This window comes from Streptomyces sp. NPDC002896, assembly GCF_040295225.1.
Classification (GTDB): Bacteria; Actinomycetota; Actinomycetes; order Streptomycetales; family Streptomycetaceae; genus Streptomyces.
The window spans coordinates 469,262-526,932 of sequence record NZ_JBEOVA010000001.1; the positions used below are offsets into that span (position 1 = coordinate 469,262).

The 57,671-nt window shown below is 70.9% G+C and carries 46 protein-coding genes, 1 tRNA gene and 3 pseudogenes; 19 read left to right on the forward strand and 31 right to left on the reverse strand.

Features of this window, described 5'->3' with window-relative positions:
• On the forward strand, positions 1-312 hold a 312-nt coding region (locus ABT009_RS01915), incomplete at its 5' end, for a GVDTG sorting domain-containing protein (protein WP_502989795.1).
• 154 nt (positions 313-466) lie between these two features.
• A complete protein-coding gene (locus tag ABT009_RS01920; RefSeq protein ID WP_351288422.1) occupies positions 467-1,180 on the forward strand; it encodes a class F sortase in 714 nt (237 codons plus the stop codon).
• Between the two features lie 138 nt (positions 1,181-1,318).
• Here the strand turns inward: ABT009_RS01920 and chvE are convergent, their stop codons facing one another.
• On the reverse strand, positions 1,319-2,410 hold the full coding sequence (gene chvE / locus ABT009_RS01925) for a multiple monosaccharide ABC transporter substrate-binding protein (RefSeq protein ID WP_351288424.1): 1,092 nt from the start codon (positions 2,408-2,410) through the stop codon (positions 1,319-1,321).
• Between the two features lie 706 nt (positions 2,411-3,116).
• Between chvE and ABT009_RS01930 the strand changes: the two genes are divergently transcribed.
• Entirely contained in the window at positions 3,117-3,485 is a 369-nt protein-coding gene (locus tag ABT009_RS01930) for a DUF6059 family protein (protein ID WP_351288426.1), read from the forward strand.
• Between the two features lie 112 nt (positions 3,486-3,597).
• On the opposite strand, the gene ABT009_RS01935 is transcribed toward ABT009_RS01930, so the two are convergent.
• Positions 3,598-4,350 carry a sulfite exporter TauE/SafE family protein gene (locus tag ABT009_RS01935; RefSeq protein ID WP_502989801.1) on the reverse strand — a complete coding sequence of 251 codons (753 nt, stop codon included), beginning with the start codon at positions 4,348-4,350 and terminating at the stop codon, positions 3,598-3,600.
• 93 nt (positions 4,351-4,443) lie between these two features.
• Between ABT009_RS01935 and ABT009_RS01940 the strand changes: the two are divergent.
• Positions 4,444-5,366: pseudogene (locus tag ABT009_RS01940) on the forward strand (LysR family transcriptional regulator).
• 482 nt (positions 5,367-5,848) lie between these two features.
• On the opposite strand, the gene ABT009_RS01945 reads toward ABT009_RS01940, so the two are convergent.
• Entirely contained in the window at positions 5,849-6,127 is a 279-nt protein-coding gene (locus ABT009_RS01945; protein ID WP_351288430.1) for a hypothetical protein, read from the reverse strand.
• Between the two features lie 185 nt (positions 6,128-6,312).
• Positions 6,313-7,041: a hypothetical protein gene (locus tag ABT009_RS01950; RefSeq protein WP_351288432.1), complete on the reverse strand. Its 729-nt coding sequence runs from the start codon at positions 7,039-7,041 to the stop codon at positions 6,313-6,315.
• A gap of 494 nt (positions 7,042-7,535) precedes the next feature.
• Between ABT009_RS01950 and ABT009_RS01955 the strand changes: the two genes are divergently transcribed.
• Positions 7,536-8,342 carry a DUF1963 domain-containing protein gene (locus tag ABT009_RS01955; protein WP_351288434.1) on the forward strand — a complete coding sequence of 269 codons (807 nt, stop codon included), beginning with the start codon at positions 7,536-7,538 and terminating at the stop codon, positions 8,340-8,342.
• A gap of 250 nt (positions 8,343-8,592) precedes the next feature.
• Here the strand turns inward: ABT009_RS01955 and ABT009_RS01960 are convergent, their stop codons facing one another.
• Complete coding sequence (locus tag ABT009_RS01960; protein WP_351288436.1) at positions 8,593-9,027, reverse strand: hypothetical protein; 435 nt, start codon at positions 9,025-9,027, stop codon at positions 8,593-8,595.
• 161 nt (positions 9,028-9,188) lie between these two features.
• On the opposite strand from ABT009_RS01960, the pseudogene ABT009_RS01965 reads away from it, so the two are divergent.
• The 3 genes and pseudogenes from ABT009_RS01965 to ABT009_RS01975 all read left to right on the forward strand — a co-directional run.
• Positions 9,189-9,338, forward strand: a pseudogene (locus ABT009_RS01965) (site-specific integrase); the annotation flags it as partial.
• 86 nt (positions 9,339-9,424) lie between these two features.
• Positions 9,425-9,940, forward strand: coding sequence for a site-specific integrase (locus tag ABT009_RS01970; RefSeq protein WP_351288625.1), 516 nt, complete (start codon positions 9,425-9,427; stop codon positions 9,938-9,940).
• Positions 9,937-10,059, forward strand: a pseudogene (locus ABT009_RS01975) (site-specific integrase); the annotation flags it as partial. The gene ABT009_RS01970 and the pseudogene ABT009_RS01975, both read left to right, overlap by 4 nt.
• 201 nt (positions 10,060-10,260) lie before the next feature.
• Here ABT009_RS01975 and ABT009_RS01985 read toward each other — a convergent pair.
• A tRNA-Arg gene (locus tag ABT009_RS01985) sits at positions 10,261-10,333 on the reverse strand.
• A 307-nt stretch (positions 10,334-10,640) separates the two neighbouring features.
• Here ABT009_RS01985 and ABT009_RS01990 point away from each other — a divergent pair.
• The 7 genes from ABT009_RS01990 (at position 10,641) to ABT009_RS02020 (ending at position 19,580) form a co-directional block, all read left to right on the forward strand.
• Entirely contained in the window at positions 10,641-12,275 is a 1,635-nt protein-coding gene (locus ABT009_RS01990) for a dynamin family protein (RefSeq protein ID WP_351288440.1), read from the forward strand.
• Positions 12,272-14,272: a YfjP family GTPase gene (locus ABT009_RS01995; RefSeq protein WP_502989796.1), complete on the forward strand. Its 2,001-nt coding sequence runs from the start codon at positions 12,272-12,274 to the stop codon at positions 14,270-14,272. Before ABT009_RS01990 ends, ABT009_RS01995 begins: the two co-directional genes overlap by 4 nt.
• 77 nt (positions 14,273-14,349) lie before the next feature.
• On the forward strand, positions 14,350-14,895 hold the full coding sequence (locus tag ABT009_RS02000; protein WP_351288444.1) for a single-stranded DNA-binding protein: 546 nt from the start codon (positions 14,350-14,352) through the stop codon (positions 14,893-14,895).
• Positions 14,896-15,093: 198 nt separating this feature from the next.
• Positions 15,094-16,500, forward strand: coding sequence for an LAETG motif-containing sortase-dependent surface protein (locus ABT009_RS02005; RefSeq protein ID WP_351288446.1), 1,407 nt, complete (start codon positions 15,094-15,096; stop codon positions 16,498-16,500).
• Positions 16,501-16,748: 248 nt separating this feature from the next.
• Positions 16,749-18,413: an energy-dependent translational throttle protein EttA gene (gene ettA, locus ABT009_RS02010; RefSeq protein WP_351288448.1), complete on the forward strand. Its 1,665-nt coding sequence runs from the start codon at positions 16,749-16,751 to the stop codon at positions 18,411-18,413.
• Between the two features lie 7 nt (positions 18,414-18,420).
• Positions 18,421-18,852, forward strand: a complete 432-nt coding sequence (locus tag ABT009_RS02015) for an acyl-CoA thioesterase (protein ID WP_351288450.1) — start codon at positions 18,421-18,423, stop codon at positions 18,850-18,852.
• Positions 18,849-19,580: a DUF8185 domain-containing protein gene (locus ABT009_RS02020; protein ID WP_351288452.1), complete on the forward strand. Its 732-nt coding sequence runs from the start codon at positions 18,849-18,851 to the stop codon at positions 19,578-19,580. The genes ABT009_RS02015 and ABT009_RS02020 overlap by 4 nt, the downstream gene beginning before the upstream one ends.
• A gap of 74 nt (positions 19,581-19,654) precedes the next feature.
• On the opposite strand, the gene ABT009_RS02025 is transcribed toward ABT009_RS02020, so the two are convergent.
• From ABT009_RS02025 to ABT009_RS02050, 6 genes are all read right to left on the reverse strand, one after another.
• A complete protein-coding gene (locus tag ABT009_RS02025) occupies positions 19,655-21,121 on the reverse strand; it encodes a GntT/GntP/DsdX family permease (RefSeq protein WP_351288454.1) in 1,467 nt (488 codons plus the stop codon).
• Positions 21,118-22,074: an NAD(P)-dependent oxidoreductase gene (locus ABT009_RS02030; protein WP_351288456.1), complete on the reverse strand. Its 957-nt coding sequence runs from the start codon at positions 22,072-22,074 to the stop codon at positions 21,118-21,120. The genes ABT009_RS02025 and ABT009_RS02030 overlap by 4 nt, the downstream gene beginning before the upstream one ends.
• Positions 22,075-22,303: 229 nt before the next feature.
• Positions 22,304-23,164 (reverse strand): class II fructose-bisphosphate aldolase, encoded by an 861-nt coding sequence (locus tag ABT009_RS02035; protein WP_351288458.1) that lies wholly within the window; start codon positions 23,162-23,164, stop codon positions 22,304-22,306.
• On the reverse strand, positions 23,164-24,615 hold the full coding sequence (locus ABT009_RS02040; protein WP_351288460.1) for a four-carbon acid sugar kinase family protein: 1,452 nt from the start codon (positions 24,613-24,615) through the stop codon (positions 23,164-23,166). Before ABT009_RS02040 ends, ABT009_RS02035 begins: the two co-directional genes overlap by 1 nt.
• Before the next feature lie 169 nt (positions 24,616-24,784).
• Positions 24,785-25,489 (reverse strand): FadR/GntR family transcriptional regulator, encoded by a 705-nt coding sequence (locus ABT009_RS02045; protein WP_351288462.1) that lies wholly within the window; start codon positions 25,487-25,489, stop codon positions 24,785-24,787.
• A gap of 223 nt (positions 25,490-25,712) precedes the next feature.
• Positions 25,713-26,117: a globin gene (locus tag ABT009_RS02050; protein ID WP_351288464.1), complete on the reverse strand. Its 405-nt coding sequence runs from the start codon at positions 26,115-26,117 to the stop codon at positions 25,713-25,715.
• 212 nt (positions 26,118-26,329) lie between these two features.
• Between ABT009_RS02050 and ABT009_RS02055 the strand changes: the two genes are divergently transcribed.
• Positions 26,330-27,331: a methyltransferase domain-containing protein gene (locus tag ABT009_RS02055; RefSeq protein WP_351288465.1), complete on the forward strand. Its 1,002-nt coding sequence runs from the start codon at positions 26,330-26,332 to the stop codon at positions 27,329-27,331.
• 44 nt (positions 27,332-27,375) lie between these two features.
• Here the strand turns inward: ABT009_RS02055 and ABT009_RS02060 are convergent, their stop codons facing one another.
• From ABT009_RS02060 to ABT009_RS02130, 15 genes are all read right to left on the reverse strand, one after another.
• The gene (locus ABT009_RS02060) at positions 27,376-28,644 is read right to left on the reverse strand and encodes an FHA domain-containing protein (protein ID WP_351288467.1); all 1,269 of its coding nucleotides are present in this window, start codon (positions 28,642-28,644) and stop codon (positions 27,376-27,378) included.
• Between the two features lie 97 nt (positions 28,645-28,741).
• The gene (locus ABT009_RS02065) at positions 28,742-30,088 is read right to left on the reverse strand and encodes a vWA domain-containing protein (protein ID WP_351288469.1); all 1,347 of its coding nucleotides are present in this window, start codon (positions 30,086-30,088) and stop codon (positions 28,742-28,744) included.
• A 78-nt stretch (positions 30,089-30,166) separates the two neighbouring features.
• Positions 30,167-31,624, reverse strand: coding sequence for a PP2C family protein-serine/threonine phosphatase (locus ABT009_RS02070; protein ID WP_502989802.1), 1,458 nt, complete (start codon positions 31,622-31,624; stop codon positions 30,167-30,169).
• A 100-nt stretch (positions 31,625-31,724) separates the two neighbouring features.
• Entirely contained in the window at positions 31,725-34,334 is a 2,610-nt protein-coding gene (locus ABT009_RS02075; RefSeq protein WP_502989803.1) for a serine/threonine-protein kinase, read from the reverse strand.
• Positions 34,335-34,384: 50 nt separating this feature from the next.
• Positions 34,385-35,737: a coiled-coil domain-containing protein gene (locus ABT009_RS02080; RefSeq protein ID WP_351288475.1), complete on the reverse strand. Its 1,353-nt coding sequence runs from the start codon at positions 35,735-35,737 to the stop codon at positions 34,385-34,387.
• An 87-nt stretch (positions 35,738-35,824) separates the two neighbouring features.
• A complete protein-coding gene (locus ABT009_RS02085) occupies positions 35,825-36,805 on the reverse strand; it encodes a glutamate ABC transporter substrate-binding protein (protein ID WP_351288477.1) in 981 nt (326 codons plus the stop codon).
• A gap of 14 nt (positions 36,806-36,819) precedes the next feature.
• Complete coding sequence (locus ABT009_RS02090) at positions 36,820-38,286, reverse strand: GlnX family signal transduction membrane protein (RefSeq protein WP_351288479.1); 1,467 nt, start codon at positions 38,284-38,286, stop codon at positions 36,820-36,822.
• Positions 38,287-38,623: 337 nt separating this feature from the next.
• Positions 38,624-39,622 (reverse strand): N-acetylglucosamine kinase, encoded by a 999-nt coding sequence (locus tag ABT009_RS02095; RefSeq protein WP_351288481.1) that lies wholly within the window; start codon positions 39,620-39,622, stop codon positions 38,624-38,626.
• On the reverse strand, positions 39,619-40,884 hold the full coding sequence (locus ABT009_RS02100; protein ID WP_351288483.1) for a 6-phospho-beta-glucosidase: 1,266 nt from the start codon (positions 40,882-40,884) through the stop codon (positions 39,619-39,621). The genes ABT009_RS02095 and ABT009_RS02100 overlap by 4 nt, the downstream gene beginning before the upstream one ends.
• Complete coding sequence (locus ABT009_RS02105) at positions 40,881-41,798, reverse strand: carbohydrate ABC transporter permease (RefSeq protein ID WP_351288485.1); 918 nt, start codon at positions 41,796-41,798, stop codon at positions 40,881-40,883. Before ABT009_RS02105 ends, ABT009_RS02100 begins: the two co-directional genes overlap by 4 nt.
• Positions 41,799-41,804: 6 nt before the next feature.
• Complete coding sequence (locus ABT009_RS02110) at positions 41,805-42,764, reverse strand: carbohydrate ABC transporter permease (protein ID WP_351288487.1); 960 nt, start codon at positions 42,762-42,764, stop codon at positions 41,805-41,807.
• A gap of 11 nt (positions 42,765-42,775) precedes the next feature.
• Positions 42,776-44,107, reverse strand: a complete 1,332-nt coding sequence (locus ABT009_RS02115) for an ABC transporter substrate-binding protein (RefSeq protein ID WP_351288489.1) — start codon at positions 44,105-44,107, stop codon at positions 42,776-42,778.
• 224 nt (positions 44,108-44,331) lie between these two features.
• Positions 44,332-45,564: an ROK family transcriptional regulator gene (locus ABT009_RS02120; protein ID WP_351288491.1), complete on the reverse strand. Its 1,233-nt coding sequence runs from the start codon at positions 45,562-45,564 to the stop codon at positions 44,332-44,334.
• A gap of 230 nt (positions 45,565-45,794) precedes the next feature.
• Complete coding sequence (locus ABT009_RS02125) at positions 45,795-46,583, reverse strand: hypothetical protein (RefSeq protein WP_351288493.1); 789 nt, start codon at positions 46,581-46,583, stop codon at positions 45,795-45,797.
• Between the two features lie 262 nt (positions 46,584-46,845).
• Positions 46,846-47,919: a mechanosensitive ion channel family protein gene (locus tag ABT009_RS02130; RefSeq protein ID WP_351288495.1), complete on the reverse strand. Its 1,074-nt coding sequence runs from the start codon at positions 47,917-47,919 to the stop codon at positions 46,846-46,848.
• A 481-nt stretch (positions 47,920-48,400) separates the two neighbouring features.
• On the opposite strand from ABT009_RS02130, the gene ABT009_RS02135 reads away from it, so the two are divergent.
• Positions 48,401-48,937: an HNH endonuclease gene (locus ABT009_RS02135; RefSeq protein ID WP_067273458.1), complete on the forward strand. Its 537-nt coding sequence runs from the start codon at positions 48,401-48,403 to the stop codon at positions 48,935-48,937.
• An 82-nt stretch (positions 48,938-49,019) separates the two neighbouring features.
• Here ABT009_RS02135 and ABT009_RS02140 read toward each other — a convergent pair whose 3' ends face one another.
• From ABT009_RS02140 to ABT009_RS02155, 4 genes are all read right to left on the reverse strand, one after another.
• Entirely contained in the window at positions 49,020-50,360 is a 1,341-nt protein-coding gene (locus ABT009_RS02140) for an FtsX-like permease family protein (protein WP_351288497.1), read from the reverse strand.
• Complete coding sequence (locus tag ABT009_RS02145; protein ID WP_351288499.1) at positions 50,357-51,061, reverse strand: ABC transporter ATP-binding protein; 705 nt, start codon at positions 51,059-51,061, stop codon at positions 50,357-50,359. Before ABT009_RS02145 ends, ABT009_RS02140 begins: the two co-directional genes overlap by 4 nt.
• The gene (locus tag ABT009_RS02150) at positions 51,058-51,591 is read right to left on the reverse strand and encodes a PadR family transcriptional regulator (protein ID WP_351288501.1); all 534 of its coding nucleotides are present in this window, start codon (positions 51,589-51,591) and stop codon (positions 51,058-51,060) included. Before ABT009_RS02150 ends, ABT009_RS02145 begins: the two co-directional genes overlap by 4 nt.
• 102 nt (positions 51,592-51,693) lie before the next feature.
• Positions 51,694-54,630, reverse strand: a complete 2,937-nt coding sequence (locus tag ABT009_RS02155) for a glycoside hydrolase family 84 protein (protein ID WP_502989797.1) — start codon at positions 54,628-54,630, stop codon at positions 51,694-51,696.
• Positions 54,631-55,252: 622 nt separating this feature from the next.
• On the opposite strand from ABT009_RS02155, the gene ABT009_RS02160 reads away from it, so the two are divergent.
• Positions 55,253-55,549 (forward strand): hypothetical protein, encoded by a 297-nt coding sequence (locus ABT009_RS02160; protein WP_351288621.1) that lies wholly within the window; start codon positions 55,253-55,255, stop codon positions 55,547-55,549.
• Positions 55,550-57,583, forward strand: a complete 2,034-nt coding sequence (malQ, locus tag ABT009_RS02165) for a 4-alpha-glucanotransferase (protein ID WP_351288505.1) — start codon at positions 55,550-55,552, stop codon at positions 57,581-57,583.
• Positions 57,584-57,671 lie beyond the last annotated feature (88 nt).

A 57,671-nucleotide genomic window follows, 5' to 3' on the forward strand; every position in this document is an offset into this window, starting at 1 on the left:
CGTGGTGGCGTCCACGCCGGTGGTGGTGCTCTGGCCCTGACCCCGGCCGGTGACGACGACTACTACGACAAGAAGGACGACTACGGCAAGGACGACAAGAAGGACGACTACGGCAAGGACGACAAGAAGGACGACTACGGCAAGAAGGAGCACGACAAGGGCTACGACAAGCCCAAGGGCGGAGTCCACGCCGGCGGCGGCGGTCTCGCTCAGTCCGGAAGCAGCATCGCAGCGGGTTCCGCGCTGCTGCTCGCCGGCATCGGCGCCGGCACGTACATCCTGCGGCGCCGCAACGCCTCGGGTGTTGCATAGGCCTGATTCAGGCCATAGGCCTGATTCAGGCACCCTCGCCAGTCGCTGCGCTGTCGCGGTCGCCCTCGGAGGGCGGCCGCGGCCGCGGCTTTTCACTCGGACCGCTCTCGCGGCCCCCGCCTCACCGCCGCCCGTTCATGAAAGGCACCGTTCCATGGCCGCCCCGCAGTCGCCCGAGCCGAACAAGCCCCGGACCGCGCTTGCATCCCGTACCCTCGTCCGCGCCATGCTGTGGCCCGTAGCAGCAGTGGTGCTGGGCGCTCTGCTCATCCACAACTCCCTGGAGCCGCCCGCGGATCTGAAGCCGCAGGCCCGGCCCTCGGCGATCGCCTCCGCCACGCCCAGCCCGTCCAGCACGCTCAGCAAGCCGAAACCGAGTCCCTCTGCCACCGGTCCAGTACTGCCCCGCTCGGTGCCCAAGCAGATCTCGATCCCAGCGATCTCCGTCGATGCGCCGTTCACGTCGTTGTCCCTCGCCGCCGACGGGCGGCTCAACCCGCCGCCCGTGAACAACGACAATCTCGTCGGCTGGTACAAGGGCGGTGCGTCACCCGGCGAACGCGGCGCGTCGATCGTCGTGGGCCACGTCGACACCAAGACCGGTCCGGCGGTGTTCATGGGGCTCAGCGAGCTCCAGCCCGGAAACAGGGTCGACATCACGCGCACGGACGGCAGCGTCGCGCATTTCAAGGTCGACTCCGTCGAGACCTTCAGCAAGGCGGAGTTCCCCAACGACCGGGTCTACGACGACACTCCCGACCCGGAACTGCGCCTCATCACCTGCGGCGGCGACTACAACAGGGTGGCCCAGGACTACGAGGACAACGTGGTCGTGTTCGCCCACCTCGACTCCGTCAAGCGCGCCTGAGTCCCGGCCGGTTCCAGGCTGTCCGACCCACGGGTGCCCGTCGTATCTCCGGCGGGCACCCGGCGCATGCTCGGCTCGAGGAGCCTGCGCCGCCGGTCACCTGCCGTCGGTCACTTGAGGTTGTTCGCCAGCCGTCGGTCACTTGAGGTCGTTCGCGTCGATGTAGCCCGAATCGATGAGGACGTCCTTGTAGTTCCCCTTGTCGACGCTCACCGGCTTGATGAGGTACGCCGGGACGACCTTCTTGCCGTTGTCGTACGACGTGGTGTCGTTGATCATCGGCTTGCGGTGGTGGAGCACCGCGTTGACCATGCTCGCGGCGACCAGGGCGAGGTCGCGGGTGTCCTTGTAGATGGTCTGGGACTGCTCCCCGTCCTTGATGGACTGGACCGAGGGGGTCTCGGCGTCCTGGCCCGTGACGATGGGCAGGGGCTTCGTGGCGGTTCCGTAACCCTGCTTCTTCAGCGCGTTGATGATGCCGATGGACATGCCGTCGTACGGCGAGAGGACGGCGTCCACGCGACTGTTGGCGTACGTTGAGCCGAGCACCCTGGTCATACGTTTCTGCGCGGTGGCGCCGTCCCAGCGGAGGGTGGTGACCTTCTTGAACTCGGTCTCCCCGGACTTCACGACGAGTTCCTTGTCGTCGATGTAGGGCTTCAGGACGCGCATCGAACCGTCCCAGAAGAAGCGGGCGTTGTTGTCGTCGGGGGAGCCGGCGAACAGTTCGATGTTGAGGGGGGTCTTCGCGGTGCCGTTGACCAGTCCGAGGTGTTCCGCGATGTACGTCGCCTGGAGTTCGCCGACCTGCGCGTTGTCGAAGGTGGCGTAGTAGTCGACGTCGGGGGTGCCCAGGATCAGCCGGTCGTAGGCGATGACCGGGATGTTGGCGGCTGCGGCCTTCTTCAGGACGTCGGTGAGCGAACGCCCGTCGACCGAGGCGATCACCAGGGCGTCGACTCCCTGGTCGATCATCGACTCTATCTGTGCGACCTGGGTCTTCGGGTCGTTGTCGGCGTACCTCAGCTTGCTCTCGTAGCCGTACTCCTTGAGCTCGTTGACCATGTTGTTGCCGTCGTCTATCCACCGCTGCGACACCTTCGTGGGCATCGCTATGCCGACGGTCGCGCCCTCGCTGCTGGCTGCGTCGCTGTCCGAGCCGCAGGCGGTGAGAGTGAGGGAGAGAACCGACGCGGCGATGGCCGCAGCGAGCGGAGTGCGGGCGCGCATGCTGATCGTCCCTTACAGATATGGAGAGGCAGTCTGTGGAGCGTGGCTTTTCGAGGAGTGCGGTGAGTGCGGGAGTTCGGCGGTTCGGGGAGTGCGGCAGTACGGGGAGTTCGATGCGGGGCCGTGCTGAGTCCCCGCGCCAGAGGACCGGCACCGTACCGAATCAGTGCGTGCGGCTCGTACGTCCGGTGATCGCCGCCCCTGTGACCGGTGCCTGGATGCGGGGAACCATCCAGGAGCGGCCGTCTCACCGGATCTCGGTGAGGCGTTGGAGCGTCGGACCGGACGGTGTGTGCGTCAAGCCGGCACTCGACTGATCCCGCACAGAGACAAGGCCGGGTTGACCGTGCCCCGCCAGCGAGGCCCTCGGGTGTGGAGTGGCGGGCAGCCTACCTCAGACACACACATTCACCACAGCCCCCTCGGTGACCTCCGTATACATCACCAAACCGACCGGCCGGAAGGTTCGCCGGCCGACGCCCGTCGAGGCCGCCGCGCTCGACCGCACGGAGGCTGCGGCGAGGCCGGGTTGACGGATGTTCGACCCGGGCTGTGACCTGCTCGGCCGTCGGCCACCGCTGGTGCCTCATGTCGCACACGGCCGGCTTCCCTGACCCGTTGTACTCTCGCGGCCTGACCAACACCACGGAGATCATCAACCCTTCGCGTGGCGGCTGCCGGACGCCCTCCGGGGGAGGGACGCACCATGCCGGCAGGAGAGCCGGAAGAGAAGCCCGAACAAGAGCGGGAAGAGAAGCCCGAAGAAGGCGGCGACGGTGGAACCGCCCCGGAGGGTGGATCCGGCGGGGCCACAGGGGACAGCCGCGGTCTCTTCGCCGCCCTCTCCCGGGGGTTCGTCCTCTGCGGGACGCGCTTCCTGTCGCTGCTCTACGAGGGACTGCAGGCGGCGGGCTCCATCTGGGTGCACCCACCGCCCCCCGAAGTCCCCTCACCGGAGCCGCCGCGGCACATGCTCGACGCCCCGCCCGACGGACACCCGGAACGGCTGTGTCCCCAAACGCCCCTGTCGCCCGACGAGATCGACATCTGGGCGCGTCTCTACACCGATCCCTGATCCGCTGGTCGCGGTGCCGATTCTGGAGAGCGGCTCCAGTGTCACCTTCGGTCATCTCGGTCAGCCTCAGCTCCGACGCCTGATGGAGGATCACCGCGGTTCTCCTGTGCGGTCAGCTGCGTAGGAAGTAAAGGATCGTCGTGGTCCCTGCGGTGGTCAGGAGGAGGCCCCGCAGCAGCCAGGCGGGGAGACGGCGTGCCAGGTGGGCGCCGCCGAAGCCGCCCACCGCCGCACCGACCAGCATGGTCGCGAGGATCAGCGGGGAGCCCAGGGCGTCCGAGGTGATGAGGAGCAGCGCGGTCGCGGCGACGTAGATGGCCGCGAGCTGGGTGACCCGCATCGGGTTGCTGACCGCGGCGTCGAGGCCGAGGCCGACGCTCCACAGCGCCAGCATCATGATGCCTACGGCACCGCCGAAGTATCCGCCGTAGATGGCGAGCAAGAACTGGCCGATCAGGACGGCCCGCGAACTCATGCCGACCGGGCGGCCGAGCGCTCCGCTCAGCGCGCGGGACAGGCGGCCCCCGAAGGCGAGGAGCAGCGTGGCGAAGGCGAGCAGCCACGGCACAGCGGCCTCGAACAAGGCCGCCGGCAGCGCCAGCATGAGCCCGGCGCCGACGCTGCTCCCGGCCATGCTGATCGCCGTCAGCGCCCTGGTGGACGCCCCTCCGAGCGGGATGATCTCGCGCCGGTAGACCGACGCGCTGACCACGGCTCCGGGGACCAGGGCAATGGTTGACGACGCGTTCGCCGTCACGGGAGGCAGGCCGACCGCGATCAGAGCGGGCAGCGCCACGAACTTGCCGCCACCACCGATGGCGTTCAGCACTCCGGCACCAGCACCGGCCAACAGGACGAGCATCATCTCGGGCACCTGCCGAGGATCACCCCCGTGGCCGCGGGCCCACAATGCGTAATCGGTGTACTCAGCCTAAGGCTGCGCCATAGGCTCATGAGGGTGCGCTATGACTTGGACGATCTGCGGCTCTTCCTGGACATCGTGGCGGAGGGGTCGATCACGGCGGGCGCTCGCCGGATGCACCTGAGCCTGCCTTCGGCCAGTGCCAGGGTGCGCTCGCTCGAGCACCACGCCGGGGTGGCACTGCTGATCCGCGGCCGACGGGGAGTCCGGCCCACCCCGGCCGGGACGACGTTGGCCCGGCACGCGCGCGAGGTCCTCGCCCAGACGGCGCGGCTCGAGAGCGCCGTCGCGAGCTATAGCCGGTCCCCGACCGCTCCACTGATCCTGCTGGGCGGCGGCTCTGCGATGCATCGACTCGTGCCGCAGGCTCTGGTCTCGTTCCTCAGGGCGCACCCGGACGTCGACGTCACGGTTTCCGAGAGCCGCACCCCGCAGACTGTGCGGATGCTCGCCGACGGCGAGGCGGACCTGGGAGTCGTTCTGGACGACGAGGCCCACGACTGCGGCCTGCACATGGAGCCCCTCGGCGACGACTCCCTCGTTGTGATCGGCCAGGCCGGCGGGATTCTCGCCGGCCGAACCGCGTTGACCTACAGCGAGGTCGCCGAGCACCCTCTCGTCGGGCTCGACGCCGACTCCTCGCTGCGACGCTGGATCGAGAAGCACCTCGGTCCACACGCTCCGGTCGTGCGATACCGCACCAGCGTTGCAACCTCAACGTCCTCGTCGCCCTCGCGGCCGCCGGCGTCGGGCTCGCCGTCGTACCACGCCGCGCCATCGACCCAAGCCGGCCACTCGACGTGTGCGAACTACAGGAGCCCTGGGCGCGCCGCCAGCATCTGCTGGCCTGGGGCGTCAAGGACCGCGTCTCGTCGACGGCCACCGCGGCGCTTGCAGAACACCTGCGCCACGCGGCACTCTCCGAGCCTTCCTCCCGCAACGCATCTGAGGCATTCTGAGGCTTGTTGGTGAGTTGACCTGGGCAAACGGCCAGGACATGGCCTCGTTGAGCTCGGCCGCTTTCACCGTGATTCCCCGCTGTTCCCCGCTCGATCTGGTGCGGTTGTGGTGCGGGCCGAGCGGCGTACGGTCGGGGGACGCCATGGTCGTAGGGCGGTTGTCAGTGCCCATGGCTAGGGTCCCAGACGCGCGGTCGGCTTCCGAGGTGTCCAGCTCTGTAGAGCAGCTGCGTCCCCGGCTTTGTCTGGGGGCGGCCCGGGACCAACCCGGGACCTAACCAACGGTCGGGCTTCGTCGATGGCCAAGAGTGAGACCTGCCAGCGCCGGCCGCGCACCAATCACTGCCGTACGCCGAGGGCAAGCGCACGCTTTCCAACTGTGGTGGTGGGGCGGTGTGCAGGGGCGTCACCTGGGTTCATGGGCGGCTGGGCGTCGGCGCTGGGACGGCTTTGTCGTCTGAACGGCGCTGAACGAGACGGGGCTAGAGGCCGCGCAGTGCCTCGGAGAGGTCGCCGTAGGCGCTCCAGCAGGTGACGCTGCCGTCGTCGTTCAGACTGCCCATGTACCAGTCGTCATCGTTGACGGCTTTCACCAGGCAGAGCCCGTGGAATCCCAAGACGATCTCGGGGTGGAGCCGCTCGCCTTGTGCCGGCCCGCCTGTCACGACTCGATCGGTGTCGAGAGGTGTGGCCTCCCAGTCGCCGGAGACCTTACGGATCTCCTCCAGGGTCCAACCTGCCGGGAGCTGCCTGCCTGCCATCCAATGATGATGACAGCCACCGTACGCGCCGAGTGCGGCACGGCTTCTCAGAGCACCTTTAGGAGTTCGAGCGCGGGCGCTCTGGAGGCGCCTCACCACAGAGGCGCCTCACCACAGAGGGGCACGGTCATGCCTGACTGCCCTGGACCGCTGGTGTTCCTCGACGTTGATGTCAGCCGTGGATGTCACCCACGTCCGTTGAGGGCGTCCGCGAGGGCCTGGGCTTGGCTTGGTGTGATGCCGAGGGCGAGCGGTATGTGGCGGGGGCTGTAGGACGACGCGCACACGGCGATCGGGCTGTCAGTAGTCACGGTCCAGTGGGGTTCACTATCGGGCTCCTGCTCGCCGACCAGAACTGTTGCCAACTCGTCAGCTACGTCAGAACGTATGCCACAGTGGGCCAGCGCTTGCGCCACCATGTGGCGGGCTTCGGGGGGCATGTCGGCATCGCCGAGCATCGGTAGTAGGAGCAGAAGGCGCTGTGAGCCATCGGTCAGACCTTCACTGCTGTGCTGCGTGGCCTCAGTGAGTATGGCGAGCTCCGTCCACGACAAGCCGGGGCCGGCCTCGTCAGCGCCGCACTGGCCGAGGTAACCAAGTCGTCCCCACTCGGGGTGGCGCACGAAGAAGTCGACGTTGTTCACGTCGTGAAAGTTGGCATACACAACGTAAGCGGTATGCCCACCTGTGAAGGGGACGCGCAGCACAGGCCAGAGTTCTTCAGGGTCACCGAGGCGCTCCACCATCTCCTCGTAGACCGACGCGTCCACCCCGTAGCGTTCTGGATCCTCGCTCGGATCGCCCACGGTCAACATGAGGTGCGCGAGCCAGAAGGCGGGCTCCCGCGCGAGATCCTCGCCTGCTACCAGCTCGCAGTCCTCGAGATATTCGGGGATGTGCACCGTGAGAGCCATGCGCGGAGCGTACTCGCCGTCATCGCGTTCCCATCCGTGAGGGCCCGGAGCACCGTCCCGCCCGACACCGGGCTGGGCGCGGACAACACCGCCTTAAGGAGTGAGGCGGGGCGTCGAGTCAGTGACCTGCGGCTTCATTGGCCGAGCTGGCGGGTCCGGGTGCACCCGTCAACCCCCTTGTTGACCGTTGCTGACCCTGCATCTGGCACGGCTGCGGCACGGCGACCTCTTCGTCCCGAAGCAACTCGGGTGGGCGCTCGACCTTGGGCTGCCGTGCCTCTCACCTGCTGGGATGGTCCGCAGACGTGCGCGGTTGTCTGCCGCTGTTCGTCGGCGTTGTCACGCAGTTAGACACTCACGCGCCCCCTCGATGCGAACTATGGGCAAGGCGGTCGTTGAGGTCTCGCGGGCTGGTCAGGACGTCGGTGTTGTCGGTGGCGGGTACTAACGTGCCCGCAGCGTCCCGTTGATCTTTGTACGCTTGAGGAGCCACGATGCCCGGAGACACACCCGAGCTGCCTGCGAAGGATCTGCGCACACTGATACCGGAGTACGCGGGCCTTGCCCGGGAAACCACCCTCCTCAACCCGGAGCCCGGCGAACCTGGCGTGCGGGAGAGTTCGCTGGGAGGCGAGCTGCTGTGGCCCGCGGACGAGCCGTGGCCGTACTGCGCGCAGGAAGACCACTGGACGTACGGGTCCGACTGGCGCAACCGCACCGAGATTGTCCCGGGCGCGGTGCCGATGGTGCCGATCCTCCAGCTGTTCGCCCAGGATGTGCCGGGGTTGAAGTTCCCGGAGGGAAAGGATCTGCTACAGCTGGTGTGGTGCGCGCTGATACATGAGCAGGATCCCGGGCCGGTGATGCCGCAGCTGTACTGGCGCAACGAGGCGGAGGTCGTGGCTGGAGGGCTGCTGTCCGAGATCCCCGGGGTGAGCGAGGGGGAGTACGACGAGGACCACATGCCGGAACCGTCCACGTTGTCCCCGACTACCGCGGAGGACTTTCCGAGGTGGCTTGATCTACCCAAGGACATGTGGGAGACCTGGGAACCTCGTCTCCGGTTGCCGACAGGCCGCTCCACGTGGCCACCCGACTCCAACATCATCGGGACGAAGGTCGGCGGCTGGCCCGCCTGGACGCAGCCTGCCGACTGGCCGAACTGCGAGAGCGGACACCGCATGGAGCACCTTCTGACCATCACCGGCGACATACAGTTGGGCGACTGCGGTGGCGTCTACTTCTTCCATTGCCGCCAGTGCCCCGGCCTCCCGTGGGACTGGCGCTTCGACTGCCACTGACAGCTGAGGTCGGTGGAGTCTTAATGGGCGAGTCAAGCGCCGGTGGGTGCGCTCAGTAGCCGACGGAGTGACGCGCCGGGTCTCCGACCTGCGGTCGCCTAACCGATCAACGCTGTGACCTGTGGCTGAGCCGTCAACGGTTGTCAGCGTTGATCGCCGTTGAGCACCCTCGCACGGCCCCACGACGGCCCGAGACGCCCGTCATGCGGTTGCCGACGGTGCGCGACTGATCCGGGACCTTGGTTGGAGGTCAAGGCTGCGATGCCCCGGCAGCAATCTCGAATCCGGAGGACTCGTCCCACGGAACCGCCCTCCAGAGGCTGACCACTGCGGCCCAAATACGATTCACCAGACCCCAGTCGGGGTCGTTCCCACTGAGGGTGACGATGGCAAGCAGGTCGCATCCCCAAATGCCCTGCTCGTCGTTGGGCGATGCGGCGATCACAGACTCTGCGATCTCGGCAACGCCCACGTGTACTTCAAGGGTTAGCAGGTCCGCGACTGGCATGTCACCGTCGCTACTCCCGGTGCCGAGCTTGAACGCGGCCACCGAATCGTCGAACGGCCCCAGCGACTCGCCCACTAGACGTTCGCCGCTCTCCAATAGGCAGTCCAGCAGGCGATCAAGCGCCTCGTCCCCTCTCTCCTCTCCAGAGCGGCAGAAGAAGCTGAGCTGGTAGGCCACGATTCCCCAATCGTCCGCGCTTGCTCGGATGCTGTTTCCACCGCGCCATCATGCACCCGGCGCCTGCGTTCGCGGTCGGTGGAGTCTCAATGGCCGAGTCAGGCCGCCGACGCCGGGTCTACGGCAAGACCTGGGAGGAAGCGCGGAAGAAGCTCACGGAGATGCTGGCCAAGAGCGATCAAGGCATCCCGGCGGCCGACACGACCGAGAGCCTGGGCACGTATCTCACGTACTGGCTTGAGCACGTCGTCCAGCACAAGGTCAGGGCCTCGACGGTCTACAGCTACAGCAAGTGCGTGAACGCGTACATCATCCCCAGACTGGGGAAGAAGAAGCTCGCCCGGCTCTCGGCCAAAGACGTGCGGCTCTTCCTCGACTGGGCCCGACAGGCGTGCCAGTGCTGCGCACAGGGCCGCGACGCTGCCCGTCCCTCCACGCCGTGCTGCGCAACGCGCTCCAGCACGCGGTCCGCGAAGAGCTGGTACAGCGCAACGTGGCCAAGCTGGTGCAGGTCCAGACCCCGCGGTACCGGGTCGGGCGCGGCCTCTCCGCCGCTGAAGCGAAGAAGCTCCTCGTCGACGTGCGAGGCGACCGGCTGTACGCCGCGTACGTGCTCGCGCTGAACCTCGGCCTCCGTCGTGGTGAACTGCTCGGCCTCCACTGGTCGGACGTGGACCTCGACGGCGGAGCGCTGGAGATCCGAACTGCTCTCCAGCGGGTCAATGGGGAGCTGACGCTGACCGCGCCCAAGACGCGCCGCTCGGAGCGCCCCGTACCGCTGCCGTCCGTCTGTGTCGACGCTCTACGGGAGCACCGCGAGCGGCAGAGGGCAGCTCCGCTGGCGACGATTGGCAGGACACCGGGCTCGTCTTCACAACGCGCCGTGGTACTCCGATCGAGCCGAGGAATCTGAACCGGCACTTCTACCCCATCCGTGAGCGGCTGGGCCTGCCAGTCCGCTTACACGATCTCCGGCACACGTGCGTCACGCTGCTGCTCGGCCTCGGCGTGCCGCCGCACATCGTGCGCGACATCGTGGGGCACAGTGCACTGGACGTGACCATGAACATCTACGCGCACGCCGACATGACCGAGAAGCGGGAGGCGCTGAACAAGCTCGGGAACCTTCTGGCCGACGAGTGACGCGGCCGTTGCCGTCAGGGTTGCCGTCAGACGCGCGAAACGCCCTGGAGGAGATTCCCCCTCCGGGGCGTTTTTGCTGCTCAGACGGGGCGCCCCCGGCAGGACTCGAACCTGCGGCCAAGCGCTTAGAAGGCGCCTGCTCTATCCACTGAGCTACGGGGGCCGGGTGGTGGCCGGTGCCTGGGGCCCTGGGTGGGGCTGATCCGGGACCTTGCCGGGGACAAGGATAGGGCTCCTGGTTCCTTGTCTCGCGTGCTTCCCCTCCGCGGTTCAATGTGGAGGTTCAGTGAAGCGGTCCCGATAATCGCAGGCAGGTACGAATCCTGCATCGCTTTTGGCGTCTCACGCCCCGGGTGTTGTGCACTCGTTATGCCTCCGCCCCACTGACCCCTTCCGTCCCGCGTGTCTGATCGGCGCGCAGAGGCACCCATATGCTTCAGAAAGGCTCCAAAATTGGGCATTCTTCGCATGTGGTGACCTTCGACGTACGGCCTCAGCTGCTCGGCGCACTCTCTGTCCTGCGCGACCGTGTCGCCGCCACGCGCTTTCCGCTGCCCGTGGCGGGCGCGGCACGCGCGCGTGCCAACCGGGACGAACTGCTGGCGCAGCTCGACGACTACCTGGTGCCCCGCCTCAAGGAACCCGAAGCACCGCTGCTCGCGGTGATCGGCGGATCGACGGGGGCCGGCAAGTCGACCCTCGTCAACTCCCTCGTGGGGCGCCAGGTCAGCGAGGCGGGGGTGCTGCGGCCCACGACACGTACACCGGTGCTGGTCTGCCATCCGGACGATCAGCACTGGTTCAGCGGGAAGCGCGTGCTGCCCCACCTGGCGCGAGTGCGGGCGCCGAAGCAGGAAACGTGGCGGGGCAGACGGCCGCCCCTCAGGCCCGGGGGGCGGGCGCTGCGGATCGAGACCGCCGACACGCTGCCGCCCGGCCTCGCGCTCCTCGACGCGCCCGACGTCGACTCCCTCGTGGCCGAGAACCGGCTCCTCGCCGCCGAGCTGATCTGCGCCGCCGACGTGTGGGTCATGGTCACCACCGCCGCCCGGTACGCCGACGCCGTGCCGTGGCATCTGCTGCGTACCGCCAAGGAGCACAACGTCACGCTCGTCACCGTGCTCGACCGGGTGCCGCACCAGGTCGCCACGGAGGTGTCCCGGCAGTACGCGGCGCTGCTCACGAAGGCGGGGCTCGGCGACGCACCCCGGTTCACCGTGCCCGAGCTGCCCGAGTCCGCGGAGAGCGGCGGGCTGCTGCCCAGCACCGCCGTGGCCCCGCTGCGCGCATGGCTCACCCACCGCGCACACGACACCGGAGCCCGCCGCCAGGCCATCGTCCGTACCGCCAACGGTGTCATGAACTCGCTGCGTGCACGGACGCCCGAGCTCGCCGGCGCCGTCGCCGCCCAGCACGCGGCCGCACTGCGGCTCATCGCCGCTGTCGACGAGGCGTACGAAGAAGAGCACGCGCGCGTGCGGGGCCGTCTGCAGGCCGGGGCCGTGCTCGCGGGGGACGCCCTCAAGCGCTGGCGGAGCTACCCGCTGGACTGCAGCCCGGAGGAACTGCTCGACGCGCTCGTCGAGAGCCTCGTAACGCTGCTGCTGAACGCGGTGGCGGCGGCCGACGAGCGCGTCGACGAGGCATGGCGGCACGAACCCGGCGGCCTCGCTCCGGGGCTGACGGTCCGTGCCCCGGGCCTGGAGAGCGCCGAACACCGGATCGGCATGGCCGTACGACGGTGGCGGCGCGTCCTCGAGGAGTACGCGGAGGACGAAGTGCGTGCCCTCGACGCTGCATCGGATGTGCGGCGGCCGCCGCGTGGCGGCGCGCCGGACCCGGAGGCCGTCGCCGCGCTGCTCGCCACCGCGCTGCTGGGCGGGCGCCGGGCCCGCTCGGCGGGCGAGAACCTGGCCGAGCGCATCGGCGCACACGGTGCACTCCGGCTCCGCGACCGGGGCGGAAACCTGCTCACCAGCTACCTGGACAAGGTGCTCAGCGTCGAGCGAGAACGGCGACTCGCCCCGCTCGACGCCCTCGGAGTGCACCCCGAACCCCAGGCCGAACTCATTGCCGCGCTGTCCGTCATGCAGAAGGAGAGGTGACCGCGGTGACCGCTGTCACTGACCACAGGGATCACTCCGACCCCACCGGCGGATCGGGCAGGGCTCGCGGCTCGGGCCCGTCCGGCGCAGGGGGGTCCGGCACATCAGGAGCAGATGGCGGACCCGACGCGAGCAGTGGTTCCCGAGCGCCCGGTGGCGACACCGGGCACGCGCACGTGGAGGACGAAGACGGCCAGAGCGGAGAGCACGCGCGCGGTGGCCGGCGGCCGGACGGGGAGACCGACGGCGGCTGGGACGACGGGTTCATCGCTCGGCGCGTGTCCGAAGCGGGCGATGCCGGCGCCCACGGCGGAGCGGAGACCCAGCGCGGAGCCGACGCCCGGACGGGGTCGTTCGCGCCGGGCAGCACCCTGTACGACACGGAGCTGCGGCCCCGGCTCGACTCACTGCGCGAGCTCATCGGACTGTCCCGCACCCGGCTCGACAGGAGGACGCTCGCCGAGGCGGGCCGGGTCCTGGACGAGGCCGCCGCCCGGCGCAGACTGTCCGACGAGCACACCGTGGTCGCCATCGCAGGGGCCACGGGCAGCGGAAAGTCGTCGCTGTTCAACGCCCTGGCCGGGGTCGCCATCTCGGAGGCCGGGGTGCGCAGGCCGACCACCGCGGCCCCCGTCGCGTGCAGCTGGACGGACGGCGCGGCAGGGCTCCTCGACCGGCTCGCCATCCCCATGCGGCTGCGCCGCAGGCCCGCGCAGAGCCCGGACGGGGAGGCGCAGCTGCGCGGCCTCGTCCTGATCGACCTGCCCGACCACGACTCGGCCGTCGCCGCCCACCGTGAACAGGTCGACCGCATCCTCGCGCTCGTCGACGCGGTGATCTGGGTCGTCGACCCCGAGAAGTACGCCGACGCCATGCTGCACGAGCGCTATCTGCGGCCTCTGGCAGGGCACGCGGAGGTCACCTTCGTCGTGCTCAACCAGGTGGACCGGCTGCCGGGCGACGCCGCCGACCAGGTGCTCGACGATCTGCGGCGGCTGCTCGACGAGGACGGCATCGCGCTCGGGGAGTACGGCGAGCCCGGCGCGACGGTGCTCGCGCTGTCCGCGCTGACGGGCGAGGGGGTCGGCGAACTGCGCGACGCACTCGACCAGTTCGTGACGGAGCGGGGCGCCCCAGTCCGTCGTATCTCCGCGGACCTGGACGCCGCGGCGGCACGCCTGCGGCCCCTCTACGCGGCGGAGCGGCGCCCCGGGCTCACCGAGGCGGCACGCGAGGAGTTCGCCGAGCAGCTCGCGGAGGCGGTGGGCGCGGAGGCTGCCGGGGAGGCCGCGGAGCGGGCCTGGACCCGCAACGCGAACAAGGCGTGCGGCACACCGTGGCTGCGGCTGTGGCGGTGGTACCAGGCCCGGAGCGAGCCTGTCGCGCTGCGGCCCCGACCGGGTCCGCCGGCGCCGGTGGACGAGGAGGCGGCGGCACGCCAGCGCGTCGAGCAGGCGGTACGCACGGTGGCGGACAAGGCGGTGCACGGGCTGCCCGCACCGTGGGCGCAGGCCGTACGCGAGGCCGCCACACGCGGCGCGCAGGGGCTGCCCGAGGCGCTCGACGAGGTGGCGGTGGCCGCCGGAGTGCCTGCGGGGCACCGGCCGCCGCGGCCCGGCTGGTGGCCGCTCGCCGTGCTCGTCCAAGCATCGATGACGCTCGTCCAGATCATCGGCGGGCTGTGGCTGCTGGCGCAGGTCATCGGGGTCTGCCCGCCCAACCTGGGCGTTCCGGTGCTGCTCATGTCGGCGGGCATCGTGGGCGGCCCGTGCGTCGAACGGGCCTGCGGGGTGGCGGTGCGCGGGCCGGCACGGCGGTACGGAGCGGAAGCGGAACGGCGCCTGAGAGAGGCGGCCGCCGCCTCCGGCAGGGCTCGCGTGCTGGATCCGGTGTCCGCAGAGCTGCTGCGGTACCAGGAGGTGCGCGAGAAGTACGTGGATGTCATCGGGGTCGGGCGGGCCGGAGGAGTGACGAAGTTGTCCACAACCAGCGGGTAACCCACAGGTCTCAGCGAGCCCGGTCCGGCGGGGGCACTCTGACGGGGAGTCGGACATGCAAAGGGAGGGGTTCGGAAATGAACGAGACCATGGTGACCGTAGTGGGGAACGTGGCGACGACACCGGTGTTCCGGGAGTTGCCGACCGGGTCGGTGGCGCGCTTCCGGCTGGCGGTGACGGCACGCCACCGGGACCGTGTGAAGGAGAACTGGGTCGACGGGCACACCAATTTCTTCACGGTGTGCGCGTGGCGGTCGCTCGGCGCCAATGTGATGGCGTCCGTGAACGTCGGCGACCCCGTCATCGTGCAGGGCAGGCTGAAGGTGCGTCACCAGGAGCGGGACGGCGGCCAGCAATGGATGTCGGCCGACATCGACGCGCTGGCGATCGGCCATGACATGTCACGGGGCACCTCGGACTTTCGCCGCGGAGGGAAACGCGAGGCGGCGCAGGCGGCACACGGCGTGACGGCACAGAGTGAGGCGGTGTCGCAAGGGGAGCGGAGCCCGACAGAGGGCAGGGGGGAGCCGGCCTTCGCCGCGGGCACCGGTGCGGTGCCCGCGCCCGAGCCGGTCTTCGAGGCAGAGGACCAACTCACGCCGCAACCTGCCTCGGTGACGTAGCGTCACCTGTTTTCGATCACGGCGTGGAGCCGCCCCGGCCGGCGATAACGATTCCGAGTCGGATCGGTTATCCGATGACATCACTAGGGATCATGGTGCGCCGCGTTCATAGGATGCCCGGCATAGCCCACGGGGCATTTGATTCTGCTGGCGGGACCAACCCCCCATGTCAACGGGTCCCGCCTGGAGGGGAATTCTGTGTTTTCTGCGTTCTCTGTCCACAGACGAGGTCTCGTCCGCCTCGCCACCGCGGCCCTCGCACCGGGTCTCGTCGCCGTCGGTGCGATCGTCGCGGCGGCCCCGGCCGTCGCGGACGACGTCCCGCAGCACAAGGGCGGTGCGACCGCCACCCTGAGCGGGCTGAAGGTCTACGGCCAGGCAGTCATCCACGGCAGCGGCGAAGAGCAGGAAGAACAGCGAGTCCCCGCAGGCCTCTTCGAGATGTCCGTCGACAACGGCGGCACCCTGCAGACGTACTGCATAGACATCCAGAACCCCACACAGAAGGACGCCAAGTACCAGGAGGCCCCCTGGAGCGGCACATCACTGGGCGACAACCCGGATGCGGGCAGGATCCGCTGGATCCTGGAGAACTCCTACCCGCAGGTCAACAACCTCGCCGAGCTGGCCAGGAAGGCGGGGGCCCGGGGCCTCAGCGAGCAGGACGCGGCGGCCGGTACGCAGGTCGCGATCTGGCGGTACTCGGACGACGCGGACGTGGACGCGGTCGACCCGGACGCCGAGAAGCTGGCGGACTATCTGCAGAAGAGCGCCCGGAACCTCGCGGAGCCGAAGGCCTCGCTGACCCTCGACCCGCCCGCCGTCTCCGGGCACCCCGGCGAGAGGCTCGGCCCGGTCACCGTGCGGACCAACGCAAGCCGCGTCGGGGTGACCCCGCCGGCGGACTCCGCGACGAGCGGAGTGAAGATCGTCGACAAGAACGGCAAGTCCGTGACGTCTGCGTCCGACGGCACCCAGCTGTACTTCGAGGTCCCCAAGAACGCCCCCGACGGCTCGGCCGCGCTGCAGCTGCAGGCGTCGACCACCGTGCCGGTCGGCCGCGCCTTCGCCTCCGAGAACCGCAGCCAGACACAGATCCTCGCCGGCTCCAGCGAGTCGACGGTCTCCGCCACGGCGACCGCCGACTGGGCGAAGTCAGGTGCGATACCGGCGGTCTCGGCCGAGAAGAACTGCGCGAAGAGCGGCGTGGACATCACGGTGAGCAACGAGGGCGACGAGGCCTTCACGTTCCGGCTGATGGGCGTCGAGCACAGCATTGCGGCAGGGCAGTCGCAGACGGTGACCATACCGCTGCAGGAGGACCAGGCGTACGACTTCACGATCAAGGGGCCGAACGGCCTCGAGAAGCGGATCAAGGGCGTGCTGGACTGCCGGACCGAGAGTGCAGCGGGCGGTGAGGCGGTGCAGGCGGCCTCCGCGCCCAGCCCGGCATCGGCCGGCGGCACCTCAGGCGGCACCGACCTCGCGGAGACCGGCAGCTCCAGCGCCACGCCGTGGATCGCGGGGACAGCGGTGGCCCTGGTCGTCATCGGCGGTGCGGCGGTGTTCCTGGTACGGAAGAAGAAGGCTCCGACCGAGGAGTGAACCCAGGAGTGACCCGGCGAGCGAACCGGCGAGCGAACCGAGCGGCGATCCCGTCCGGAACGTGAAGTGAGGGCCGGGAAACTCTGGGTGACCCGTCGGCCCGGAGACCCCGGCGTGCCCCTTGGCGCCGGGGGTCCCGGGGTCATCGGACGTCCGGCCCCGGCGTATCCGGTTTCCGTCGAGCGGCGGCAGTACGGCAAGATGGGTGTATCTGCCCACTCCCAGATCCAGATGCCGGACGGTTTCTCTTGGCTGAGTTCATTTACACCATGCGCAAGGCGCGTAAAGCGCACGGCGACAAGGTGATCCTCGACGACGTCACCCTGAACTTCCTGCCCGGCGCGAAGATCGGCGTGGTCGGGCCGAACGGTGCCGGTAAGTCGACCGTGCTGAAGATCATGGCGGGCCTGGAGCAGCCGTCGAACGGTGACGCCTACCTGTCTCCCGGCTACAGCGTCGGCATCCTGATGCAGGAGCCCACGCTGAACGAGGAGAAGACCGTCCTGGAGAACGTCCAGGAGGGTGTCGCCGAGATCAAGGGCAAGCTCGACCGGTTCAACGAGATCGCCGAGCAGATGGCGACCGAGTACACCGACGCGCTGATGGAGGAGATGGGCAAGCTCCAGGAGGACCTCGACCACGCCAACGCGTGGGACCTGGACTCCCAGCTGGAGCAGGCCATGGACGCTTTGGGCTGCCCGCCCGGCGACTGGCAGGTCACCACCCTCTCCGGTGGTGAGAAGCGCCGCGTCGCCCTGTGCAAGCTTCTGCTCGAGCAGCCCGACCTGCTGCTGCTCGACGAGCCCACCAACCACCTCGACGCCGAGTCCGTGAACTGGCTGGAGCAGCACCTCGCCAAGTACCCGGGCACCGTCGTGGCGATCACCCACGACCGGTACTTCCTGGACAACGTCGCCGAGTGGATCCTCGAGCTCGACCGCGGCCGCGCCTACCCGTACGAGGGCAACTACTCCACGTACCTGGAGACCAAGCAGACCCGTCTGAAGGTCGAGGGGCAGAAGGACGCCAAGCGTGCGAAGCGTCTGAAGGAAGAGCTCGAGTGGGTGCGGTCCAACGCCAAGGGCCGGCAGGCGAAGTCCAAGGCGCGTCTGGCCCGCTATGAGGAGATGGCCGCCGAGGCCGACAAGATGCGGAAGCTGGACTTCGAAGAGATCCAGATTCCGCCGGGCCCGCGTCTGGGCAGCATCGTCGTCGAGGTCGAGAACCTGAGCAAGGCGTTCGGCGACAAGGTCCTCGTCGACGACCTGAGCTTCTCGCTGCCGCGCAACGGCATCGTCGGTGTCATCGGCCCGAACGGCGCCGGCAAGACCACGCTGTTCAAGATGATCCAGGGCTTCGAGCAGCCGGACTCCGGTTCGATCAAGGTCGGCGACACGGTCAAGATCTCCTACGTCGACCAGACCCGCGCCAACATCGACCCGAAGAAGACGCTGTGGGCCGTCGTCTCCGACGAGCTGGACTACATCAACGTCGGCCAGGTCGAGATGCCGTCCCGGGCGTACGTGTCGGCGTTCGGCTTCAAGGGCCCGGACCAGCAGAAGCCGGCCGGGGTCCTCTCCGGTGGTGAGCGCAACCGCCTCAACCTGGCGCTGACCCTCAAGCAGGGCGGCAACCTGCTGCTCCTCGACGAGCCGACCAACGACCTCGACGTCGAGACGCTGTCCTCGCTGGAGAACGCGCTGCTTGAGTTCCCGGGCTGTGCGGTCGTCGTCTCCCACGACCGGTGGTTCCTGGACCGCGTGGCGACGCACATCCTGGCCTACGAGGGCAACTCGAAGTGGTTCTGGTTCGAGGGCAACTTCGAGTCGTACGAGAAGAACAAGATCGAGCGGCTCGGCCCGGACGCCGCGCGTCCGCACCGCGCCACCTACAAGAAGCTGACGCGAGGCTGAGGCGCCCGTGGCCCGTCACATCTACAGCTGCCCCCTGCGCTGGTCGGACATGGACGCCTTCGGGCACGTCAACAACGTGGTCTTCCTCCGCTATCTGGAGGAGGCGCGGATCGACTTCATGTTCCGGCTGGCGCCGGGGGACGGCAGTCCTTCGTTCTCGGGCGGTTCGGTCGTGGCGCGCCATGAGATCGACTACGTACGGCCGCTGGTGCACCGGCACGAGCCGGTGACCGTCGAATCATGGGTGACGAAGATCAACGCCGCGTCGCTCACCATTGCGTACGAGGTCAAGGACCCCGACCAGGTGTACGTGCGGGCCTCGACCGTCGTGGTGCCGTACAACCTCGAGGCACAGCGGCCGAGGCGGATCACCGCCGAGGAGAAGACGTACCTGGAGCAGTACCTGGAGGGTGACAAGTCGGAGGCGCTCGCTGCATGACGGCGCCACCGACGCTGTACTTCGCCGATGCCGGGGAGGCGGCGGACCTTGCCGCCTTCCTGGCCCGGCTGATCCACTACGACCGCGCGGCCGCCGTGCGCATCCAGGCGTCCGGGAACACGCTCGCGGTCTTCGGGCAGCCGCCGTCGTTCGAGGTCCTCGCGATCCGCACGGCACGGCTCGCGAAGCCGTACGAGGACGAGGGCGACGGCACTCTCGACGCCACCGTCTCGGCGGGTGAACTCCTCGAATCGGTCGATGAGAAGGCCGGCAGCGCCAGGGTGCCGGCGAGCGTCACCGGCCCGCCCTGGGCGGGGCTGCTCCCGCCCCGCGGCGGCTGGCGGCAGGAGCCGGGGCTGCCCGCGCCGGACGCCATCCGCTCGACGGTGGCCGGGGCGGTCGCCGAATTCCGCGCCCGCGTGGAGGAGTTGGCGCCCGGGCAGCGGACTCGTGCCGAACTCGACCGCATCGGCCGTGAGATCTGGTCGCGGCCGCTGGGCGACACGCATCTCCCCGTACGGGCCGCCCATGCCGCGCAGGCACTGGGCTTCCTGCGTCCCGTCCGCGCCGGCGCGACCACAGCGGCCACGGCAATGGCAGCGCCCGACGAGGCGCAGCAGTTGGCGCTGCTCTCGTCGGGCGCATGGCTCAGGCTGCGTACGCCTTACGGGTCGATCGCGGTGCGCAGGGCGGCGGGACTCGGGACGCTGAACGTCAGCGTGCGCTGAGCGCGGGCTGTGCCGTCGCGCACAGGCTGCGTTACGGCCGCAGGTCGCTTCTCGTCCGTTGCCCGCCCCGCGCCCTACACCAGCGGCCAGAGCGCCGCGGTGAGACCGAAACCGATCAGGCCCATCGTCGTGGTGAGCACGGTCCAGGTGCGCAGACCGCTGGCCACGTCGAGGCCGGTGAGCTTGGTGAACATCCAGTAGCCCGCGTCGTTGATGTGTGAGACGGCGAGGCCGCCCGCGCCGATCGCCAGAGCAACCAGCGACAGCTGACCGGTGGACAGGTGGGCCCGTTCGAGGAGCGGGGTGAGGATGCCCGCAGTGGTGATCAGCGCCACCGTCGTGGAGCCCTGCGCGGCCCGCAGGGCAAGCGCCATCAGGAAGGCGAGGAAGAGAGCGGGCAGCCCCGTCTTCTCCAGTACGTCGGCGATCGCGTCGCCGATGCCGCTCGCCACCAGGACCTTGCCGAAGACGCCACCCGCGCCCGCCACCAGGATCACCATCGCCACGGACGGCAGGGCAGAGCCCATGACGCTCGCGATGTGCGCCCGGTCCCAGCCGCGGCGCGCGCCCAGGAAATACGCACACAGGGCGAGGTCGATCAGGAGCGCGACCATCGGGGCGCCGAGCACGGTGAGCACGGCGCGCGCGAGGCTGCCCTCGGAGAGGACGTTCTGGCCGATCGTTCCGAGGAGGATCAGCAGGATCGGGGTGACGATCAGGGTCAGGACCATGCCGAAGGAGGGTGCGGGGCGGACGTCCTCCGCCGGTGCCTCCACGACCGCCTGGGACGGCTTGGTGAGCACGGCGGTCCCGTGGCCGTCGTCCGACGGTGCCGACGCCGGCCCGGATGCCTGACCCGGCCCGGAGGTGTCCGCGGCGTCCGGCTGCTCCCCGTACACCTCGGCGTACACGGCGGGGTCCATCGGGTACTCGCGGCGGGTCATACGGCGCGACACCAGGTAGCCGAGCAGGATCACGACCGCCGTGATCGGGATGCCCATCAGCAGCACCAGGCCCTGGTCGGCGCCGATCGCCTCGGTCACGGCGACCGCACCCGGGTGCGGCGGCAGGAAGGCGTGCACGGTGAGCATCGCGGCGCCCATCGGCAGCGCGTAGACGAGCAGCGGCTTGCGTGATGCGCGCGCTACCCCGTACGCGATGGGCATCAGGATGATCAGGCCCACCTCGAAGAAGACCGGGATGCCGAGGAGGAATCCGGCGACGGTCAGCGCGAGCGGGGTGCGCCTGGAGCCGAACCGGTCGATGAGCGAGTGCGCGAACGACCGGGCGCCGCCGGAGAGTTCGATGATCCGGCCGATCATCGCGCCCAGGGCGATGATGGTCGCGATGTGGCCGAGGGTGGAGCCCATGCCCTCCTCGATGGTCTTCACCAGGTCGGCGGCCGGTACGCCGGCGGCGAGCGCGACACCGATGGAGACGACGACGAGGGCGACGAACGGCTGGACCTTGGCGCGCAGGATGAGCAGAAGGAGCGTGGCGACGCCGACGACGGCTATCAGGAGGAGGGTGCTGTGACTCATCGGCCCGCTCCGCTTCTGTTCGGGGTGGTGGCGGTGGTGTCGGGGGTTGCGGCGGTGTCCTTCGGGGACAGGACGGTGACCACGGAGGAGTCGTCGTGGGCGCCGAGGCCAGCGCGTTCGCCGAGCAGATAGAGCTGCTGGGCGGCGGCCGCGAGCGGCACCGGGACACGGACGTCCTTCGCGATGCCCGTGACAATGCCCATGTCCTTCACGAAGATGTCGAGCCGGGACTTCACCTCGGGGTCGGGGCCGTCCTCGTACGTCTCGACCATGCGCGGGCCGCGGTCGGCGAACATGAACGATCCGGCGGCGCCGTGCCGCAGGCTCTCCACGACCGCGCCAGGCTCCAGTCCGAGGCCGCGCGCGAGCGCGATCGCCTCGGCGGCGGCCGCGATGTGCACGCCCGCGAGCAGCTGGTTGATCGCCTTGAGCGCCTGCCCGTCGCCGGGGCGGGCGCCCACGACGGTGAGAGTCGAGGCAAGGAGGTCCAGGACCGGCTGGGCGGTGGCGAGCGCCTTGTCCTCGGCGCCGACGACGATCAGCAGATCGCCGTTGCCGGCGCGGACGGGGCCGCCGCTGACGGGGGCGTCGACGGTGAGGACGCCCTGCGTGGCGAGACGGTCCGCGGTGGCGCGGGCCGCGTCCGGGCCGACGGTGCTGGTCAGGACGACCACGGCGCCGGGGCGGAGAGTCGACGCGGCCCCGTCCTCGCCGAACAGGGCGCCTTCGACCTGTGCCTGGTCGCGTACGGCGAGCAGGACCACGTCGGCTTCGCGGGCGGCCTCGGCGGGTGATGCGGCGTCGGTGCCGCCGTCGGCCGCGATCAGGGCGCGGCGGTCGGGGGCGATGTCGTAGACGGATACGGGGAGGCGGGCGGCCAGGCGGCGGGCCATGGGGAGGCCCATGGCGCCGAGGCCGATTACGGCGGTGCGGGGATGGGGAGCGGGGGTCATTTTTGGGGTGCCCTTCGGGGACGGGTGGGGATGGGGACGGGGGTGCGGCTTGTCTTGGGGCCCGTATGTCGGTGGGGAGGCCGGCGTACGGGGTTGATCGGGGGTTGGGATGTGTTGCCCGGCGTCGCGGGGTTCGGCCTGTGCCCACCCGTTCCGCCCTGGGGGTACCTCCCAGGCCCTTAAGGCACTGGGGGAGGAACGCATGCCCACAGGCTCAGCGGCGTCGGCTTCAGCCGCTCGGCTTCAGCTGGTTGATGATGCGTGTGGCTGCTTGTGTTACCGCGTCGCGGCCTGCGGCCCACACCGTGACCACGTCGGAGCCGGGGAGTGCCGTGGGGAGTCGGGCGCTCACCGCCTCCAGGTAGGCGCGGCGGAGTTCGGCGTTGACGTTGACCTTGGCGACGCCCCGGGCGAGCGCGCCGTGCAGCTGCTCTTCGGGGAGGCCGCTCGCGCCGTGCAGTACCAGGGGTACGGGTACGGCGGTGCGGATCTCGGCGAGGCGGTCCAGGTCGAGACGGACCGGGCGGGTGGTGAAACCGTGGACGTTGCCGACCGCGATGGCCAGCGCGTCCACGCCGGTCTCGGCGACGAACTCGGCTGCCTGCACCGGGTCCGTCATCGCCACGGCGGAGGCGTCCGCGTCCGTCGACACGTCCTCGTCGCCCGCGAGCGCGCCCAACTCGGCCTCGACCCAGGCCCCGTGGTCGCGGGCGCGACGTACCGCCTCCCTGGTCAGGGCGATGTTCTCGGCGAAGGGAAGGTGGGAGCCGTCGACCATGACGGAGGTGTAGCCCGCCTTCAGACAGGCCGTGATCTCGTCCAGGTCCCGGCTGTGGTCGAGGTGCACGCCGAGCCGTGCGGTCGAGCGGTGCGCCGCGTCCAGCGCGAGCCGCATCAGGGTCTCCTGGCCCGCGTGCTTGAAGGGGCTGGACCCGGCCTGGATGATCACCGGCTGGTCCGTCGCGGCCTCGGCCGCGGCGACGATGCCCTGCACGGTCTCCAGGTTGTACGCGACGAATCCGGGCAGCGCGTGACCGGCGGCGTACGCCTCGGTCAGCGCCTTCAGTCCGTCGTTTCCGTCGAGCAGCATCAGGCGGCACTCCTCAGCAGGTCGAGCGCGTCGGCGAGGGCGTCGTCGTCGCCCACGTTGCCGGCGAAGACGATGTACGGGATGCCGGCGGCCGGGCCGTCGGCGGGCTGCCACAGCGAGACGATGCCGGGCAGAAGCGTGCCGCGGGCCCAGGCGCGGCGGATCTCCAGGCCGTGCGTCGCGGTGTCGCTGGAGGTGATGCCGCCCTTGGCGATGACGAACGCGGGACGCCGGGCCGCGTTGACCAGGCGTACGGCCTCGACGAGCGCGGCCGAGACGCTCCGGGAGATCGCCAGGCTGGTGTCCGCGTCGGCGCCGGTGACCACCGCACGCGTGGTGCGGATGACGGCCTCGGATGTCTCCAGGGCGGTGGCGGCGGCGGCCGCGATCTCGCGGATGTGGTTGTCGCGGCGCGCGTCGTCGAGGAGCTGGGCGACGTCGAGTTCGTACTCGGCCAGGTTCCCGTGGCCGCTCTGCCGCTCCCGCAGGCGGTCCAACTGCCGGGTGGTGAGCGAGACATGGGAGCCGACGACGATCAGTCCGTGGGGGGCGTCCCCGCGCAGCGGGCGAAGCTGGGCGGAGGTGAGCGGCGGCCGTCCTGACTGCCCCGCCCGCGCCCGTACGAATGAAGGGCCCACGCGGTACAGCAGCTTGGCGCCCTTGTCCTCGGCCTCGGCGAGCGCCAGCGCGAGCACGCGGAGGTCGTCGTCGCACACGGCGTCCACGACGGCCGTCGCGCCGTCGCGCAAGGTGCCGAGCAGCGCGGCGACATGGGCCGGACCGGAGGTCCGCAGGTCGTCGAGGGTGATGCGCAGCACCTCGCCCGCCGTCACGCGGCCCGCCGTCTTCTCCTCGACCCAGTCGGGGAGGGCGGAGGCGCGGTAGCCGAAGGTGGCGTCCCGCGCGAACTCGCTCTCGCCGACGGGGAGAAGACCCTCCGCCGTGCGCATCCAGTGCATGGAGCCGACGGTGAGCCGGCCCGCCTCGATGTACGCGGGGACGACCACCACGCCATCGGGCGCACCGGCTCCGACGGCCGTCAGCTCCTCGGCGAGTACGTCGGTCTCGAGCGGGAAATGGCCGCGCAGCGTCGAGTCGCCGCGGGAGGCGATGACGTACGGGACGCCTTCGGCGGCGGACGCCTCGTGCAGGGCGCGAACGACCTGGCGGTTGCGCTCGGCGGCGTCGGCGGGGGAGAGGCTGCGGGTGTTGGTCAGGACGAAGAAGGCGCTGCTGTCCTGGCGGAGCGCCCAGCGGAGGTCGTCGACGGTCCAGGCGGTGAGGACGGGGACGTCGGCGACGGTCTGGGTGCCGGTGGGGTCGTCGTCGAGGACGACGAGGCGGGGTCCGCCGGTGATCCGGGCGGCGACCTCGTCGGCCGGTATCTCGCGTACGGGCGGCAGCCCGGCGAGCACGTCGGGCTCGGGGAGGGCATGGCGGGGTAGGGACATGGCGGTTCCTGGGGTTTTCAGCCCGTCCGGTGTTCTCAGCCCGTCTGGGGGCATCTCCCAGCGTTAGCTGGGGGCGCTTGAGGACGAGCCCGTCAGGGCGATCGGGTGGGGGGTGGAGCCCCCAGTTCGGGAAGGGGCGGGGACGCCTCCCTGGCGGCGCAGGGAGGCGTCAGGCGCGGTCGGCCGCGGCCTTGATGACGTGTGTGCGGAGGTCGTCCGCCGTCTGGTTCATATGGGCGTCCATCGCCCGGCGCGCCTGCTCCGGGTCGCCGGACTCCAGCGCGGCGAGCACCGCTTCGTGGTGCGCGATCGCGTTGACGCGGATCTGTGGGACGGCGGAGGTCTCGCGGCGCCCCTCGACGAGCATCGGCCCGAACGGCTCGAAGAGCAGCGGCACGAACAAATTGCCGGTCGCGCGCATCACCGTGTCGTGGAAGTCGATGTCGGCCTGGACGAACTGCTCGGTGTCGCCCGCGTCGGCCGCCTCCCGCATCGCGGCGAGGTGCTCGCGCAACTCGGCGAGGTCGTGCTCGCTGCGACGCACCGCGGCAAGCTCCGTCGCGCCGTTCTCGATGAGACGGCGCGCCTCGATGAGCCGCTCGGAGAGGGAGGCGTGCGATGACCGGGACGCGGCGCGGACGACGGCCTCCAGTGCGGTCCACCGGTCGGGCGGGTTGACGTACGTCCCGCGGCCGCGGACCACGCGTACGACGTTCTGTGCGCGTAGCTGCTTGACCGCCTCGCGTACGGTCAGACGGCTCACGGACGACTGGTCGGCGAGCTCGCCCTCCGGGGGGAGGGCGGAATCCGGCGGGTACGTGCCGTCGATGATCGCGCTGAGCAGCTGCTCGGCGAGGTCGTCGGAGAGCGACATCGTTGGGCCTCCGCGGGTCAGGAAGGTGGCTCAAATGACGGGATCGAGACCAAGGGCTTGATATCTGACGTCAGACATCTGATGTCTCGATGCGGGTAACCATGACACCGGGCTGGGGGCGCGTCAATACCCTTGCCGTGTTGCTGTTCGGTTTCGGCAGCGAATCACCGGGTGTGCGTGCCGCGTGTGAGGAGGGCGACACTCCGCCCCCTGTCGTCAGCCGTCAGCCCGCCGTGTTCACCATCGAGGCGGCCGCGTACGTGAGGTAGTTCCACAGCGTGCGCTCGTGTTCCTCGGAGAGACCCAGCTCCTCGACGGCGACGCGCATGTGCTTCAGCCACGCGTCGTGCGCCGCGCGGTCCACGGCGAAGGGGGCATGGCGCATACGCAGCCGCGGATGGCCGCGGCGCTCGCCGTACGTCGTCGGCCCGCCCCAGTACTGCATCAGGAACAGGGTGAGGCGCTCCTCGGCCGGGCCCAGGTCCTCCTCCGGGTACATGGGGCGCAGGAGCGGGTCATCGGCGACACCCTCGTAGAAGCGGTGCACCAGACGCCGGAAGGTCTCCTCGCCGCCGACCTGCTCGTAGAAGGACTGCTCCTGAAGCGTGCCGCGCGGAATCTCGGTCACGTCGGTTGGCCTCGCAATGGGTCTCTGGTCGGCCCCCGGCCCGGTCGGCAGGGGGTCCGGGGCTCTCCCCCGGGATTGCAGCACGCATCCCATGGTCTCAGACAGCCCGGCGGAGGACCGAGGGCTTAGGACCCTGCACCACGCACTTGCGGACGCGCCCATCGGTGAGCACGGCCTCGCCTCGGCGGCCGTACCGCAGCACAGTGGGGTGTATGGCCATGCGCCCGCCGACGAACGAGGATCCCGCTGCCGTGGAGGCCGCGGCGGCCGCGGCACGGGCCGTCCTCGTGCGCGAGATCGAGGCGAGTGGGGCCTGGGACGACGACCCGGTCTGGCGGCGGGCGTTCGCGGAGGTCCCGCGGCATCTGTTCGTGCCGTACTACTTCGTCGGCGCCCCGGAAACCGCGCGCGGCTACGAGCGGCTGTGGGGCGAGGACCCCGATCCGAAGCGCCGCGCCCGTTGGCTGCGCGGCGCCTACGAGGACGGGCCGCTGGCCACTCGGGTACGCGACGGTCAGCTCGTGTCGTCCAGCAGCCAGCCGTCGCTCATGGCGAAGATGCTGGTCGAGCTGGGGGTGCGCGACGGCGACTCGGTCCTGGAGATCGGCGCCGGCACCGGCTACAACGCGGCGCTGCTCGCCCACCGGCTCGGCGACGATCACGTCACCACGATCGATCTCGATCCGGAGATCACGGAGTCCGCGCGCAGACATCTCGCGGCCGCCGGCTACCACCCGGTGGTCGTCACCGGCGACGGGGCGCGCGGCTGCCCGGAGCGAGCCCCCTTCGACCGGATCATCGCCACCTGCACCGTGGCCTCCGTGCCGCGCCCGTGGATCGCCCAGTGCCGTCCGGGCGCCCGCATCCTCGCGCCGCTCGCGACGGGGCTGGTCGTGCTCGACGTGCAGGAGACGGGGCATGCCGAGGGGCGCTTCCTGCACACACCCGCGTACTTCGTGCCGCTGCGGGGTTCCGGCCAGGAGGAGCAGGACGCGCGGCAGCCGAGCGGGCTGCCGCGCAGGGCCCTGCACAACGAGATGTTCCGGTTCCTGCTGGCCCTCTCCGCGGGCAGCCTCGATCCGATGGAGGCGCTCGCCCTGTGGCAGCGGGAGCGGCCGGGGCGCGAACGGTTCGGGATCACGGTCAGCGGCGACCAGGAGTGGGCCTGGCTGGACGACCCCGAAGGCCCGTACGCCTGGCCCCTCCCGGTCTGAAGCCGACCGCGGGCGCACGGGCCTCCGCCGCCCGCCCGTACCGGCTAACCCCGCCTGATGGTGATCGTCGTCCACGCGCCCACGTGCACCCGGTCGCCGTCCTGCAGCGGCACGGGGACGAAGGGCTGGATGGGCTCCTCGGCGCCGTTGACCGTGGTGCCGTTGGTGGAGTTCTGGTCGACGATCGCCCAGGAGCCGTCGGGCTGCTGGACCAGCACCGCGTGCTGGTGCGAGACCCCCGGGTCCTCCGGCGGCACCGACAGGTCGATGTCCGGGGTGTCGCCGGTGGAGTGGCGGCGGCGGCCGATCGTGATCTGGTTGCCGACGAGCTGGCGCTGCTGCTCCGGCGAGTACGCGGGCAGGTTCAGCCCGGAGGCCTCGGGTCCCGAGCGCTGCATCATCGCCATGAAGTACTCGCGGTCGGGGCCGATGGTCGCGGTCCAGGTCGCCGGAGGCGCGTAGCCGTCCGGCGGCTGGGTCTGCCCAGGCTGGAAAGACGGCGCGCCGGGGCCGCCCGCGGCCGACGGCGGGGAGAGCAGCCAGTCGTCGTCACCGCCGCCACCGAAAGACGGACCGCCAGGTCCGCCGGGTCCGGCCGGAGCCGGTCCCTGCGGCTGCCCCGTCTCCTGCGGGAACCCGGGCGGGGGCGGCGGAACGGGCCGCTGGAAGGCCTGCGGGGCACCGGCACCGGCCGCGCCCGGGCCTCCGGGCACACCGGGGCCGCCCGAAGTACCGGGACCGCCCGGAACCCCGGGTCCGCCCGGAACGCCAGGTCCGCCCTGACCCCCGGGTCCGCCGGGGCCACCGAGGCCGGGCGGCGGCGGGACCGGCGCCGACGGGTCGCCGCCGAACGGCGGAATCGGTTCAGCAGGGCGGTTCATCTGTGAGGGCCGCGAGCTCTGGTACTCGTACGGATCAGGGCCGGGACCCGGCTGCTGCCGGAACTGCAGCGCCGGGTTGGGGCCGCCGGGGCCCGCACCCACGCCCGGACCAGGGCCGGGACCGGGGGCCGGCGGCCGCGGGGCGGCGGGGGTGTACGAGGTCGCCGTGTTCGTCAGGAAGTTCCAGCGGCACTCCTCGCAGAACGGCGCCCCGCCCTCGCGCGGGGTGCGGCACTGCGGGCAGAGCTCCGCGTCGGGTGCGGCGGCCCCAGGCGGTCCGCCCTGCTGGGCGCCGGGAGCCGGCGGCGGGAAGCCGTACCCGGGTGCCGGGGGCGGCGGCGGGGGCGGAGGCACGGCACCGGCCATGCGGTGACCGCAGACCTCGCACCAGTCGTCGGAACCCGACTGGTGTCCGTTCGGGCAGGTCGGCATGTCGGCGCGTCCCCCTCTCCTTCACCGGCCCGAAGGCCGCTCTCTCCGGCCGAGCGGCCGGTTTGCCGGTTTGTCGCGTCTTCCGCTGCGGCAGTTCCTACGACTTCTTCACGCGAACCGTCTTCGTCGACCGAGTCTCGAGGGTCATCTCGTCGGCCTCCTCGACCTTCGCTTTCAGTCGCACAGTACCTGTCGCGGCATCGACCACGTCCACCACCTTCGCAAGGAGTTTCGCAGTATCCGCATTTCCGGAGGCGCTGGCGAGCTGAACGGCGCGACCCAGTTTGGCCGTTGCTCCATCGATATCGCCTGCTTTGCGCGCGTCCAGCCCCTGTTGGATGACTTGCGCCAGTTCTGCCTGGCCGGTGTAGTGCGCGACCTGCGGGTTGATAGACGTCGACGCCGCCATGTCATCGGTCCACACGGCCCGTACGAGCCCCTGGGACAGCGCTTGCACAGAGCCGTCGTCCTGAGGAATCACCAGCGAGACGCGGGCCGCGAGCATCTCCTGCCCGATACCGGCCGCTGGCACCTCGACACAGACGTGGTAGTCGCGGGACTCGTCGCCCCAGGAACCAGTCGGATAGTCCCCGGCACGCGGGCCCGCCTCCGTGCGGCGGTCGGTCAACTCCTCGACCGTGGGCGCCACCTGCTTCACGAACTTGATCCCCGCACCCATGGGCGTCCACAGACGCAGCGCGACGTCGGCGACCTCCTTGCCCATCGCCGTCTCCATCATCCGCGTGAAGTCCTCGGCCAGGCCTGCCGGGTCGGCAACGATGTCGGCCGTGCCGAGCAGGGCGGAGGCGATCCCGGTGACCTCCTTCACCTCCCAGTCCGTGCCGACACCGCGGGCGTCACAGGTGAAGCGGCCCGCGCAGGAGTCCAGTGCGGCCTTCAGGTCCTCCGGTGACTCGTGTTCGTTGCGGCCGTCGGTCAGCAGGATGCCGTGCCGGATGGCCACATCCGCGGAGGACAGCAGGCGGTCGGCGAGACGCAGCCAGGTGCCGATCGCCGTACCGCCGCCCGCTGACAGCCTGCGCAGCGCCTGCTTGGCCTGGTCACGGGTCGCCGCATCGGCCACGGCCAGCCGGCCGCCGCCCGGATAGACCTCCTTGGCCACGTGCGTGCCGCCGATCACGGCGAAGTGCACACCGTCGCGCAGAGTGTCGATGGCGGCCGCCGTGGCGTCGCGGGCGTTGCGCATCTTCGTCGGCGGATAGTCCATCGAACCCGAGCAGTCGACCATGATCGCCACCGCGGCGTTCGGAGCCTGACCCGCCGAGTACAGGTGCGGGGCGGTCACCGCGGAGCCGATCGTGCCGCCTCCGGTCGAGGTCACCGTGACGATCGCGTTCACCTCACGGGCGCCCTCGGGCAGGTACTCGTTCTGGTAGACCTCGACCGAGAACTGCGGCACGTTGGACTTCGAGAAGTTGGCCATGGAGTCTGCTCCCCCCTGAGGCTTTCCCACGGCACGTGGGCGAAAAATACGTACTGAAGTGAATCGCCGAGCCCTGTCTCAGGCCGATCCTGCCCCTTGCGGCGGAATCGGGAACGGCAGGACAGCCACCGTTACGTTGTCGTGGCCCCCACCGTCCAGCGCATGGCCGACCAGCACCTGGGCGCTGTGCAGCGGGCGTTCGGCAGCGTCGGCGGGGATCGCCTCGGCCATCTCCTCCGCCGCTTCCGCGTAGTTCCACAGTCCGTCCGTGCACACCACCACTACACCCGGCCGGTCCGGCTTGAAGGAAGCCGTGTGCGGCTCGAGTTCGTACGCGTCGGCGCCGAGCCAGCCCGTGATGGCGTGGGCGCGCTCGTCCGCGTAGGCCTCCGCCTCGCTCATCAGACCCGCGGCGACCATCTGCGCGGCCCATGAGTCGTCCTCGGTGAGCCGCGCCGCGGGGGCCGTACGGTCGACCGGCACCCAGTACGCGCGGCTGTCGCCGACCCAGCCGACGACCAGCAGGCCACCCGCGACGATGGCGCTGACCAGCGTGCACGCGGGCGCGTTCTGCTGGTGCGGGGCGTGCTCCTGCGGGGAGGTCCGCTCCTCGGCCAGTGAGTTGACCGCGTCGGAGGCCGCGATGATCGCGTCGTGCATGGCCTGCTGCGGATGCGTACCGCGCGGCAGGCTCTCAAGGAGTGACTCGTTGGCGACCCGGGACGCGGCGAGTGACGCCTCGTCGGGGCGGGTCGCCGACGACACCCCGTCGCAGACGACAGCGACGACGGCGGGCGAGCCGTCAGGCAGAGCGGTCGAGGAGACGGCGAACGCGTCCTCGTTGCGGTGGTGGCGCAGGCCGCGGTCGCTGACCGCGGCCACCGCGCCCAGCTCCTGCTCCATGTGATCGCGCTCGCGCGGCTGGGCGTGCCCGCAGTGCTCGCAGTAGCCGTCCTGGTCGACACGGCCCGTACGGCAGGCGACGCACAGCTTCGCATCGGGCTCGGGCGGTGGCAGTTCGCCGGGTGCGACGGTCCGCGGGTCGGTCGGGGCGTTGTCGGGGGTGTCCTCGGCGGGGTCCGGAGCGGCCAGGGTGTAGTCGCCGTCGGCGGACGCGCCGGCAGGTCCGGGCCGTGCGGACGGGCCGGGCGGACCGGATGGTGCCGACGGTGCGTCGAAGCGGACGTCGCGGGAGGGCGCCGGACTGCCCGAGTCGATGCCGCGCAGATCGGTCGGCAGATGTACCGGCACGGGGGTGTCGGAACTGTCCACCTCGGGGGCGATCGGCCAGTCGACAGAGGAGGCCGCGGCCGGGGACGGCGCCGATTGAGCCTGGGACGGCGCCGGTTGGGCCGCGGGCGGCGCCGGCTGGGTCGCGGGCGGTGCCGGAGCCGCGCCGTTCATGGTGATCGTGGGGTGGTCCTCCGGCGCCGGCAGCGCCGACAGGTCGTACCCGCACGCACCGCAGAACCGGTCACCCGACTCCAGCGGCTCCTCGCAGCTGGGGCACGTCGCCCCGGCAGCCAGCTGGTGCATCTGCGGCGTCACTCACTTCACCTCACCATTGCGTACGGGGCGCGTGCTGCTCGTGCTGCGGTCCGGGAGACGGGGGTGCGTCCCCCGGTACGGCCGCGCATCACACCCACGTCCGAGGGCGGAACCGGTTGGCCCGCTCCACCAGTTGGATCCTCTCCTCGCCACCCTGGGCGAGGCGGGCCAGAGTCCGGTACGAACGCTCGAGACCGAACCGCAGTCCGCGCTCGTCCAGTTCACTGCCGAGCAGTGCCGTCCGGCCGCCGTTCACCCGGTGTCCCGAACCCTGGCTACCGGAGAGTACCCAGTCCAGGGCCGTGCCCAGCACCTCGGCCGACAGCTGCTCGCGGCGTACCGCATCCAGACCGAAGGCGCCCAGCGCCTCGACCTGGCCCGCGGCCGCCGTCAGATCGTCGAGGAGCGGGTCGGCCGACGGGCGCTGCCGCAGCCGCGCCCGTACCGCCGCCACCCGCGCCGCCGTGTAGTGGATGGACGACTCCGGCACGGACTCCAGCGTGTGCACGGCGCTGCGCCGATCTCCCGCCGCGAGCTGCACACGCGCCAGGCCGAACGCGGCGCTCACATAGCTGGGGTCGGTCGTCCATACGAGGCGGTAGTACTCGGCGGCGTTGTCGAGCTGTCCGAGTACCTCCGCGCACAGGCCGAGCGCGAGCTTGGGTGCGGGCTCGCCGGGGAACGCGTCGTAGACCGCGTCGAACGACAGCGCAGAGACCTCGTGGTCCGCGGTCGCCAGCGCGGTGATGCCGCGGTACCAGACGACGCGCCAGTCGTCGGGGTGGTCGCTCTCGAGTTCCTCGAGGACGCGGGTGGCGGATCCGTGCTCGCCCATCTCCAGGAGGGCCCGCAGCTCACGCAGCCGCAGCTCGGGGGAGCCGGTCGGCGCCGCGCGCAGCGCCGTGATCAGCTCCGCGGGCGCTGAGGCCATCAGACCGGCCAGGAACCCGGCGTTGGGGTCGTTCGGGTCGACACGGGGGACGGGCAGGGCGAGAGCGGTGGCGGCGCTCTGGACGGACTTGACGATCCCGGCGTTCGTGGCTCCGCCGGGCAGTGTTCCGGCGGCTCCGCCGCCGACGGCATTGGCGGCTCCGCCGCCCCAGGCATTGGCGGCTCCGCCGCCCAATGCGTTAGCGGCTCCGCCGCCGGGCATCGCGGCGCCTCCGGCCCCGGAGGGAAGTGGCACGCCCGAGGAAGGAGCCGTACCGGCCTTCCGCCCCCACCGCCTCCCCGGCACCACCCGCGCCCCGAGCCGCGACGCATCCCCGTCCGGCTCGCCGAACAACTCCGTGTCCGTCACCTTCACTTCCGGGCCGAACAGCGTGGAGAGCGCCGGCCGCGGGCGGCCCGTCTGGAGGGCGACGACCTCGCGCAGCACGCCGGTGAGCTGCTCCGACATCTCCTGCGCGGAGGCGAACCGGCGGGCCGGGTCGGGGTCGGTGGCGCGCACGAGGAGCCGGTAGAACGACTCGTACTTGCGGAAGACCTCGATGTTGTCGGGGTCCGGCAGCGAGTCCGCGAAGACGTTCGTGTAGCCCTGGAAGTCGAAGGTCAGGACCGCGAGGGTCCGGGCGACCGTGTACAGGTCGGAGGCGACCGACGGGCCGACCTCCGCCACCTCCGGCGCCTGGTAGCCCACGGTGCCGTAGATCGCCGACTCGTCGTCGTCCATTCTGCGGACCGCGCCCATGTCGATGAGCTTGAGCTGGTCCTCGGTCTGGATGGCGTTGTCGACCTTGAAGTCGCAGTACAGCAGGTTCCGGCTGTGCAGATGGCCGAGCGCCTCCAGCGCCTCGATGCCGTACGCGCAGGCCTGCTCGACGGGCAGTGGATCGCGTCGTCCGTCCGGTGTCCGGCGGTCGTTGGCGATCTCCTTGAGGGACTTGCCGCCGACGTACTCCATGACGATGTAGCCGTCCATGGAGCCGGTGCGCTGGTCGAGGTGCTCGACGAAGTTGTAGATGCGGACGATGTTGGCGTGCTCGATCTCGGCGAGGAAGCGGCGCTCGGAGATCGCGGCCTCCATGGCGTCCTGGTCGCCGGTGTCCAGCAGGCCCTTGAGGACGACCCAGCGGTCGGACACCGCGCGGTCCACGGCGAGATAGATCCAGCCGAGCCCGCCGTGCGCCAGGCAGCCCACGACCTCGTACTGGCCGTGCACGATGTCGCCCGCGCGCAGCTTCGGCACGAACGAGTATGGATGGCCGCACTTGGTGCAGAAGCCCTCCGTACGGCCGGGCCTGTCCCCGCGTGCACGTCCCACCGGCGCACCGCAGTCGGAGCGCGAGCAGAACCGCTTGCGCTCCGGCACCTCGGGGTTGTCGAGCACCATCGCGCGCGGGTCCGGGCGCGGCACCTCCGGCACCTGGACCAGGCCCGCACCGAGGCGGCCCCGCCCCGAGGAGCCCGCCGCGGAGCCCGAACTGCGCACCGACACGGAGCGCGACGTCGAGCGGCCCGACAGGGACCTCGACAGCCGCCCCGACACCGACCTGCGCGACGACGACGAGCGGGCCGACGTACGGGCGCTGCCCGAACCGCCGCGCACGCTGCTGCTGCCGGAGCCCTGGGAGCCGCGTGATCCCCGCGATCCCCTGCCGCCGCCCGTGATGCCGGTCGGCGGCGAGCTCACCATGCCGTTCGGCGAGACGACCGGCGCCAGACCGCACGTGTCGCAGTACAGCTCGCCGCCGCCCATGTCCTCGTACGAGCCCGGGCAACCGGGCCGCTGGCACTGCTGCTGCTCACTCACACCGCATCACCTCTGTCGCTGCCCGAGGGCCCCCTCCGGTCCACGGGTCCGCCCTGGCCGGGCACCCGCGGAGCCAACACCTCGGCGGCCGCATGCTGGTAGCGCAGCACCGCCGCTTCCGCCGCACGCAGATCGCAGGGCGCGCTCCACAGCATGCGGCGCGCCGTGTCGTACCGCTCGACCAGCAGCGGGTCCTCCGCCATGCCCAGCCGGGCGACCTTCGCCTTGTACGCGTCGAGGCGGCCGCGCAGCTCCGCGCGGACCGCCAGCGGCGCCGTGACCGCCGTCAACGACTCGCGGGCACGCAGCAGTTCGTCCTCGGCCTTCTGCTCCAGCGACTCGAGGAGCGGCGACAGCCGGTTCCACTGGCCGTGCCTGCGGTAGTCGGCGGCCCTGGCCAGCTGCTCCTGCAGCACGGTCGGCGGCCCGGACACGGCGGGCACCTCGGACGCGGCGATCTTGGCGAGCACCTCGCCGCGTGCGGCACGCGCCTCGGCGAGCGTGCGGTCCGCGCGCGAGAGCACGTCGCGCAGCTTCACCAGCCGGGCCTCCGCGTCCTGGCGGACGGTGAGCACCGCGTCGATCTCGCGGCGCACGTCCTCCAGGGCCCGCGCCTCCCGGTCGTACCGCCCGGTGTCGGGCCGGCCGCCGCCCGGCGCCGAACTGCCCCCCGGGGCCGGCTGCCAGAACGCCAGCGGATCGGACACGACCTGCTCGCGCAGCTGGACGAGGGCGCCGGTGATCCGCTCCAGGTCGTCGCCCGCAGGATGCTCGCCCGGACGTACGCCCACGGAGTGCGCGAGTTGGCGCGTGCGCTGCAGCTCCGCCGAGAGCAGGTCGATACGGGCGGGCAGCGCGGACCACACGGCGTCCGCCGCGACGACCATGTCGAGCGACTGCGCATACAGCTCGTTCATCCGCTCCACGAGCTCCTGGAGCGTGTACCGCTCGCTGAGTCTCGCCGGGCCGGTGATCGACGGCGCGGGGCCGCCCCCGGCCGCCGCGCCGCCGGACACGGTGACGCTCTCGCCGCGCAGCAGCTCGGTCAGCTCGACCAGGTCCTCGCGGCTGAGCCAGCGCCGGCGTGCCCGCAGCTCACGCGCGCTGCGCAGGGCCGCCGTGTAGGCGTCGAAGTACGACCACAGGACGGTGATCGCCCGCTCGGTGTCCGTCCAGCGGGACTGGGTGATGCCGGTCAGCCGGGCGCCCTCGAGGAGCCTGCGGCCCGCGTGGTCCTGCAGGGCGAGGAGCGAGGTCTCGATGGCCTCGTGCTCCGCTCCGAGCCGCGCCAGCGCACGGTCGACCTCGTCCCGGTCCATCACCGGCCCGGGAGGCCCCGCGACGCCCATCGATCACCTCTCTGCTTCCGTCGTCATCGCCCCCGCGTTCGAGGGTGGTCAACTCTTCAGTCGTATCAGGCCGATTGTCCTCGTGGTTCAGTCGCTGTACTCCGGGGCGGGAGGCTGCGCGTTGGCGGCCATGCCCGGGACGTCGGCCAGCCACTCCTTGTACGAGGCATCCCAGCCGCTCCTGCGGTAGTCCACGAGCACCTGGTTGACGCGCCGGACCAGGTCCTCCGCCTTCTTGTTCATCGCCACGCCGTAGTACTCCTCGGTGAACGGGGCGCCGGTGAGCTTGACCGTCGGGTCCTGCGCGGCCTGGCTTGCGGCCAGGGCGCCGTCGGTCACGACTGCGTCGACCTCACCGAGCTGGAGCCTTACCAGGCAATCGAGTTGGTTCGGCACGGTGGTGATATCGGCACCGAAGCTCTTCTCCTCAAGCGCCAACTCCGCGGTGGAGCTCTTTGCCGCACAGACCTTCTTGCCCTTGAGTGTTTTGTCGTAGCCCGTGATGTCGGAGTTCTTGGGGGCGAGCACCTGCTGGCCCGTTTTGAAATAGGCCGTGGAGAAGGCCACTTCATCGAGGCGCTCGCAGGTGATCGTCATGGTGCGGACCACCATGTCGACGTCGCCGTTCTTGATCGCCGGGATGCGCTGGTTGGTCGGGATGGCGCGGAACCGGACGTCGGCGTCGGGGCCGAGTATCTCCTTGGCGATCGCGTGCACCAGGTCGATGTCGAAGCCCTCCAGGTTGCTGTTCGACTTGTTCGGGTCGCGGTACCCCCAGCGGTAGCTGTTCTGGTCGACGCCGACGGTCAGATAGCCGCGCTTCTTGATGTCCTCGACGTAGGTGCCGTCCTTGGTCGACGGCCGCAGGCTGGCCTCGGGGTTGCAGTCTTCGGCCTTCACCTGGGTGCCCTCGGCCACGCCCTGGCCGCCCAGGCCGGTGCTGCCGTCCCCACGCGCCTGGGACAGCGGCAGCAGCAGCGCGATGACGGCCGTCAGGGCGCAGGCCACCGCCATCCCGGTCACGCCGCCCCAGCCCCGCAGGCTGCTCCGCAGACGTCGCCCCAGCATCCTGGCGCCCCCTTTCACCGGTACTCCGAAAGCCTGCGTCCGATGCCGAGCACGGCCGCCGCCGCGCCCAGTACGGCGAGCACCGCGGCGCCCACGGGAAGCCCGGTCATGGCATCCCGACCGCCCTCGGCCGCCGCTTTGAACTCCTGCTGCTCGTGATCGAGCGCCGCCTTCAGCGCGCCGTCGACAAGGTCGAAGGACTCGTCCGTCGGGTCCTGGGCCTTGGTCCCGATCACTTTCTCCAGCGCGCCCTCGTAGTTGCCGGAGTCGTCCCTCTGGCGAGCCTCCCCGTGGCGGCTCTTCCAGTCCTTCACGTTCTTGATCGCCTCGGCCACGGGCCCCTTGCCCGCCGCGTCGTCGGCGAGCGAGGCCGCCGTACCCAGCAGACCCGTGCTGCCGTCGGCGCCGCCGAGCGCCTTCATCTGCTCCTGGTAGTCGACGTCGAACTTGTCCTTGGTGACTTTGCCTTCCGTGACGGTCTCCGCGCCCCTGCTGACCAGCGTCAGATTCTCGTTGCCCCGCGCCTTGAGGGAGGCGATGCGGGCGTCGTTCAGCACGTTCAGGGAGCGGACGCCGTGGTCGTACGAATCGTCGAGTCCGGACCTGGCCACCGTGTGTCCGACGACGAGCCAGAGCAGGACCACCGTGGAGGCGGCCGTAGCCGCGAGGAGGCCGTGGTTGAACAGCCGGTTCGTACGGTGGTAGTTGCGCCGCTGCGCCCAGACCAGCGCGGCGAGCGCGAGTACGCCGACGCCTATCGCCGCCCACGGGTAGGGCGTCGCGTCGTCGTAGTCGGCGCGCAGACGCTCGTTCTCCTCTTTGTAGAGCTGCTCAGCGGCGTCCAGCATCGTCTGCATCTTGGCGTTGGCGTACCGCAGATAGGCGCCGCCCAGCGGAAGTCCCTGGCGGTTGTTGGCGCGAGCCCGCTCGATGAGGCCCGTGTACTCCGGGAGAAGCTTGTTCAGCTTGGCGACGGCGGCCGCCGATGCCGGGTCGGACCCGGAGTTCGCTGCCGCCGTGGCCAGTTTCTCGGAGGCGGTGCTGATGTCGTCCTCGTACCGCTTGGTCACATCGGCGGGTTCCTGACCACCCGCCAGAAAGCCACTGGACGCCGCCGTGTTGGCGTCGGCCAGGGACCGGTAGATGACGGCCGCGTCCGTGCTCAGGGGCTGGCTGCGGTTCAGCACGTCGTCGGCCGCGGCCGAGCGCTCCGACATCTCCCAGGTGGTGACCGCGCCGAACGCCACGACCAGCAGGGCCAGTACGGCACCGATGATCCGCAGCCGACCGGGCTCGGTCGTCGCCGCCGCACGCAGCCGGTCGACGCCCTCCGCCCATGCGGTGCGCCGGGCGGGCACGGCGCTGAGCGGTCCGGACGGGCCGGCCGGCGCCGGTGAGGCGCCCGGCTGCGGCGGAACGGCCGGCATGGTGGGCAGGGCCGGGCCTGGCGGCGCCACGCCTCCGTTCGGCGGGTATGTCACTTGACCTCCCCCATGGTCATTCGTCGGTCACTGCCGCCCTGCGCTGAGCCACGCGGGAAGGAGTGCACGGCGGCAAGTATTGCCGCCGGGACTGACATCCGCACAGGCATTGACTGGATCTTGTTCGGATTGCAGCGCAGCGAAGCCTCCCCGCATCGCCCCCTCTCCGTTGAAACACGTGAGCGAAGCCTCTTCGGTTCCCGCCCGGGCCCTCCCGGTCCCCGTGGCTTGTCACGCTTGCGCGTGCATCACCCTACGGAGGAGGTGCGAGCGATTTGCGTTCCCTTTTCGGGCGGGGAACCCCGGATCCCAGGTGGAGGCGCACTCCGGCGGACGCTCAGCCCCCGTCCTCGAAATGCGCCCGCACGCGCGCGTGCACGTCCTCCGGTGCGCCCACATGGTCGAGGCCCAGCAGCGCCGCGCCGAGCACGGGCCGTGCGGTGACGACCTGGGGCACCGCTTTCGGCGCCCGTTCGGCCAGCAGCTCGCGGATGCGGCCGTCGAGCTGGGGATGTTGGGCGGCCAGGACGCTGCCGCCCAGCAGTACCGGTGTCCGCTCGCCCAGCAGGTCGAGCCGTTCGATAGCGACCGTCGACCAGGTCACGACCTCGTCCGCGAGCCGGTCGACGATCGAGCGTGCCACCGGGTCGCCGTCCGCCGCGGTGGCGAACAGCACGGGGGTGAGCTCGTGGGTGCGCGGTACGGCGATGTGCTGCAGGTGCAGCGCCTCGATCAGCGCGTACATCGAGTCGAGCCCGAAGTGGCCGGGCAGGGTGCGGGCCAGTGCGGTCGGGCCGCCGCGTCCGTCCTCGGCCCGTGCCGCGTGCCACAGCGCTTCCTCGGCGAGCCCCCAACCGCCGCCCCAGTCCCCGGAGATCCGGCCGATCGCGGGGAAGCGCGCGACGCGCCCGTCGGGCCGCATGCCGACGCAGTTGATGCCCGCGCCGCAGACGACCGCGACCCCGAGCGGCTCGGCGACGCCGGCCCGCAGGACCGCGAAGGTGTCGTTGCGCACCTGGACGCTCGCGCCCCAGCCGCGTCGTCCCAGTGCGGCCGCCAACTGCTCCTCCTCCACCGGAAGATCGGCGTTGGCCAGGCAGGCCGAGACATGCCCGGCCCGGTCGGTCCCGGCCTGCGCGAACGCCCGGCCGACCGCATCGGCGAGGACGTCCACGGCCCGTTCGAGGCCGACCTTCGGCGGCTGGAAACCGCCGCCGCGGGCCGCTCCGACGACCCGCCCGTCGGCCGTGACCACCACGACGTCGGTCTTGCTGTTTCCCGCGTCGATGGCGAGAACGGACCCGGCGGTCCCGACGCCGGACTCCGGTGCGGTCATGCCCACGCGAGGTGCTCCCGATTGTGCGCGATCAGCCGGTCGGTGAGGCCCTCGGCGTACTCGTACTGGCCGACCAGGGGGTTGGCGAGCAGGGCCTTGAACACACGGTCGCGTCCGCCGTGGAGCGCGGCCTGCAGCGCCAGGTCCTCGTACGCCGTCACGTTCGCGACCAGACCGGCGTAGAGCGGGTCGGGCCGGGGGACCGCCAGCGGCGTGGCGCCCTTGGGCCCGACGGCGGCCTGCACCTCGATCACCGCGTCGTCCGGGAGGAACGGCAGCGTCCCGTTGTTGTACGTGTTCACCACCTGGTAAGGGCTGCCTCCCCCGCCGAGCAGCGACGCGGCGAGGTCGACGGCTGCCTCCGAGTAGAAGGCGCCCCCGCGCTTGGCCAGCAGTTCGGGCTTCTCGTCGAGCGCCGGGTCGCCGTACATCTCCAGCAGCTGCTTCTCCATGGCGGCCACTTCGGCGGCCCGCGACGGCTTCGTACGGAGCTCTCGTACGACCTCGTCGTGCGCGTAGAAGTAGCGCAGGTAGTACGAGGGGACGACGCCGAGGCGGTCGATGATCTGCCGGGGCAGGCGGAGGTCCGCCGCGATGGCTTCGCCGTGTTCGGCGAGCAGACCCGGCAGCACGTTCTCGCCCTCGGGGCCGCCGAGACGCACACCGGTTTCCCAGGTGAGGTGGTTGAGGCCCACATGGTCCAGATGCACATCGCTGGGCGCGACGCCCAGCAGGGCCGCGAACTTCCGCTGGAAGCCGATCGCCACGTTGCACAGGCCGATCGCCTTGTGACCGGCCTGCAGCAGTGCCCGCGTCACGATTCCGACCGGGTTGGTGAAGTCGATGATCCAGGCGCCCGGGTTGGTGCGGCGTACCCGCTCGGCGATGTCCAGGACCACGGGAACCGTGCGCAGTGCCTTGGCGAGGCCGCCCGCGCCCGTCGTCTCCTGCCCGACGCAGCCGCACTCCAGCGGCCACGTCTCGTCCTGCTCACGGGCGGCCTGCCCGCCGACGCGCAGCTGGAGCAGCACCGCGTCGGCGCCGTCGACTCCCGCGTCCAGGTCGGACGTGGTGACGATGGCCCCGTCGTGCCCCTGCTTGGCGAAGATCCGGCCGGCCAGCCCGCCGACCAGCTCGAGGCGGTCGGCGGCCGGGTCGACGAGCACGAGCTCCTCGATGGGCAGGGTGTCCCGCAGCCGGGCGAAACCGTCGATCAGTTCCGGTGTGTACGTCGATCCGCCGCCGACTACTGCCAGCTTCACCCTTTGACTCCTGTCAGTGTCACGCCTTCGATGAACGCCTTTTGCGCGAAGAAGAAGACGGCGATGACCGGTGCCATGACGAGCAGCGTCGCGGCCATCGTGAGATTCCAGTTGGTGTGGTGGTTGTCCTTGAACGACTCGAGGCCGTAACTGAGCGTCCAAGCAGCCGGGTTGTCGCTGGCGTAGATCTGCGGGCCGAAGTAGTCGTTCCAGCAGTAGAAGAACTGGAAGAGCGCGACGGCCGCGAGGCCCGGTTTGGCCAGCGGCACCACGACGCGCAGCAGGGTGCGCAGTTCGCCGCAGCCGTCGACCTTGGCCGCGTCGAGGTACTCGTCGGGGATGGTCAGCAGGAACTGCCGCAGCAGGAAGATGCTGAAGGCGTCGCCGAACGCCATCGGGATGATCAGCGGCCACAGCGTGCCGGTCAGATGCATCTGCTTGGCCCAGAACAGATACATCGGCACGATGACGACCTGCGGGGGCAGCATCATCGCGGAGATGACCAGCATCATCGCGATACGGCGGCCCCGGAAGCGGAACTTGGCCAGGGCGTAGGCCACCGGGAGGCTGGACACCACGGTGAGGAGCGTGCCCAGGCCCGCGTACATCAGTGTGTTGCGCCACCAGGTGAGAAAGCCAGGAGCGCTCCAGACCTGCGCGTAGTTGTCCCAGTTCCAGGACCTCGGCCACAGGGCGCTGGTCAGTGCCTGCCGGTCGTCCATCACCGAGGTGAGAAGGATGAAGACGAACGGCATCACGAAGAACAGCGCGGCGGCGATGCCGAGGGAGTGCACGGCGATCCAGTGCAGCAGCGCCTTGCGGCGGGCGGTACGGGCCGCGGATCCGCGGCCGGCCGCGTCGGCCGGGCCGCGCGCGGTGGACACGGAGGGGGGTGCGGTGACGGTGTTGGTCATGGGGGATCAGTCCTCCACCGTGATCAGGCCGCCGCGGCGGCGCATCAGCAGCGCGGTGAACGCCATGGACAGGGCGAAGAGGACGAGCGCGACGACACAGGCGGAACCGGTGTCGAAGCGCTGGAAGCCCAGGTTGTAGACGAGCTGGGGGAGGGTCAGCGTCGACTTGCCCGGATAGCCGGGCTCGTAGATCTGGCCGGCGCCGGCGCCGATGACGCCGCTGGCCGTCTTACCGGCGATGAGCGGCTGCGTGTAGTACTGCATGGTCTGGATGACCCCGGTGACCACGGCGAACATCACGATGGGGGAGATGTTCGGCAGCGTGACGTAGCGGAACCGCTTCCAGGGCCCGGCGCCGTCGAGTTCGGCGGCCTCGTACTGCTCCTTGGGCACGTCCAGGAGTGCCGCCATGAAGATGACCATGAGGTCGCCGATGCCCCACAGAGCGAGCAGGGTCAGCGCCGGCTTGGACCAGGACGGGTCGTTGAACCAGCCGGGCTGCGGCAGACCGAGGTCGCCGAGCACCTGGTTGACCGGTCCCGTACCGGGGTTGAGCAGAAAGGCGAAGGCCAGGGTCGCCGCCACGGGCGGGGCGAGGTAGGGGAGGTAGAAGGCCGTACGGAACAGACCAGCACCCGTCTTGATCTTGGTGATGAGCAGTCCGATGCCCAGGCCGAAGGCCACCCGGCACGCCACCATGACCACCACGAGCCACAGGGTGTTGCGCATCGCGGCCCAGAAGAAGGGGTACTGCGTGAAGACATACGTCCAGTTGGTGAGGCCGTTCCAGGTGGGCGGCCGGAAGCCGTCGTACTTCATCAGCGAGAAGTAGACGGTGGAGAGCAGCGGATAGATGAAGAAGACGCTGAAGCCGATGAGCCACGGGGAGAGGAACGCCAGCGTACGCAGCCCCTCCCGGCGGCGCTTCGAGCGAAGCGCCGCCGAGTGGCCGTGAAGGATCGTCATGGCCTGCTTGCCTACTTCGCCTGGGCGATGTCGGTGTCGATCTGCTCGGCCGTCTTCTTCAGCCCGGAGTCCAGGTCCTTCGCCTTGCCCGACTCGTAGTCGTAGGCGAAGTTCTGCAGGGTGTCCTGGTAGGCGCTGCCGTTGACCGCGGCCGGAGTGGTGTTGCTGTTGGGGTTCTGGGCGATCTTCACGAAGGCCTTCATCGTCGCGTCGTTCTTGAGCTTCGGGGACTCCAGCGCCGCGAAGGTCGAGGGGACGTTGTTGATGGCGTTGGCGAAGGAGACGACCGCGTCGGTGTCGGTGGTCATGTACTTCACCAGCTCCCAGGCAGCGTTCTGCTTGCTGCTGGTGCTGGCGAGCCCGATGACCGTGCCGGTCAGGAAGCCCTTGCCATAGGTGTCGGCCTGGTCGTCCGGCACGGGGAAGGGCGCGACTCCCCAGTCGAAGTCCACGCCCGCGTCCTTCATCATGCCGCCGCGCCACTCGCCGTCGATGTTCATGGCGATCTGCCCGGTCTGGAGCGGGTTCTGGGCCGACCACTCGTCACCGAAGGTGGAGCGGTACTTCTCAAGCTTCTTGAAGCCGCCGAGCGCCTTCACCATGTCCGACTGCCAGGTCAGCAGCTCCTTGAAGGCCGGGTCCTTGGCGACGTTCGACTTGCCGGCGGCGTCGAAGTACGTGGGGCCCCACTGCGCCGCCAGGTGCGGCACGGTGACCTCGTAGCCGTGGAAGTTCGGCATCCAGCCGAGCTGCGAGTAGCTGTCGCCCTTGGTCTTGGTCAGCTTGATCGCGTCGGCCTTGAACTCGGACAGGGTCTTGGGCGGGGACTTGATGCCGGCCTTCTCGAACGCCGTCTTGTTGTAGTAGAGGCCGTACGCGTCGCCGAGCAGGGGCAGTGCGCAGCGCGTCCCCTCGAACTGGGTGTAGTCCAGCATGGGCTTGGGGAACGTCTTCGCGGTGTCGATCTTCGACTTCTTCAGGAAGGGATCGAGGTCGGCGAAGACTCCGGACGAACAGAACTTGCCGACGTTGCTGGTCTCGGGCGATGCCACCACATCGGGGGCGTTGGCTCCGCCGGCGCGCAGCGCCTGGTTCACCTTGTCGGCGTCGACGTTGCCGACGACCTTGACCTTGATGTTGGGGTGCGCCTTCTCGAAGGCCGCGACGTTCGCCTCGATCGCCTTGACCTCGTTGGGGGCGCTCCAGGGGTGCCAGAAGGTGATGGTGGTCGGCTTGCTGGCGTCGTCGGTCGCGCCGGACGTGCTCGAACCGGTACACGCGGTGGCGGTCAGGGCCAGCGCGGTGAGCGCGCCGGCGAGGCAGGCACGGGTGATTCTGGGCATGGCGGAACTCCTTGGGAGAGTGGCCGGAACGGGGAGGGGAGGTGCTCCGCGCGTGCGGGGCGCAGGGGAGACGACAAGGGACAGGGGACGTAGGGACGCAGAGGGTCAGGTTCGTATGGGTATGTAGTGGTGCATAACCGGCCGTGCGGGGTGTGCTGATGCGCGGCTCGGTGGACTGATCGCCCGAAGGGGCTGGGGTGAGGGGGACGGGTCGTGCCCGCGGATCAGCGGGTGCGATCCGTGGTGGTGTCGAAGACCTCGTCGCGGGTGGCCGCGAGGGCGGACTGCAGGGCTCCGCACAGCACGGGGTGCTCCGGCATCGTGCTGAGCCTGATGGCGGGTCTGGGTACCGCCAGTTCGGCCAGTTCGGACTGGATCAGGGAGCGCAGCGGCTCCCCTCCGGCGGTGATCACGGCGCCGGCCAGGACGATCAGTTCGGGGTCGACCACCGCGACGATCGCGGCGAGTCCGGTCGCCAGGCGGGTGGCGTACTCGGCGAGCACGGCATCCCCTGCTCCTGGGGTGCGTGTCGCTTCGGCGACCACCGCGGCGGCCTTCTGTGTGAGGCTGCCGCCGGGCGGCGGGGTCAGGCCCTGGTCGCGGGCCAACCGGAGGATGGTCCGACGGCCCGCCAGCTCCTCGAAGCCGCCCGAGTTGCTGCGGGCGACGTTGCGTACCAGCGGCGCTCCGGGCAGCGGCAGGAAGGCGACCTCGCCCGCGCCTCCGGTGGCGCCCCGGTGCAGCCTGCCGCCGATCACCACGGCGGCACCGAAACCCCTCTCACCCCAGAGCAGGGTGAAGTTGTCGCATCCCCGCGCCTCGCCGATGCGCTGCTCGGCCACGGCGGCGAGGTTGACGTCGTTCTCCACCTCGAAGGGGATGGGGCCCAGGGCCCCGCCGAGCTCCTCCAGCACCCGCGGCGAGTGCCAGCCGGGCAGGTGCATGGCGTAGCGCAGATTGCCGGTGGCCGGGTCGAAGGCGCCGGGTGTGCCGATCACCACCCGGTGGATGTCGGTCCGGTGCAGCCCGGCATCCATGACCGCGCCGTCCAGTGCGTGCAGCACCCGCTCGATGGCGCCGTGGGCGCTGCGGCCGGGTGTCGGCAGTTCGTAGGTGCCGACGGTACGGCCGGTGATGTCGGCGACCGCGGCCCGGATGCCTGTGGGTGTGACATCGAGCCCGGCGACCCGGGCGGCGGCGGGGTTCACCGCGTACAGCTGTGCGTTGGGCCCCGGGCTGCCCTCGCTGGTTCCGGTGGCGATCACGAGCCCGGCGGCCTCGAGACGGGCCAGCAGCTGGGAGGCCGTGGGCTTCGACAGACCGGTGAGCTTGCCGATCCGTGTCCGGGACTGCGGCCCGTGCTCCAGCAGGAGGTCGAGCGCGGCCCGGTCGTTCATGGCACGCAGGACGCGGGGCGTGCCCGGCGTACCGGTGGTTCCGGATCCGGTTCCTGCCATGCGTGTCGCCACCTGCCCTTCGGCTGCCCAGCTTCCCAGTGTTCCTGGCCGGAAGTCCATCCAGGATCACTGGGCCCGAGCACTGTTAGGAAAGTTTCCTATCGGTTGGGGAGGAAGGTAGGCCGGGGACGGATCGGGCGTCAAGGCGTCAAAGGAAACCGCCCCCGCAGGAAACGGAGTCGTTACCTGCGGGGGCGGTGGCTCTGGGCAGAGGTGCTGCCCGGTGCGTGCTACTGCACGTCGACGTAGTCGCCGGTGGAGTTCTTCGCCGCGGTGGTGGAGGTGCCCGCGAAGCTGTAGCGCCAGTAGCCGTCGGTGGAGGCGGTGACGGTGGTCTTCAGGGCGCCGGAGGTGCCGGAGGTCACCGTCTTCACGGTCGTGTAGCTGTCGCTGCTCTTGGCCTTGAACTGCAGCGCGACCGACTGGCTGGTGTAGCCGCTGTAGGAGCCGGTCGCCCAGTTGGCGCGCGTCAGGCTGCCGGTCACGGTCAGCGTCGCGCCCTTCTTCACGGGCTCGGGCGAGGCGTTGGTGGTGACCTTGGCGGCGCGCTTGAGGGTGGCGGTGGCCGAGGTGGTACGGCCGATGTAGTCGTATCCGTCGTCGTCGAAGCGGTAGTACACGCCGGCGGACTTCCACGTGGTGGCGTCCTTGGCGTCGTACAGGTCGATCTCCGGGTCGATCGCGATGGTCCCGGTGCAGTTCTGCGTGGTGTCGTCGACGGCGGTGCAGGTCGGTACGTCGCCCGGGAACAGGAAGTTCTCGGCCGTGCCGTAGCTGCTGCCGCGGTAGAGCTCGACGACGGCGGACACGTCGTCGAACTGGACGTCCGCGGTCCGCGTGATGGTGTACGTCACCGGCACCTCGACGGTGGCGCTGGTGCCGACGGTGATGCTCTTGCCGCCGTTGACGACGACGTTGGAGAAGCTGATGTCCGGCGTCAGCGCCTGTGCGGCGGGCACGGAGACGGCGGTCAGAGCCAGAGCGCCGGACACGGCGGCGCCTATGGCGAATCTACGCATGGATCCCCACATTCCAAGTGGGCCCCCGGGCGTTGCGCTCCTGATCAAGGGCCCACTGACGGGCTGACGATAAGGGATCACGAACGTGACGGGAATGCGTGCATCCTGTGAACAGCGTTAATTTTGGGTCTGCTGTGGCGTTGCTGTCAGGTATTGCGACATGACCTGCCATACATGACGGAGGCGGCATCCCGGACATTCGGGGTGCCGCCTCCGTCGTATGTGATCAGCAGCCGCGCTGCTTCTGTGATCAGCAGTCGCGCTACTTTGCCGTGCTCGTCGGCGCGATCGGCGAGGCCGCCTGCGACTGCGGCGACGTCGTCGACGCGTAGGCCGAAGGGGCCGCCATGCCCGCCGTCGGGTCGGCCGCCGCGTCCGCGTCCTCCGGCTGGGCCGGGAGGCCGCCGACGATGCGGATGCCCGCCTCGTCGAACGCCCGCTTGATCCGCCAGCGCAGCTCGCGCTCGACGGACAGGGCCTTGCCCGGCATGGTCTTCGCGGAGACCCGGACGACCATCGAGTCCAGCAGGACGCTGTCGAGGCCGAGGACCTCGACGGGGCCCCAGAGCCGCTCGTTCCAGGGCTCCTCCTTGGCCATGCTCTCGCCGACCTCGGCGAGGATGGCCTTGACCTGGTCCAGGTCCTCGGTGGGGCGGACCGTGACGTCGACGCCCGCCGTCGCCCAGCCCTGCGAGAGGTTGCCGATGCGCTTGATCTCGCCGTTGCGGACGTACCAGATCTCGCCGCTGTCGCCGCGCAGCTTCGTCACCCGCAGGCCCACCTCGATGACCTCGCCGGAGGCCACGCCCGCGTCGATGGAGTCCCCGACCCCGTACTGGTCCTCGATGATCATGAAAACGCCGGAGAGGAAGTCCGTGACCAGGTTGCGCGCGCCGAAACCGATCGCGACACCCGCGACACCGGCCGAGGCCAGCAGCGGCGCCAGATTGATCTCGAAGGTGCTGAGGATCATCAGCGCGGCCGTGCCCAGGACCAGGAAGGACGCGACCGAGCGCAGCACCGATGCGATGGCCTGCGAGCGCTGGCGGCGCCGCTCCACATTGACCAGCAGCCCGCCCAGCGCGGTGCCGTCCACGGCCTGGACGGTGCGGTTCATGCGCTCGATCAGCTTGGTGATCGCACGCCGGATCGCCACTCTCAGCACCGCCGCGATCACGACGATCAACAGGACGCGCAGGCCGATGCTGAGCCAGGTCGACCAGTTCTGCTCGACCCAGCTCGCGGCGTTCGTGGCCTTTTCCTGAGCGTCCTCGAGGGTGACCTTCTGCGGATCCGACGACGATGATCCGGCGGCCGAAAGGACGGACAAGAGCACGGCAGGTACCTCCAGGCGTAGCGGCCTGCCCGGGCCGTCCGGGGACGGCGGTCCAGGTCTTCGGGGACGACGGTCCAGGCCGTCCTGAGACGACGGTCGCACGGTGCGCACCGCTCGGGCAGACACACCACACTAACGGGGCATCGTGTGTGGATCGTTGTGATGTTCGAGGGAGAGACTGTGCTCACCAGGGGATGAAGGAGGTGTGGCGACCGCGCATCCCCGGGTGGTGTGGCCGATGGCACACGACCGCACGCCCGGGAGAGGTGTGGCCGACCGCACACTCCCGCAGGACCATCCCTGGAATCCCTGGCCGAACCACAGGCCGACGGGTTCGAGCGGCACCTGGAGCAGGGGGTGCGGGGAAAACTCCCTCATCCCGTTACCCGGACATGGTGGCGCTTCGACCAGGCATGAGGTCAGACTGACAACAGATCGTCCCGGCGCGAGCCACGCGCCGCCGGCGTACAAGGAGGCATCCGTGCCGCACGTCCTGGTCCTCAATGCGTCGTACGAGCCACTCGGCGTCGTACCGCTCCGCCGCGCGCTCGTCCTCGTCCTCGAGAACAAGGCCATCTGCCTCGAGGAGTCCGGCGCCTTTATGCACAGCGCAACCGTCACTGTCCCCGCACCCAGCGTGGTCCGGCTCAAACGGTTCGTCCGGGTCCCCTACAGGGGGCCCGTTCCTCTGACCCGGCGGGCGCTCTTCGCCCGCGACGGCGGCCGGTGCATGTACTGCGGTGGCGTCGCAACCAGCGTCGACCACGTCATCCCGCGCAGCCGTGGAGGCAAGCACGTCTGGGACAACGTGGTGGCGTCCTGCCGCCGCTGCAACCACGTCAAGGCCGACCGCCACCTGCGGGAGCTCGGCTGGCGGCTACGGCACCAGCCCGCCCCGCCCACCGGCCTCGCCTGGCGCATCATCGGCACCGGCCATAGGGATCCGCGCTGGCTGCCGTACTTGCAGCCGTACGGCGCGGAGGACGCTATGGCCCGGATCGACGGCATCTCTGCCTGACGGATCCGGGCCTTCGCGTTCCCCCGTTCACCCGGGGGCCCATGCCTGGGCCCCCGGCCCCCCGTTCCCCTGCAGGGCCGCGTTACGTGAACCGCAGCTCCGCAGGGTGTACGGAACGCCGCAGCAGCGGCAGCGAGGTGGCCGCGGCCAGCAGGGCGGCGGCGTAGACGGCAACGGGCACGAGCAGCGGCAGTAGGAGCGGGATACGCCCGGCGTCGACCAGGAGGCCGTAGGCGACGTACACGCCCGTGCCGCCGATGCCCGCCAGGAGCATGGCCGGGGCCAGTGGGATCGCGGTCTCCAGCAGCAGCGTCCGGCCCAGGACCTCGTGCGGCACCCCTGCGGCGGCCTGCGCGGCGAGCCCTCTGCGCCGGGTGGCCAGCGACTCGGCGGTGCCGACGGCGAGGCCGCAGAGGCTGATCACCAGGGCCACCAGGACGGCGGCGCCCGCGAGGTTAATGCCGGTCGTGTAGAAGGCCATGTCCTCGGCCGAGTAGTTGCGGTCGTTGTTCAGGACGTCCAGCAGCATCTCCCGTACGCCCACGAAGCCGACCCCGACGACGGCCACCAGCAGTACGGCGGCGTGGGTGCGTGCGGCGGCCCAGGGGTCCGACTGCAGCCGCCCGGCGGCGATCAGCACGGCGGGGCTCTCGGCCCGTGCGGCGAGGACCCTGCCCATGACCCGAGCCGTGGCCCCCGAGACCGCAACCGCGCCCGCCCCGGTCAGCACCACCGCGGCGAACACCCCCAGCGGGAACGCGGCCGTGCCGCGACGGCCCTGGACGACGATCAGTGCCGCAGAGCAGAACACCACCAGCACGGGAACCAGGAGAGCGAGTGCTTCGACCCGGCCGTACGACGGACGCACCCGGCGCACCCAGCCGAGCGGTGAGGCCACCACACGGCGCAGCGCCAGGGCGCTCACCAGGGCGCCCAGCACCGGCACGGCCCCCGCGATCAGCGCGAACGCGGCCCAGGCCGGAGCCGGCGGCCAGTGCCCCAGCCTCCGCAGAAGGAGCACGCAGAACGTCGCGCCGACGGCCGAGCCCATCAGGCACGCAAGGCCCGCCTCGGCAGCGGCGATCCGCCGCACCTGCCAGGGCGTGGCCCCCGCCAGCCGCAGACCGGCCAGCCGCCGGTCGCGGTGCACGGCGCCGATCCGGGCGCACTGGGCCAGGAATCCGAGCACCGGTACCAGCAGGAGCAGCAGCGTCACCACCACACCGGCGCGCTGCCCCGGCTCGTTCAGCAGCCCGTGGGCGTACGAGAGACGCACCTGCCCGCGGAGCGAGGCGACCGCGGCCGCCGCGAGCCCGAAGCCGGTGGCCAGCGCGGCGCCCAGGCCTGTGAGCGCGACACGCCACCACTCGCGGCGGTCGGAGCCGTGGGTCAGCTGCCAGGCGAGCCGGAGGCCGTTCATCATCGGGTGACCTCCTGCGCCTCGAGTTCGGGTACGACGGTGCCGTCGCGCAGCAGCACCTCGCGGTCCGCGTACGCCGCGACCTGTGCGTCATGGGTGATCAGCAACACGGCCGTGCCGGCCTCCCGGGCGGTGTGCACCAGTGCCGTCATCACCTGCTCGCCTGCAAGCGAGTCGAGGGCTCCGGTGGGCTCGTCCGCGAAGACGACCTTCGGGCCGGTCACCAACGCCCGTGCCAGCGACACCCGTTGGGCCTGCCCGCCGCTCATCTCGCCGGGCCGGAGGTCTTCCTGCCCCCGCACCCCGAACCGCTCCAGCCACTCGCCCGCCCGTCCGCGCGCCTCCTTGCGCCCCTCTCCGGAGAGCAGCAGCGGCAGCGCCACATTGTCGAGAGCGGTGAGTTCGGGGATCAGCTGGCCGAACTGGAAGACCACGCCGAACTCCGTGCGCCGCAGCTTGCTGCGTCGTCTTTCGGACAGCTGGTCGAGCCGTTCCTGCCCGTAGGTGACCGAGCCCTCGTCCGGGCGGATGATTCCGGCCAGGCAGTGCAGCAGCGTGGACTTCCCGCTGCCGCTGGCGCCCGTGACGGCGAGGATCTCGCCCGGGTGCAGATCCACCGAGGTGCCGCGCAGCGCCTCGTTCCTGCCGTGGGCCTTCACCAAGCCGCGGGCCGCCAGGAGCGGCACCCCCTTGTCGGTGCTCATGCTGCGTCGACCTCCGCGGTCAGAGTGGTGAGCCGGGCGGCGGTGGCGGTCATCCACCGCAGGTCGGCATCGAGATGGGACAGGGCATAGTCGGCCGAGAGCACGGTCGTGAGATCGGCATCCGATGCGGTCTTGACCGCCGTGAGCTCCCGCATGCGCGCCATGTGCGCGGCTCGCTGCCCTGCCAGATAGGCGGCGGCATCACCCGAGGCGAGGATCGCGACCACGACCTTCGCGAAGATCTCGTTGGCCACGAAGGGAGCGGGCGGAGTGATCTCGCTCGCCCAAGCGGCGAGTTCACGCGCCCCGGCGTCGGTGGACCGGTAGAGGGTGCGCTCCGGGCCCCCGTCGGAGTCGGTGCCGTCGACCTCCGCGAGGCCGTCGCGGACCAGGCGTTGAAGCGTCGTGTACACCTGCCCGTAGGCCAGCGGACGGGCTTGCGGGAAGCGTTCGTCGTGCCGTCGCTTGAGGTCGTAACCATGGCTCGGACCTCCGGCGAGCAGCCCCAGCAGGATGTGGCGGGTGCTCATGGGGAGCAGTATGTACTCAAAATATGTAGTGAGTGAATAGTCTTCGGCGAACAGCTTCCGGAAATGGCTTCCGCGGACCAGGGGAAGCGCCACCGTGAGCGGTCACTGCACGACCGCGTACGCCTCCACCGACCACAGCGAGTAGCCGAAGCGCGTGGCCCTCTTGTCGCCCTGTACGCGGACGAAGCGGGTGCCCGGTGCGTCCAGGCGGACCGTCTCGCGGCCGCCGTGGCCGTCACGCACGGCTGACGCGGTGTGCCATGTCCTGCCGTCCGGCGAGACCTGGATGCGGTACGCCGATGCGTAGGCGTCCTGCCAGTGCAGGACCAGCGCGCCGAGGCGGACCGGGCTGGGCAGTTGCAGCTGCCACCATGCGCCGTCCTCGGCGGGCGATGACCAGCGGGTTTCCGGGTCGCCGTCGATCGCTGCCGACGCTGGGAAGTCCGCGGTCTCGTCGCCCGACGAGCTAGCGGCGGCGCCCCGTGCGAGGTCCGGGCCTCCGGTGGGCGGGCAGGCCCGCACGACGAGAGTGCGCGTCGCATTCCCGAACGTGACGCGGACCGGGTACGTCCCTGCGGGTGTGCCCTCCGGAACCGTGACGTGCAGTGGCACGGTCACCGTTGTGCCGCGCGGCAGCGTCGTCTCCGGCGGAACGCGCACGATGACGCCCTTCGGCGCCCGCACGGTGACCTTGCCCCGGACGTCTGCGGGGCGCCGGGGCGTCAGACGCAGGCTCAGCCGCCGGATGCCGCCGCCGATCACCACGTCGGTCTCGCGGGTGAGCTTCGCGTCGGCGGCGGGGGAGTCGGCGAACCAGGGGACGAGGTGGTCCACACCGCCTCGCCGCCTCAGGGACGTGGCCCCCCGTGCCGCGGGGCCGGTGATCCGCAGCGCGTCGGCGCGCAGCCCGCTCGGCGCAAGCTCCGTCCAGCCGCCGGCCGCCAGCTCGCCGATGGGACGCCAGCCCTGGTCCGGGATGTGCGCCTCCACGGTGCCGGGAGTGCCGGGGGCGGTCATCGCGGTCACCGCGGTCAGCGGGCGCACGCGCGAGAAGCGGACCGTGCGGCCGCCCACGGCCCTGTCCTGCGGGGAGTCCTTCGCCGCGGCCGACTCCTGGCTGAGGCCTGACCACCTGGCGTACGCCTGCTCGGCGCGCCTCAGGAACGGGGCGAGTACGCCCCTGCCCACCGTCACCCGGTCCGCCGTCGCCGCGCCGCCCAGCAGGCCGGGCTCCCGTCCGCCGTCGAGTCGCGCGAGCTCCCGCGCCCCCCGCCAGGCCGCACCGCCGTCGCCGCGCGACTGCGCGACGAGCATGTCGACGGCGGTCTCGCCGGCCGCCCCGTAGCGCGCCAACTGCTCGATCCAGGGCCGCACTTCACGGCTCAGCGCAGTGCCGGACAGGCGCCCCGGCACCTGTCGCATCACCGTGAAGGCGGCGCGCAGCCGCTGCGCCGCCGCCTCGTTCCGCGCGGCGTCCTGCACCGTACGGGCCTGCCAGAACTCCTCGATGAGCGGCCGCAGGTACGCGGACTCGTCGGCGCCCAGGACGGACGAGGCGTTGTTCCCGGCCAGCGCGCGCAGCGCCGCACGGGTCCTCTCGTCGTCGCCGGCGAGGTCGTCGACCGCGGCGAGCCAGGACTCCTGAGGCCGGTAGTCCCGCGGGTTCCAGGCGTAGTCGGCGACCGTGAACAGCGGCAGGCGGGAGGCCGCGGGCTGCGCCATCGCGTTGGCGAGCAGTGCCGCGGAGCCGGTCGCCACGGCGGGTTCGCGGCCGGTGTAGGGGCCGAGGAAGATGCGGTCCTGGGCGTAGTCGTTGACCGGGTAGTTGTCCATCGTGACGAGCGGATGCCGCGAGCCGAACGCCCGCCGCGCCGAGGCGAGTTCGGGACCTGTGATGGTCCTGGGGACGACTCCGACGCCGGTCCACGCCACCTCGACGCCTTCGTCGAGTGCGCCCGACAGCGCTGTGCGGTAGATGGTCGGCCCGTCCTCGTAGTACTCGGTCGGCATCAGCGACAGCGGGGCGGAGCGCGGGTGGCGTTTCGCGAGATGCCGGGCCACCGCGTTCGCCACGCGCGCGTGCGCCTTCGCGGCCGCGCCGGGCCCCGAGCCGAAGACAGCGGCGTCCTGTGCGCAGTGCCACTCGCTGTAGCTGACGTCCTGGAACTGGAGCTGGAAGGCGTGCACGCCCAGCGCCCACATGGCGTCGACCTTGCGGATCAGGGCCTTCAGGTCGCGGTCCGACGACAGGCACATCGCCTGGCCGGGCGCCACGGCCCAGGCGAGCGTCACATGGTTGCGGCGGGCCCGTTCGGCGAGCGCGCGGAAACCGGCGCGCTGCTCGGGCGGGTACGCCTCGCGCCAGCGCGTCTGGCGGTACGGGTCGTCGCCGGGGGCGTAGAGATACCGGTTCTGCTTCGTCCGGCCCATGAAGTCCAGCTGGGCCAGCCGCTGCCGCGTGGTCCACGGTGTGCCGTAGAACCCCTCGGTCATGCCGCGTACGGCGGTGCCGGGCCAGTCGCGTACGACGGCACCGGCGATCCGGCGGCCTCCCCCAAGCTCTCGGCTCCTCCTCGGCTCCGCTCGAGCAGGGGGGACCCCCACGAGCAGGGGGGACCCCCACATCAGCTGACGCAGCGTCTGAACGCCGTGGAACAGCCCGTCATCGCCGGTCCCCGAGATCGCCACGGTGTCACGGCCGCCGACGCGCCCCACGGCCAGCCGGTACCCGCCGGCCGGCAGCTCGCCGCGTTCGGCGGCCACCCCGAGGGCCCGGAGGGTGTTCTCGACATCCGCCGAACCGCCGCGCGGGTGCGCGGCGCCGGGCCTGGCGCTCGTACGGGCCGCCTCCTCGCCCGCGCGGATCACCAGCCCGCGCCCGGCAGGGAGCGCCGCACCGTCCCGTACCTCCGTGATGCGCCGGACGCCCGCCTTGCGCAGCAGGGCGCGCAGGGCCCGAAGCGCGTACGGGTCCGTGCCGACGGGTGCGGCAAGGGTGACGTCGTCGGTGATCGTGGCCGCCGGGCCACGGGGCTGCATCGACTGGGGGAGGGGCCGGACAGCCGGGAGGGACGACTCCGCCGGGCGGTCGCCGGGCGGGACAGCGGGCGGCGCTTCCGGAGGCGCCGTTTCCGCAGCGGAGGGCGCTTCCGGAGGCGAGGGCACCGTCGCAGCGTCCGGAGACGTAGGAACCTCCGCCGCCCCACGCGGTGGAGGAATCGCCGCCGCGCCCCGCGGCGGGGGAACCGCCACGGCGCCCGGCGCACCGGCGCCCAGCGCACCCGCCACGACGGCGCACGCGATGGCGGCCGCTCTCCTGCTGCGCCCCCAGCGGCGGAGCTGCACGGACTCTCTCCTCGTAGGTCAACTGCGTTCGACACGCCGCGCATCGGCACCTTCACAGGCCTCGCGCGATGACAGAGAGCCCACCATTCATGCACGGAGAGTGTCAACGAGCGTGGCCGTTGTGACACGTGTGCCCTCGGGAGTTGCGGTCATGGCGTCGCGCCCACTGGATCAACTCCCGCGCTCGGAACAGAATGTGACCAGGAACACGTTGACCGACCGAGTACGTCTGCGGCCGCGCCCACGGGGTATGGGCTGCCTGACCATGCCTCCCGGCGAAGCCGAGGGGTGTCCGGCCCACGACAAGGAGGCCCTTGTGGCCGCATCGGCGAACCTTCTGCTCTCGGCCCTCTCCAAACCCACGGACCTCGAACTCACGGACCGCGAACCCACGGACCTGTCCGGGGCCGTCCCGGCCCCCGCCCACGCACTGGACGACTGCACCTGCTTCACCGCGGAAGGCGCCTGCGCCGAGGCGCCCCTCACCAGCGAACCGCCCCTCGCGGACGCCGCGCCGCTGACCAGCGAGCCACCGCTCTCCGACGTCGCCCCGCTCACCAGCGAGTCCACCTCCAACGGCGCGGCCGCGGGCCCGGACCCCATGGGAGCGTAGATGCCCCTTGCCCGGCTCGCCGCGCTGCACGGCGTCGCCACCTCGTACTCCCCGTCGCCCGGCCGTACGGTCCAGGCATCGGACTCCGCGGTCGTCACGACGCTGGCGGCGCTGGGCGTCGACGCGAGCACGCCCGAGGCGATCCGGCACGCGCTCGAGACCCGCGAGGCCGAGCTGCGGGAGCGGCTCCTCCCGCCCACGGTCGTGGGCCGGCCGGACCGTGAGCCCGCCGCCCTGGCGGACCTGCCGCCCGGCACGCGCGTGCGGATCGAGACGGAGCAGGGCGAGACCCGCGCATCCGCCACGGGCCTGCCGCCCGGTGTCCACACGCTGCAGGCCACCGCGCCCGACGGCCGCACCGCCCGGGCGCACCTGATCATCGCGCCCGAGCAGTCGCCGGGCCCGGCGGGCCGGACGTACGGACTCCTTGTGCAGCTGTACTCGCTGCTGTCGGAGCGCTCGTGGGGCATGGGCGATCTCGGCGACCTGACCGAGCTCGCCGCCTGGGCGGGCCGCTCGCTCGGCGCGGGATTCATCCAGGTCAACCCGCTGCACGCCGCCGTGCCCGGCCCTCCGACCGACCCCTCGCCGTACCGGCCGTCGTCCCGCCGCTTCCCGGACCCGGTCCATCTGCGCATCGAGGACATCCCCGAGTACCCGTACCTCCCGGGACCGGACGGTGAGAAGGCGCGCGGCCTGCTCGAGCGGGTCGCCGCCCTGCGCGCATCGGTCCTGGAGAAGGGCGCCCTGATCGACCGCGACGCGGTGTGGGCGCTCAAACGGGAGGCGCTGGAGCTGGTCCGGGACGTCCCGCTGGGCCCGGGACGGCGCGCGGCCTACCAAGGCTTTCTCGCCGCCGAAGGGCGGGCGCTGGAGGACCACGCGACCTGGTACGCGCTGGCCGAGGTGCACGGCTCCGACTGGCACACCTGGCCGGAGGGCCTGAAGGACCCGCGCTCGGCGGAGACCGCGCGCGCCCGCGAGGAGCTGCGGGACCGCGTCGACTTCCACAGCCTCCTCGCCTGGCTCACTGACGCCCAGCTCGCCACCGCCCAGCGCACGGCGTATGACGCGGGCATGCCGATCGGGCTGGTCCACGACCTCGCCGTGGGCGTGCACCCCGGCGGCGCGGACGCCTGGGCGCTGCAGGACTACTTCGCGGCGGGCATGACGGTGGGCGCGCCCCCGGACGCGTTCAACGCCCGCGGCCAGGACTGGGGCCTGCCCCCTTGGCGCCCGGACCGCCTCGCCGCCTCGGGCTACGCCCCGTACGGCGACCTGCTGCGCGCCCTCTTCCGGCACGCCGGTGCGCTCCGCATCGACCACGTCATGGGCCTGTTTCGGCTCTGGTGGATCCCGCAGGGTCAGCCGCCCACGGAGGGGACGTACGTCCGCTACGACGCGGAGGCCATGCTCGCAGTCCTGGCGCTGGAGGCGGACCGCGCGGGCGCCATGGTCATCGGCGAGGACCTCGGCACCGTCGAGCCCGGCGTACGCGAGACGCTGCACGAGCGCGGCATGCTCGGCACCTCCGTGCTCTGGTTCGAGCGGGACTGGGACGGCTCCGGAAAGCCGCTGCCGCCCGAGGAGTGGCGCGCCGACTGCCTGGCCACCGCCACCACGCACGACCTGCCCTCCACCGCGTCCCGGCTCACCGGTGACCACGTCGAACTCCGCGCTGAGCTCGGCCTGTTGACCCGCCCGGTCGACGAGGAGCGCGCCGAGGCAGCCGCCGACGTCGACGAATGGCGCGCACTGCTGGCGCAGCTCGGGCTCCTGCCCGGCGGGCCCGGCGACGAGGAGGAGGAAATCCGCGCCGTCCACCGTTTCCTGCTGCGCACCCCGGCCCGCATGGTCGGCCTGTGGCTGCCGGACACGGTAGGCGACCGGCGCCCGCAGAACCTGCCGGGCACCTGGGACCAGTACCCGAACTGGCGGCTGCCCATCGCGGACGCCGAGGGCCGCCCGGTCACCCTCGAGCAACTCGCGGCATCGCCCCGGCTGCACGCGCTGATCGATGTGCTCAGGCCCTGAGAGCGCCCGGAGCGCCCGGAGTGCGTGCCGAGAGAGCCCTGAGAGGGCTCGTACGGCACCCCGGGCGCGCGGGCCGTTCGGCCGTTCG

What these genes read in the sequence shown, in the direction of transcription:
- ABT009_RS01920 (WP_351288422.1), top strand. Translation starts at nt 467, where the DNA reads ATGGCCGCCCCGCAGTCGCCCGAGCCGAACAAGCCCCGGACCGCGCTT.
- chvE (WP_351288424.1), bottom strand. Translation starts at nt 2,410, where the DNA reads ATGCGCGCCCGCACTCCGCTCGCTGCGGCCATCGCCGCGTCGGTTCTC.
- ABT009_RS01930 (WP_351288426.1), top strand. Translation starts at nt 3,117, where the DNA reads ATGCCGGCAGGAGAGCCGGAAGAGAAGCCCGAACAAGAGCGGGAAGAG.
- ABT009_RS01935 (WP_502989801.1), bottom strand. Translation starts at nt 4,350, where the DNA reads ATGATGCTCGTCCTGTTGGCCGGTGCTGGTGCCGGAGTGCTGAACGCC.
- ABT009_RS01945 (WP_351288430.1), bottom strand. Translation starts at nt 6,127, where the DNA reads ATGGCAGGCAGGCAGCTCCCGGCAGGTTGGACCCTGGAGGAGATCCGT.
- ABT009_RS01950 (WP_351288432.1), bottom strand. Translation starts at nt 7,041, where the DNA reads ATGGCTCTCACGGTGCACATCCCCGAATATCTCGAGGACTGCGAGCTG.
- ABT009_RS01955 (WP_351288434.1), top strand. Translation starts at nt 7,536, where the DNA reads ATGCCCGGAGACACACCCGAGCTGCCTGCGAAGGATCTGCGCACACTG.
- ABT009_RS02000 (WP_351288444.1), top strand. Translation starts at nt 14,350, where the DNA reads ATGAACGAGACCATGGTGACCGTAGTGGGGAACGTGGCGACGACACCG.
- ABT009_RS02020 (WP_351288452.1), top strand. Translation starts at nt 18,849, where the DNA reads ATGACGGCGCCACCGACGCTGTACTTCGCCGATGCCGGGGAGGCGGCG.
- ABT009_RS02025 (WP_351288454.1), bottom strand. Translation starts at nt 21,121, where the DNA reads ATGAGTCACAGCACCCTCCTCCTGATAGCCGTCGTCGGCGTCGCCACG.
- ABT009_RS02030 (WP_351288456.1), bottom strand. Translation starts at nt 22,074, where the DNA reads ATGACCCCCGCTCCCCATCCCCGCACCGCCGTAATCGGCCTCGGCGCC.
- ABT009_RS02035 (WP_351288458.1), bottom strand. Translation starts at nt 23,164, where the DNA reads ATGCTGCTCGACGGAAACGACGGACTGAAGGCGCTGACCGAGGCGTAC.
- ABT009_RS02040 (WP_351288460.1), bottom strand. Translation starts at nt 24,615, where the DNA reads ATGTCCCTACCCCGCCATGCCCTCCCCGAGCCCGACGTGCTCGCCGGG.
- ABT009_RS02045 (WP_351288462.1), bottom strand. Translation starts at nt 25,489, where the DNA reads ATGTCGCTCTCCGACGACCTCGCCGAGCAGCTGCTCAGCGCGATCATC.
- ABT009_RS02055 (WP_351288465.1), top strand. Translation starts at nt 26,330, where the DNA reads ATGGCCATGCGCCCGCCGACGAACGAGGATCCCGCTGCCGTGGAGGCC.
- ABT009_RS02060 (WP_351288467.1), bottom strand. Translation starts at nt 28,644, where the DNA reads ATGCCGACCTGCCCGAACGGACACCAGTCGGGTTCCGACGACTGGTGC.
- ABT009_RS02065 (WP_351288469.1), bottom strand. Translation starts at nt 30,088, where the DNA reads ATGGCCAACTTCTCGAAGTCCAACGTGCCGCAGTTCTCGGTCGAGGTC.
- ABT009_RS02070 (WP_502989802.1), bottom strand. Translation starts at nt 31,624, where the DNA reads ATGCACCAGCTGGCTGCCGGGGCGACGTGCCCCAGCTGCGAGGAGCCG.
- ABT009_RS02075 (WP_502989803.1), bottom strand. Translation starts at nt 34,334, where the DNA reads ATGGGCGGCGGCGAGCTGTACTGCGACACGTGCGGTCTGGCGCCGGTC.
- ABT009_RS02080 (WP_351288475.1), bottom strand. Translation starts at nt 35,737, where the DNA reads ATGGGCGTCGCGGGGCCTCCCGGGCCGGTGATGGACCGGGACGAGGTC.
- ABT009_RS02085 (WP_351288477.1), bottom strand. Translation starts at nt 36,805, where the DNA reads ATGCTGGGGCGACGTCTGCGGAGCAGCCTGCGGGGCTGGGGCGGCGTG.
- ABT009_RS02095 (WP_351288481.1), bottom strand. Translation starts at nt 39,622, where the DNA reads ATGACCGCACCGGAGTCCGGCGTCGGGACCGCCGGGTCCGTTCTCGCC.
- ABT009_RS02105 (WP_351288485.1), bottom strand. Translation starts at nt 41,798, where the DNA reads ATGACCAACACCGTCACCGCACCCCCCTCCGTGTCCACCGCGCGCGGC.
- ABT009_RS02110 (WP_351288487.1), bottom strand. Translation starts at nt 42,764, where the DNA reads ATGACGATCCTTCACGGCCACTCGGCGGCGCTTCGCTCGAAGCGCCGC.
- ABT009_RS02115 (WP_351288489.1), bottom strand. Translation starts at nt 44,107, where the DNA reads ATGCCCAGAATCACCCGTGCCTGCCTCGCCGGCGCGCTCACCGCGCTG.
- ABT009_RS02120 (WP_351288491.1), bottom strand. Translation starts at nt 45,564, where the DNA reads ATGGCAGGAACCGGATCCGGAACCACCGGTACGCCGGGCACGCCCCGC.
- ABT009_RS02125 (WP_351288493.1), bottom strand. Translation starts at nt 46,583, where the DNA reads ATGCGTAGATTCGCCATAGGCGCCGCCGTGTCCGGCGCTCTGGCTCTG.
- ABT009_RS02140 (WP_351288497.1), bottom strand. Translation starts at nt 50,360, where the DNA reads ATGATGAACGGCCTCCGGCTCGCCTGGCAGCTGACCCACGGCTCCGAC.
- ABT009_RS02145 (WP_351288499.1), bottom strand. Translation starts at nt 51,061, where the DNA reads ATGAGCACCGACAAGGGGGTGCCGCTCCTGGCGGCCCGCGGCTTGGTG.
- ABT009_RS02150 (WP_351288501.1), bottom strand. Translation starts at nt 51,591, where the DNA reads ATGAGCACCCGCCACATCCTGCTGGGGCTGCTCGCCGGAGGTCCGAGC.
- ABT009_RS02155 (WP_502989797.1), bottom strand. Translation starts at nt 54,630, where the DNA reads ATGCAGCCCCGTGGCCCGGCGGCCACGATCACCGACGACGTCACCCTT.
- malQ (WP_351288505.1), top strand. Translation starts at nt 55,550, where the DNA reads ATGCCCCTTGCCCGGCTCGCCGCGCTGCACGGCGTCGCCACCTCGTAC.